The 57,671-nt window shown below is 44.0% G+C and carries 47 protein-coding genes (1 of these 47 running past the window's edge); 6 read left to right on the top strand and 41 right to left on the bottom strand.

What is annotated here, in order from left to right; genetic code table 11:
- The 27 genes from ACFI6L_RS09970 to ACFI6L_RS09840 all read right to left on the bottom strand — a co-directional run.
- On the bottom strand, positions 1 to 1,367 hold the 5' end (the start) of the coding sequence (locus ACFI6L_RS09970) for a YhdP family protein (protein WP_462573913.1). The gene continues 2,629 nt to the left of window position 1, outside the view; the window shows 1,367 of its 3,996 coding nt (coding positions 1-1,367); the start codon lies at positions 1,365 to 1,367; its stop codon lies beyond the left edge, outside the window.
- Between the two features lie 26 nt (positions 1,368 to 1,393).
- On the bottom strand, positions 1,394 to 2,860 hold the full coding sequence (gene rng, locus ACFI6L_RS09965) for a ribonuclease G (protein ID WP_014947913.1): 1,467 nt from the start codon (positions 2,858 to 2,860) through the stop codon (positions 1,394 to 1,396).
- Complete coding sequence (locus ACFI6L_RS09960; protein ID WP_462573912.1) at positions 2,857 to 3,447, bottom strand: Maf family protein; 591 nt, start codon at positions 3,445 to 3,447, stop codon at positions 2,857 to 2,859. Before ACFI6L_RS09960 ends, rng begins: the two co-directional genes overlap by 4 nt.
- A 36-nt stretch (positions 3,448 to 3,483) precedes the next feature.
- Positions 3,484 to 3,960 (bottom strand): rod shape-determining protein MreD, encoded by a 477-nt coding sequence (gene mreD / locus ACFI6L_RS09955; protein ID WP_014978011.1) that lies wholly within the window; start codon positions 3,958 to 3,960, stop codon positions 3,484 to 3,486.
- Positions 3,953 to 4,855, bottom strand: coding sequence for a rod shape-determining protein MreC (mreC, locus tag ACFI6L_RS09950; RefSeq protein WP_014978010.1), 903 nt, complete (start codon positions 4,853 to 4,855; stop codon positions 3,953 to 3,955). Before mreC ends, mreD begins: the two co-directional genes overlap by 8 nt.
- 37 nt (positions 4,856 to 4,892) lie before the next feature.
- Positions 4,893 to 5,936 carry a rod shape-determining protein gene (locus ACFI6L_RS09945; RefSeq protein WP_014947909.1) on the bottom strand — a complete coding sequence of 348 codons (1,044 nt, stop codon included), beginning with the start codon at positions 5,934 to 5,936 and terminating at the stop codon, positions 4,893 to 4,895.
- Between the two features lie 355 nt (positions 5,937 to 6,291).
- Complete coding sequence (locus ACFI6L_RS09940; protein WP_462573909.1) at positions 6,292 to 9,990, bottom strand: DUF6701 domain-containing protein; 3,699 nt, start codon at positions 9,988 to 9,990, stop codon at positions 6,292 to 6,294.
- Positions 9,990 to 10,481, bottom strand: coding sequence for a pilus assembly PilX family protein (locus ACFI6L_RS09935; RefSeq protein ID WP_462573908.1), 492 nt, complete (start codon positions 10,479 to 10,481; stop codon positions 9,990 to 9,992). The genes ACFI6L_RS09940 and ACFI6L_RS09935 overlap by 1 nt, the downstream gene beginning before the upstream one ends.
- Positions 10,471 to 11,214, bottom strand: a complete 744-nt coding sequence (locus ACFI6L_RS09930) for a prepilin-type N-terminal cleavage/methylation domain-containing protein (RefSeq protein WP_462573907.1) — start codon at positions 11,212 to 11,214, stop codon at positions 10,471 to 10,473. Before ACFI6L_RS09930 ends, ACFI6L_RS09935 begins: the two co-directional genes overlap by 11 nt.
- On the bottom strand, positions 11,214 to 11,735 hold the full coding sequence (locus ACFI6L_RS09925) for a prepilin-type N-terminal cleavage/methylation domain-containing protein (RefSeq protein ID WP_462573906.1): 522 nt from the start codon (positions 11,733 to 11,735) through the stop codon (positions 11,214 to 11,216). The genes ACFI6L_RS09930 and ACFI6L_RS09925 overlap by 1 nt, the downstream gene beginning before the upstream one ends.
- A complete protein-coding gene (locus ACFI6L_RS09920; protein ID WP_049588421.1) occupies positions 11,725 to 12,186 on the bottom strand; it encodes a type II secretion system protein in 462 nt (153 codons plus the stop codon). The genes ACFI6L_RS09925 and ACFI6L_RS09920 overlap by 11 nt, the downstream gene beginning before the upstream one ends.
- Before the next feature lies 1 nt (position 12,187).
- Positions 12,188 to 12,700, bottom strand: a complete 513-nt coding sequence (locus ACFI6L_RS09915) for a type II secretion system protein (protein WP_049588423.1) — start codon at positions 12,698 to 12,700, stop codon at positions 12,188 to 12,190.
- Positions 12,701 to 12,722: 22 nt separating this feature from the next.
- Positions 12,723 to 13,310 carry a prepilin-type N-terminal cleavage/methylation domain-containing protein gene (locus tag ACFI6L_RS09910; RefSeq protein WP_049588424.1) on the bottom strand — a complete coding sequence of 196 codons (588 nt, stop codon included), beginning with the start codon at positions 13,308 to 13,310 and terminating at the stop codon, positions 12,723 to 12,725.
- A gap of 44 nt (positions 13,311 to 13,354) precedes the next feature.
- Positions 13,355 to 13,849, bottom strand: coding sequence for a hypothetical protein (locus ACFI6L_RS09905; protein WP_049588426.1), 495 nt, complete (start codon positions 13,847 to 13,849; stop codon positions 13,355 to 13,357).
- A gap of 27 nt (positions 13,850 to 13,876) precedes the next feature.
- Complete coding sequence (locus tag ACFI6L_RS09900; protein ID WP_462573905.1) at positions 13,877 to 15,112, bottom strand: type II secretion system F family protein; 1,236 nt, start codon at positions 15,110 to 15,112, stop codon at positions 13,877 to 13,879.
- Positions 15,112 to 16,824 carry a GspE/PulE family protein gene (locus tag ACFI6L_RS09895; protein WP_462573904.1) on the bottom strand — a complete coding sequence of 571 codons (1,713 nt, stop codon included), beginning with the start codon at positions 16,822 to 16,824 and terminating at the stop codon, positions 15,112 to 15,114. The genes ACFI6L_RS09900 and ACFI6L_RS09895 overlap by 1 nt, the downstream gene beginning before the upstream one ends.
- Positions 16,824 to 18,050, bottom strand: a complete 1,227-nt coding sequence (locus tag ACFI6L_RS09890) for a tetratricopeptide repeat protein (protein WP_462573903.1) — start codon at positions 18,048 to 18,050, stop codon at positions 16,824 to 16,826. Before ACFI6L_RS09890 ends, ACFI6L_RS09895 begins: the two co-directional genes overlap by 1 nt.
- Positions 18,047 to 18,949, bottom strand: coding sequence for an ExeA family protein (locus ACFI6L_RS09885; protein WP_462573902.1), 903 nt, complete (start codon positions 18,947 to 18,949; stop codon positions 18,047 to 18,049). Before ACFI6L_RS09885 ends, ACFI6L_RS09890 begins: the two co-directional genes overlap by 4 nt.
- A 2-nt stretch (positions 18,950 to 18,951) precedes the next feature.
- Positions 18,952 to 20,763, bottom strand: coding sequence for a pilus (MSHA type) biogenesis protein MshL (gene mshL, locus ACFI6L_RS09880; protein WP_462573901.1), 1,812 nt, complete (start codon positions 20,761 to 20,763; stop codon positions 18,952 to 18,954).
- On the bottom strand, positions 20,747 to 21,067 hold the full coding sequence (locus ACFI6L_RS09875; protein WP_462573900.1) for an agglutinin biogenesis protein MshK: 321 nt from the start codon (positions 21,065 to 21,067) through the stop codon (positions 20,747 to 20,749). The genes mshL and ACFI6L_RS09875 overlap by 17 nt, the downstream gene beginning before the upstream one ends.
- Before the next feature lie 9 nt (positions 21,068 to 21,076).
- A complete protein-coding gene (locus ACFI6L_RS09870) occupies positions 21,077 to 21,724 on the bottom strand; it encodes an agglutinin biogenesis protein MshJ (RefSeq protein WP_014947894.1) in 648 nt (215 codons plus the stop codon).
- Positions 21,699 to 22,325, bottom strand: coding sequence for a PilN domain-containing protein (locus ACFI6L_RS09865; protein WP_462573899.1), 627 nt, complete (start codon positions 22,323 to 22,325; stop codon positions 21,699 to 21,701). The genes ACFI6L_RS09870 and ACFI6L_RS09865 overlap by 26 nt, the downstream gene beginning before the upstream one ends.
- Entirely contained in the window at positions 22,322 to 23,236 is a 915-nt protein-coding gene (locus tag ACFI6L_RS09860) for a hypothetical protein (RefSeq protein WP_039225880.1), read from the bottom strand. Before ACFI6L_RS09860 ends, ACFI6L_RS09865 begins: the two co-directional genes overlap by 4 nt.
- A gap of 166 nt (positions 23,237 to 23,402) precedes the next feature.
- Positions 23,403 to 23,906, bottom strand: coding sequence for a hypothetical protein (locus ACFI6L_RS09855; RefSeq protein ID WP_014947891.1), 504 nt, complete (start codon positions 23,904 to 23,906; stop codon positions 23,403 to 23,405).
- A 135-nt stretch (positions 23,907 to 24,041) separates the two neighbouring features.
- Entirely contained in the window at positions 24,042 to 24,620 is a 579-nt protein-coding gene (locus ACFI6L_RS09850; RefSeq protein ID WP_239259449.1) for a phosphoglycerate mutase family protein, read from the bottom strand.
- 114 nt (positions 24,621 to 24,734) lie between these two features.
- Positions 24,735 to 26,282, bottom strand: a complete 1,548-nt coding sequence (gene glpD, locus ACFI6L_RS09845) for a glycerol-3-phosphate dehydrogenase (RefSeq protein ID WP_462573898.1) — start codon at positions 26,280 to 26,282, stop codon at positions 24,735 to 24,737.
- Between the two features lie 304 nt (positions 26,283 to 26,586).
- Positions 26,587 to 27,345 carry a DeoR/GlpR family transcriptional regulator gene (locus tag ACFI6L_RS09840; RefSeq protein ID WP_014947888.1) on the bottom strand — a complete coding sequence of 253 codons (759 nt, stop codon included), beginning with the start codon at positions 27,343 to 27,345 and terminating at the stop codon, positions 26,587 to 26,589.
- Between the two features lie 160 nt (positions 27,346 to 27,505).
- Between ACFI6L_RS09840 and glpK the strand changes: the two genes are divergently transcribed.
- The 4 genes from glpK (at position 27,506) to ACFI6L_RS09820 (ending at position 36,000) form a co-directional block, all read left to right on the top strand.
- Positions 27,506 to 28,990, top strand: a complete 1,485-nt coding sequence (gene glpK / locus ACFI6L_RS09835; protein ID WP_462573897.1) for a glycerol kinase GlpK — start codon at positions 27,506 to 27,508, stop codon at positions 28,988 to 28,990.
- Between the two features lie 305 nt (positions 28,991 to 29,295).
- On the top strand, positions 29,296 to 32,040 hold the full coding sequence (locus ACFI6L_RS09830) for a TonB-dependent receptor (protein WP_462573896.1): 2,745 nt from the start codon (positions 29,296 to 29,298) through the stop codon (positions 32,038 to 32,040).
- 66 nt (positions 32,041 to 32,106) lie between these two features.
- On the top strand, positions 32,107 to 33,561 hold the full coding sequence (locus tag ACFI6L_RS09825) for an SLC5 family protein (RefSeq protein ID WP_462573895.1): 1,455 nt from the start codon (positions 32,107 to 32,109) through the stop codon (positions 33,559 to 33,561).
- Between the two features lie 309 nt (positions 33,562 to 33,870).
- Entirely contained in the window at positions 33,871 to 36,000 is a 2,130-nt protein-coding gene (locus ACFI6L_RS09820) for an alpha-galactosidase (RefSeq protein WP_462573894.1), read from the top strand.
- A gap of 73 nt (positions 36,001 to 36,073) precedes the next feature.
- Here the strand turns inward: ACFI6L_RS09820 and ACFI6L_RS09815 are convergent, their stop codons facing one another.
- The 5 genes from ACFI6L_RS09815 to ACFI6L_RS09795 form a co-directional block, all read right to left on the bottom strand.
- Positions 36,074 to 37,360 carry an alpha/beta hydrolase family protein gene (locus ACFI6L_RS09815; protein WP_462573893.1) on the bottom strand — a complete coding sequence of 429 codons (1,287 nt, stop codon included), beginning with the start codon at positions 37,358 to 37,360 and terminating at the stop codon, positions 36,074 to 36,076.
- A gap of 194 nt (positions 37,361 to 37,554) precedes the next feature.
- Positions 37,555 to 39,729, bottom strand: coding sequence for an AAA family ATPase (locus tag ACFI6L_RS09810; protein ID WP_226434090.1), 2,175 nt, complete (start codon positions 39,727 to 39,729; stop codon positions 37,555 to 37,557).
- On the bottom strand, positions 39,726 to 40,166 hold the full coding sequence (locus ACFI6L_RS09805; RefSeq protein WP_150141102.1) for a hypothetical protein: 441 nt from the start codon (positions 40,164 to 40,166) through the stop codon (positions 39,726 to 39,728). The genes ACFI6L_RS09810 and ACFI6L_RS09805 overlap by 4 nt, the downstream gene beginning before the upstream one ends.
- Before the next feature lies 1 nt (position 40,167).
- Positions 40,168 to 40,731: a recombinase family protein gene (locus tag ACFI6L_RS09800; RefSeq protein ID WP_150141100.1), complete on the bottom strand. Its 564-nt coding sequence runs from the start codon at positions 40,729 to 40,731 to the stop codon at positions 40,168 to 40,170.
- A 27-nt stretch (positions 40,732 to 40,758) separates the two neighbouring features.
- Positions 40,759 to 40,950: a DUF5348 domain-containing protein gene (locus tag ACFI6L_RS09795; RefSeq protein WP_150141098.1), complete on the bottom strand. Its 192-nt coding sequence runs from the start codon at positions 40,948 to 40,950 to the stop codon at positions 40,759 to 40,761.
- Between the two features lie 491 nt (positions 40,951 to 41,441).
- Here ACFI6L_RS09795 and ACFI6L_RS09790 point away from each other — a divergent pair, with 491 nt between their 5' ends.
- A complete protein-coding gene (locus ACFI6L_RS09790; protein WP_226434614.1) occupies positions 41,442 to 44,189 on the top strand; it encodes a DUF5666 domain-containing protein in 2,748 nt (915 codons plus the stop codon).
- A 119-nt stretch (positions 44,190 to 44,308) separates the two neighbouring features.
- Here the strand turns inward: ACFI6L_RS09790 and ACFI6L_RS09785 are convergent, their stop codons facing one another.
- The 9 genes from ACFI6L_RS09785 to ACFI6L_RS09745 all read right to left on the bottom strand — a co-directional run bounded on the left by ACFI6L_RS09785 (position 44,309) and on the right by ACFI6L_RS09745 (position 56,285).
- Positions 44,309 to 44,806 (bottom strand): hypothetical protein, encoded by a 498-nt coding sequence (locus ACFI6L_RS09785; protein ID WP_150141069.1) that lies wholly within the window; start codon positions 44,804 to 44,806, stop codon positions 44,309 to 44,311.
- A gap of 2 nt (positions 44,807 to 44,808) precedes the next feature.
- Positions 44,809 to 47,052 carry a hypothetical protein gene (locus ACFI6L_RS09780; protein ID WP_150141067.1) on the bottom strand — a complete coding sequence of 748 codons (2,244 nt, stop codon included), beginning with the start codon at positions 47,050 to 47,052 and terminating at the stop codon, positions 44,809 to 44,811.
- The gene (locus tag ACFI6L_RS09775; protein WP_462573891.1) at positions 47,045 to 48,652 is read right to left on the bottom strand and encodes a site-specific integrase; all 1,608 of its coding nucleotides are present in this window, start codon (positions 48,650 to 48,652) and stop codon (positions 47,045 to 47,047) included. Before ACFI6L_RS09775 ends, ACFI6L_RS09780 begins: the two co-directional genes overlap by 8 nt.
- Positions 48,642 to 49,985, bottom strand: coding sequence for a site-specific integrase (locus ACFI6L_RS09770; RefSeq protein WP_294413228.1), 1,344 nt, complete (start codon positions 49,983 to 49,985; stop codon positions 48,642 to 48,644). Before ACFI6L_RS09770 ends, ACFI6L_RS09775 begins: the two co-directional genes overlap by 11 nt.
- Positions 49,986 to 50,134: 149 nt before the next feature.
- Positions 50,135 to 50,719, bottom strand: coding sequence for a single-stranded DNA-binding protein (locus ACFI6L_RS09765; protein WP_462573890.1), 585 nt, complete (start codon positions 50,717 to 50,719; stop codon positions 50,135 to 50,137).
- 267 nt (positions 50,720 to 50,986) lie between these two features.
- Complete coding sequence (locus ACFI6L_RS09760) at positions 50,987 to 52,549, bottom strand: sodium/sugar symporter (RefSeq protein ID WP_462573889.1); 1,563 nt, start codon at positions 52,547 to 52,549, stop codon at positions 50,987 to 50,989.
- Between the two features lie 356 nt (positions 52,550 to 52,905).
- A complete protein-coding gene (gene galK / locus ACFI6L_RS09755; RefSeq protein ID WP_462573888.1) occupies positions 52,906 to 54,045 on the bottom strand; it encodes a galactokinase in 1,140 nt (379 codons plus the stop codon).
- Positions 54,038 to 55,093: a UDP-glucose--hexose-1-phosphate uridylyltransferase gene (locus ACFI6L_RS09750; protein WP_039217401.1), complete on the bottom strand. Its 1,056-nt coding sequence runs from the start codon at positions 55,091 to 55,093 to the stop codon at positions 54,038 to 54,040. The genes galK and ACFI6L_RS09750 overlap by 8 nt, the downstream gene beginning before the upstream one ends.
- 172 nt (positions 55,094 to 55,265) lie before the next feature.
- A complete protein-coding gene (locus ACFI6L_RS09745) occupies positions 55,266 to 56,285 on the bottom strand; it encodes an aldose epimerase family protein (RefSeq protein WP_039225898.1) in 1,020 nt (339 codons plus the stop codon).
- A gap of 328 nt (positions 56,286 to 56,613) precedes the next feature.
- Between ACFI6L_RS09745 and ACFI6L_RS09740 the strand changes: the two genes are divergently transcribed.
- A complete protein-coding gene (locus ACFI6L_RS09740) occupies positions 56,614 to 57,615 on the top strand; it encodes a LacI family DNA-binding transcriptional regulator (protein WP_014947876.1) in 1,002 nt (333 codons plus the stop codon).
- Positions 57,616 to 57,671: the final 56 nt, after the last annotated feature.

The raw sequence follows: 57,671 nt of genomic DNA, 5'->3' as shown, positions 1-57,671 counted from the left end.
ATCTGCTCTGGGTAAATATAAAACTGAGATTTAAACAGGTTTATATTGACGTCTTTCTTAATTACGCCGTTGGCACTAAGTAAGCTATCCGCACTTTCCAAGTAGATAGCGCCATTATTTTTATACCAGAAAAAGTCTGCGTCTAGCGACGAAAGGCCTGGTACCTTATCTGTTTTGTCCCACTGCAAATCTAGCACTTTAGCCGCTAAAGAAGGCTGGCCGTTGTGCCATTGAATCTGCAACGTGGCCAACTCGCCTTTTGGATTAAGCCCGCGTATTTCTTCTTCACTGGTATCATCCATGAAAAGCGGTAACAGCAGCAGAAAGGGGTTAATTTGCACCGGCTTTACGGTGTTTATCAGCGCATCACCATTTGCACTTATACTGCCAATTAGGTCTGTTGTAAGGGTCTCGTTGCTCGAATTAAGCACCAATTGATCCACTCGGACATTCCAGCCTCCCTGTCTGTTCTCATCGTTAGGCAACGCCTGAAGACTACCTCCGCTGATACCTGTTACCGTTTTCGCGCGGCCACTGCCCCACTCTAAAAGGCTTTCACTAAGCTCGGCTTGTACGCTAGTGACTTCACTTTGAGAAAAGTTAGTCCATACTTCAAAGTTTGCGCGGCTTTGCGCTAGTGGACGCTTGGTTTTGATGAGATCGCTAACCCACGGAGAAATATCGAGCTCTTCTGCTTTGGCGTAAAACACGCCATCAAAGTCTTCCCGCGTTCCCGTGATATCAATGATAAACGACGCCGAGTTAGCCGCTAAATCTGCAACTTTGAGCTGACCTAAACCTTGGTGTCGCTCTTCATGGTTGTTCCACGATAAACTTTCAATATCAAATGAATTGGTTTCATTAAGATGAGTGACAGATACCACCCCGTCTTCTAACGAGAAGCTTTGAAGCTGCTCTAAAAACAGACGCTCTAGTGCATTTACTACAGGGAAGTTATTCTTATCGCCTCCAGAAAGGCGATCGGCGTCAATATCAAGCTTAAGACCACGCAGCTCAAAACGGGTAGATGAGATAAGTTGGTGGCGTAGCGATTCCCAAAAATCTAGCTCGACGTAGATTTGCCTGATATCCAATGCAACAGGGGAAGCATCGTTTTTAGCCAACGACACCGAATTGAGCACAATACTTGGACCATTGCGCTGCCAAACAGCATGCACACTTTGGATGGATAGGTTTACGCCATACTGCTCATTAATATAATTTTCCAACAGGTGTTTGTTGTGCTCAATATGCGGCAGAGCATAGCGTGCAGCGCTTAAAACAAGCGCGAAAAGTACAAGCAATACGGCGAGTAGCAGCCAAAACTTCTTAAGTAGATAAGCGGCTACCGACGAAAAATTTGTCACATTTTGCCTTTGAATACGTTAATGCATTACATCATGACGACGTCGTACTTATCCTGATTGTACAATGTTTCTGTTTGAACCTTGATTTGTTTAGACACAAATACTTCCAGTTCTGCCAGCATATGAGACTCTTCACCCATTAAGGCTTCCGCCACTTTTGGTGAAGCGTAAACCACAAACTTGTCTGCGTCGTAGGCGCGATTCACCCGTACAATTTCACGCATAATTTCAAAGCAAATGGTTTCAATGGTTTTTACCGTGCCTCGCCCTTTACACACCGGGCATTCTCCGCACAATATATGCTCAATGCTTTCACGGGTGCGCTTACGGGTCATTTCAATTAGCCCTAGCGCAGTAAAACCGTGAATATTTATCTTGGCTCTGTCCTTGTTCGTCGCCACCTCTAATGAGTGTAAGACACGTCGTTTATGGTCTGGTTCAATCATATCGATGAAGTCGATAAGGATCATCCCACCCAAGTTGCGCAATCTTAACTGACGGGCAATTGCCTGCGTCGCCTCAATATTGGTGTTAAAAATTGTTTCTTCTAGGTTCCGGTGGCCAACAAAAGCGCCCGTATTAATGTCGATTGTGGTCATCGCTTCGGTTTGATCGATGATCAAATAGCCGCCAGATTTTAAATCGACACGGCGTTCCAAGGCTCGCTGCGCCTCGTTTTCCACATCGTATAAATCAAAAATAGGTCTATCACCCGGGTAGTATTCGAGCTTGCCGTTCATTTCAGGCACGTACTCTTTGGTGAACTGGTGAAGTTCATTGAATGATAGTTTCGAGTCGATACGAATTCTGTCGAGCTCTGTACCAACAAAGTCGCGTAGCACTCGTCGTGCTAGCGGTAAGTCTTCGTAAAGCACGTTCGACTTACGCTTTTTCATACGCGACTGAATTTTATCCCACAGCCTTCGCAAAAATGCTGCGTCGGACTGCAGTTCGTTTTTGCCCACACCTTCAGCCGCAGTACGCAGAATGAAGCCACCGTTTTCATCACAAAACTCTTGCACCAGCGACTTTAAGCGTTCTCTTTCTGCTTCTTCTTCAATGCGTTGAGATACGCCTACGTGAGTGACCGAAGGCATAAATACAAGATAACGGCTGGGGATAGTAATGTCTGTGGTAAGGCGTGCGCCTTTGGTACCGATAGGATCTTTCACTACCTGAACCACAATATCTTGACCGTCTCGCACCAACTCGCGAATGTCTTGCTTTTGAATATGGCTTGCCGAGACTTCTTCAGCAATTTCATTGTGAATGACAATGTCAGATGCATGTAAGAAGGCGGCCTTTTCTAAACCGATATCAACAAATGCTGCCTGCATTCCCGGTAATACACGGCTAACTTTACCGCGATAGATATTGCCAACCAAACCGCGTTTGGTATGACGCTCTACGTGAATTTCTTGCAGTATTCCGTTTTCAATAAGCGCCACCCGTGACTCTGACGGGGTAACGTTAATAAGCAGTTCAGCACTCACGACACAACTCCAAATGCATTAAGTAATTGGCGGGTTTCGTACAGTGGTAGGCCTATTACGGCACTTGCACTGCCGTTAATGGAAACTACAAACTCACCACCAATACCTTGAATAGCGTAACTCCCTGCTTTGTCGGCAGGTTCTCCTGTTTCCCAGTATGCGTCAATTTGCTCATCCGTCAATGCTGCAAAAGTCACAGATGTGGTAATTACTTGAGTCTGTTGCTGAGCGTTATCAAGCACACAAATAGCGGTAAGGACGTCATGAGTTTTACCAGAAAGCATAGTGAGGATGCGCCTAGAATCTGCTTTATCTTCTGGCTTGCCAACACTTTGTCCGTTAAACGATATTAGCGTGTCGCTGGCCAGAATAACCTTGTCGTCGGTCATTGCCTGCTGATCCTCAAGGTATGCTTTCACCGCTTGCGCTTTTTCAATGGCTAACCTTGCGACAAGTTCCATCGGCGTTTCATTTTCGCGTGGCGACTCATCAATGTCGGCAGGTTGTATTGTATGGGCTATGTTCATTTGCGTAAGCAAAGCGGTGCGTCGTGGAGAGGCTGACGCTAACACTACCGATTTTGTCATTGACTTACCTTTGGTTTAATCGAGAAGGTGTTCGAGTTACGAAATTGAAAACTGTCTGCGCGTGCGTCGAAGCAGCCAAAATACCCACGGCCACAACACCATTGACGTTATCACCGGCCACAGGTAATCGACTTGGAAATAAATATCAGTCAGTAGATGCTGCACCCAAAATGTAAGTAAGTGGTATAGCGCCGATAGTAGGCCGATAATAATGGCTTGCTGCCATACAGAATAATTACGCAACCGCTGGTAGTTAGCTGCTAAAACGTATACGCATATACTCAACCCAAGGCTATGAATACCTAAGGTTGTGCCTACCAATACATCCATGGCTACGCCCGTTAAGAAGGCTACACCCACATTCACTCTATGGGGCAACGCCATGCTCCAATATGCTAATACAACCAGCACCCAGTCAGGACGGTACACATCTACTTGAGTGGGCAGTGGAACAATTTGCAGTACCAGAGCAACTAACAGACTAATCCATATAACGAGGTTACGTTTACGCATCTGAAGATTCTTCCTCGTTTACAGCTGGCTTATCAGTGTCGTCAGTTGAGTTAGCATCAGACTCATTTTCTGACTCAGGTGTGTGCCATAACAGCAATAGGTGTCGAAGCCTGTCTAGGTTTGCTAAAGGTGTGACAATAACACGAGCAAAAGGTCGGCTTTCATCTCGGACGACTTGTGACACTCTGGCCACAGGGTAACCTTCTGGAAAGACCTTTCCTAAGCCAGACGAAATTAATGTGTCACCTTCTTGAATATCGACACTATGAGGAACATGCTCTAGATACAGCTCGTTTAGTGCGCCGCTTCCGGTTGCGATAAAGCGAATATCGTTTCGAAGAGATCTCACAGGAATAGCGTGGGTAACGTCGGCAATCAGCAATACACGGCTGTTTGTAGACCCAACTTCCATTACCTGACCCACTATGCCCTTATCATCAATAACTGGCTGAGACAGATATACGCCGTCTATCGCACCCTTGTTGATAACCACCTGCTGGCTATACGGGTTTTTATCCACCGCCATTAACTCAGCAACCATTTTTCGAGAAGAAACCCGAATAGGTGCCTGCAGTAACTCTCTTAATTGTGCATTTTCTTTTGCAATTACATCGAACTGCTGGAGCTTTTCGCTCATTAACAACAGCTGATTATTAAGTTTCTGGTTTTCGGCCAGCAATTGCTCTTGAGAGGTAAGACGCTGGGCACTTTCATTTAGCATTAAACCGGGAAGGTTTGCTAAATACTGAAGTGGGCTCATTAATGAGTTGAGATAAACCCGCGTTGATTTGAAACCGTCTAGCTTATGGTCGACAAATATCAGAATCACCGACAGCACAAGCGCCAGTGTAAGCCTGTTATTTAACGAAGGGCCGCGGGTAAAAATAGTATCCATGATACAAATAAGGCAACCTTACGGTTGCCTTTCCTGTTTATTCGTAGCTAAACAGGTCGCCACCGTGAAGGTCAATCATATCGAATGCCTTACCACCGCCGCGTGCTACACAAGTAAGCGGATCATCAGCAATAACAACTGGAATGCCCGTTTCTTCCATTAGCAATCTATCTAAGTCTTTAAGTAACGCGCCACCACCGGTAAGTACCATACCGCGCTCAGAAATGTCTGAAGCAAGCTCTGGCGGAGACTGTTCTAGCGCCACCATAACGGCTGAAACAATGCCGGTTAGTGGTTCTTGAAGCGCTTCAAGAATTTCGTTTGAGTTTAGCGTGAACCCGCGAGGTACGCCTTCTGCTAGGTTGCGACCGCGCACTTCAATTTCGCGCACTTCTTCACCTGGGTAGGCAGCACCTATTTCATGCTTAATGCGTTCAGCGGTTGCTTCACCAATTAGTGAACCGAAGTTACGACGAATGTAGTTGATAATAGCTTCATCAAACTTGTCACCACCAATACGAACAGATGATGAATAAACTACGCCGTTAAGTGAGATAATGGCAACTTCTGTTGTACCACCACCAATATCGACCACCATTGAACCTGTTGCTTCTGATACAGGTAAACCCGCACCAATAGCAGCCGCCATTGGCTCGTCGATAAGATAAACTTCGCGGGCACCTGCACCCAGTGCAGATTCTTTAATTGCGCGGCGCTCTACTTGTGTTGAACCACAAGGAACACACACTAATACACGAGGACTTGGGCGCAAGAAATTATTGTCATGCACTTGTTTAATAAAGTGCTGAAGCATTTTTTCAGTGACGTAAAAGTCGGCAATAACACCGTCTTTCATCGGACGAATTGCACGTATATTACCCGGCGTACGACCAAGCATTCGCTTAGCTTCTGCACCTACCGCTGCAACACTTTTTGGTCCTGCTGCGCGCTCTTGACGAATAGCTACTACTGAAGGCTCGTTCAGAACAATACCTTGGTCTTTTACATAAATCAGCGTATTAGCTGTTCCGAGGTCGATGGACAGATCGTTAGAGAACATGCCTCGAAGCTTTTTAAACATGAAGAGTGTATTCCTGTTTCTGTGTTAACGCGTATTTGCAAAGGTGAGATGGCGACGCTTTAACGTGAAGTCGATATTTATTCACACACTTTAACAATGGGGGCTATTTTGGGCAAGTAATGCTGTAATTAAGTGACGAAATAACTGCATTTTTGCTTAGTAGTTTTAGCGCTTTACCCATGAAGGGATACCACACACGCGTTTCCAAATAATTTTAAAATTAGACCCACATAGTGACCCTGTGAAAATTAGAAGGTTCAAAAACAATTTGCTAATAATTTACATCTCTTTATGTTGGCGCCACTACGGTGTGCTACGCAACCAGCATTAAGACCAAACCGGATAACCTTCTTTGCTAATTATTAATTTGCTCGCGCTTGTAAATGATATTGTCGTTTCCTCGATACACACCATACGTAAGCGTTGCATTTGGAGGGTTATCAGCTTCACCATCTCCATCCCAATCCCACAATAGCCAAGCATCAGGCGTATAACTAACAGGGTAATTGCCAGCACCGTTTGGTGATGACAGGCGAATTCCGTCACTATTTCTATAGGCTCCTTCACTTAACGACTCTTCCCCCGAAGAAACCAATTCACCAGATTCGTCATTCACATTGTCGTGATCATAAGCCGTACAACTGTCATACTTATTAATCCGCCAATTATTTCCGTCCCAATATTGAGTGCGAAGCGGTAACAAAAGCGCTTCGTCGGCTGCACCGTAGTTATTTATCAACGTTGCACGACCATAGGCGAAGCTGATTGAATCACCAAAATCATCAACGCACTGACCGGAACAAAAAAGTCCATTGAAGTTTGCGCCCTCAATTTGTGCTTGGTCTGCCACCAGTACGACAGCAGCATCGATATATGCCCCATCCAGCGTTGCGCTACCTAAGCGGCTAAATGCAATGTCATTATCAGAGAAAGTAATTTGTCCTGTCGCTCCGCTTTGAGGCCAGCCTATCGAGTTGATATTTTCCAAACGGTTTAGCAAATTACCGTCATGCTCAACCTGCAAACCGAGACTGGTTAGCTTATCAAAACCATCGTAGTAGTTTGTGGTGCGGCTGCCATGTTGGTTAAGTGCGGTTAGCGAGAAGCTTACTTCACTAATAGGTTGTTCAAAGTAATTAAATGCGCCATTGACGTTACACGCTGCTTCAACACTTCCGCTCAAGGCAAAATTAGAAGGTGCGAAACGCCCAACGTTTTGCACCAGCCCTTGCACGGTGGTATCTGACAAATAAGTACTCTGTGCAGCAATGGAAATTGTACCTACCTCATCGTAATTAACACCAACGTTAACTTTACCTTCGTCGCTAAATAAAACACTGGGCACGCTCAATGTACCCGTTGCGCCGCCACTAGGAAGTATATTTAAGGGTGTTAACAACGCGCTACCTGAAAAATGCTCCGCGGTATTATTGTTTTCCAGTGCTGCAAAGTTATCTGGTATTCCATCGTCGTTACTGTCTTCACCATCGACCCACTGTACTGTTCGCAAGCCTAAGACAAAGTCTTCCCCTGTCAGTTTGAGCAGCGAACCATTCGCACTATTCGCGTAACCGTTAAGATTGGAGCTCGTGCCGCTATCATTTAAGATATTCATAGCAAAGCCGAATGGACGCACTTTAAAAGTATTAGAAGAACCTGCAATACCGCTTCGATTAGTTATGTCTGCTGACAACGACAACTCTCCCGCATCTGGGTATTGAATTGTAAAGGCAGCTCGCGAGTCAGCATCAAATTGGATAGGAAAGGTGCGTGGGGTTAGCCCCAGTTGATGTTCATTACCGTTGTTGATAAGCAGTAGGGTGTTAGAACAATTGCTCGAACTAGAACAGTTATAATTTAATTCAACATCGACAATTTGATTTTTTAGCGTGTCAGAATTCCCACATGCTTCGATTGCATAGGTCTTGCTGTTAAAGCCAGTGTCTGAAGGCTTACCAGAAAGCTGAGTAACGATGGTTTCTGAATCATCAGTGATATTCTTAAACACCAGCCCGTCGGATTCATACTTTATTTTACAGCTACCTAAATTCACTTCTTTACCACCGATAAAGCAACGCAATTGAGAAGATGGATTTTCTCCCGAAGTAGCAAGTTCAGGATCTGCGCCTCTAAGGCTATCGAGTGTTAGCGAGGTCTGCCCGATAAACGTTACGCTGTCGTCAGGCGACCATCGATAGTTACCGCTATTAACGGGCACTAAGTTGACTGTAGATGGCTGAGAGTAGAGTAAATCACAGTTGACGTCTGCACAGGCTTTTAGGGTAACTTCTTTCGCGGCGCAGCTGCTACCCTTGTTATCAGCCAGTTCAAAACGATAGTGATTCAGTACTTCAATGACTTCCCGACCGCAGATGCCAGGAATATTGTTTGGCACGTCATTAGCCGTTACCCTCAGAGTAGCAGGTGAGCCAACGCCACCTCCTGCGGTAAAGCGGCCTCTCAATGTGCCTTCAGACACATTGGCAAAGCTTATTTCACCTTTTGCTAAAACCAATGCGTTGGGGTTTGAGCCATCGATGACCACATCTCCATCGACATAAATAGCGAGATAAGCCCCTTCAGCGACAGTGATATTTGCATTCACCATGGTGAACTTTGTAGCCACACCACCTATATTGTCCCCTGGGTCAGAAACATAAATTCGCGTGGGTGCAATTACGTTGTAGTTACCCGCCGCCATGGTTACCAGTTGACGGTTAAAATAATAATCCCCTGCTAAATCCCCTTCTGCTATCTCTGGGCCGCTATCGTCAATGGTAATTGTTGGTATCGCTCTCGCTTGTGAGTCGGTAAGCGCATCTGTGTTGTTCACGGTACAGTCGACAGGGTTCTGTCCGCATTTTGGGTAGTCTGCAGATCCACTTGTAGCGTCGGTGATAAACTGCTGTGCTGACAACACACCTGCATTTTCATCAATCATGCGGCTACCAGCTGCGAGTGAAATTGCGGAACCACTAAAAGCGGCAACCGCGCCAGGAAAGGCGTCATCACAACTAGGAACTTCACCACTAAACACAAACTCTGAAGTCATAGCCAGAATGCTAGCGTCTTCTTCAGTATGGTTGCGCTCAGAGTCTAAGCTTCTATCCTCATCTACACGCAGTCCAAGCCTATTTTTGTTTACGCCGCAGCTGCGAAGCCAACCGCCGTCGCCGCCGTTTCTACTTATTTTACTGGCTGCAACCAAAGGAGTTTGCGCATAGTTGTTTTTAAAGTCATTTCGAAAGCAACCATCGTCCCACCCCTGTATGCGTACGTCGGCAAAATCGGCTTCCCAAACCACTTCAATACCATTGTCATCGAAAAATCTACGATTGAATCCCTCTGTTGTCGCCATGTAAGCTACCGTTTCATTGCGTGTAACTGGCGCATAATCCGTTTCAGACGCTTCCAACGCCATAAAATAAGACGGTGCTTCATACTTTGCTGCAATAGTTAGAAACGGTAACAAATGTTCGTTGGGTGGCTTCTTTCCATTAACGTCAACTTGGTTATTTAACGTTTGAATAGAGTGAAAGAAAACAGGCTGTTCACCAAAATCAGTTTCAAGTGAAACGCGAGCATATCTCGCATTTTCTTCGCCCACCTTCAAGGGGCCGTTAGGTTCATACCAAGGAGAGCTTGTCGATGCCTGAATAGTCCCCCCTCCGAGCTCCATCTTACCGACTTCAACAATATCACCGTCAGGAAATTCATGAACGCCATACGCAATCGCTAAGTAATGTGCTCCCATCGTGATATGCGGACCATCTTCTCCAGAAGGCTCAAGGGGCAAAGCTTCAAAACCTGTGCGGGTAACATTGCGAATTTTGACAATCGCTGGGTTGCTACCTTGATTGGTAGAGAGCATAAACACTGCTGGCGGCTCGTCGTATACCTGTGAAAAGCTAATGGTTGTCCACTCTGCTTTATTGTAGGTGTTTTGAAGCTCGATGAACCTGCCTTCGATTTGAGGAACGGCTTGCACACTTAACGTTTGTATAAACAAGGCACAAATCAAAAAGAGTCGAGCAACAGAATTACAGTTTGTCATTATTCTTCCTGCCTTACTTCAACAAGAACGCGTTTTGAGGTTTCGAGCTGGCCGGTACTGCACTGCGCTTCGGCCCCTAACGCATAAACCCTTATTTCACCAGCGGCAACTTCTGGTTCTTCGACGTTTGTTTCAACGTCACATGAAAGTAATACCGAACAATTCTGTAAATGAGCCGCACTGATATCGACAGGTGGCGCGATAATGTCTAGGCACCCAGGATTATTACCGTTAATTAGCCTAGAAATAGCGACTTCCATCCCACTTTGTGCTGCTAAATAGGCGCGAGCGCCATAATACTCAATGGATTGCTGACGAATGTTCGATGAGATTTGATTGGACAGCGCAATACCAAGACCTAAAAGTACGATACTAATGATAATTGCTACTATTGTGGTTGAGCCTTGCTGGCGCGCAAGAGAACCAGACAATCCAACAGGACGTTGACCTTTAGTATGTTCTTTTAGTTGACGTGTTTTACTATGGCACATTAGGGAAATGCACCTCGTGTACAACCGATATCTGTTCATCGTCACTGCTTTGTAATGTCATTTGCAGTTCGATTAAGCCATTTTGCCGTAACCCTGAGGTGACCACATTCGCACTCCACGAAACCACATTAGTACCAAGGACGCCCGACGTAGCATCTTGCGTCCTAATTAAGCGTTCACCTTGAACGGTAGATGTTCTACAAACGGTTACTTGCGCTTCAGGAATAAAGAAGCGTTTTCCTGGTGAAGATTGTGTATTGGGGGCACTGAGTGTGAGGTCATATTGATTATCGCTAGTGGGATCGGAAGCGGCGTCTGCAATGACATCTATTATTCGCCCGTTATCATTCACGCTCTGCGGGTTTGTTGGGTATATAACAAGAGTATCGTCCTTACTCAACTGACTATTGAACACGACTACGTGCATAGGATTATTAAACGCGTCGCCCACATAGGTGCCACTTTCCTTAATTGGGTAGTAAGAAAGACACCCCAAACTCGAATCGAATGACACAGAATTTGGCACCACATTACGCAGTTCTTTTTCGAGCCGCAAAATAATAAAGCGCGCATCTGAAACAAGGCGGTTACGCTCTGCGCCGGTTATATAGATTTGTGCACTTAAAGAAATCACTTGAGCTACAGATACGCTTATCACACCTAAAATAGTGATCACTAAAATAAGTTCTATTAATGTAAAACCATGTTGTCGCTGTGCTTGTCGTGGAGACATTAATAGCTCCCTCGATAAGCGCTAAAATTGTAAACTTGGCCGTCTGGTGCCGTAACTGCGATGTCAATACGTTTAAACATTAGGCCGTCTGTTGGCGTACTGTCGTTTAGGTCACTGTCGTAATCTACCGTTACGGTAAAACCAAAACTGCTATAGTTTCCGCCCACATCGTTAACTGTGTACCCGTTGTAATCGTCTACATCGTCGTAGTCGTCTTCGCTCGCTTCTTCTGGGCCAAGTGTTGTTGAGCAATTTCCTTTGGCATTACAGGTTTCAAATGGCGGGCTTCTGTCGCTATTTTCATCATAAGAGCGACTAAGAATGTCATTCATTAAAGACTGCCCTAATTTCGCCGCTTTCACCTGACGAAACGGCTCTGCGGTTTGTTCAGCTTGCGGGACAATAAGCGACAGTACTACGGTTAGGCTAATCGTAAATACAACAATACCAATAACTAACTCTAATAAAGTAAAGCCTTCACTGTGTTTTCTACACGTAGGAAACATTGCGCTAGCACGCATAAACGGCTCCCTCACTTTGTAAACACATAGCAAAGGTACTTATTTGAATTTTGCAATCTGTTGAACAGGCAATGTTTCGCGGCCTGCCGAACCCATCAAACTGGATTTGAGAAAAGCTATTGCCGTTTTCATCGGCCGTTTGAAAAGTAAAGTCGGTGCTTGATGCATCGACTACCTGATCGGCATCAAAAGCGGTAGAAAGGGCGTTCGTACAATCGTGGCCAGCGGGAGGGGCAATGATTGTGGCGGTTATTTTCACACAGCTAGTGTCTTGCACATTTTGCATAGCACGAAACTGAATGTTACGAACGACTTGAAGTGTGCGATCGCGAAGGGCGATAGCTTCTTCCGTATCGTTACCAAGAAAGCGAGGTGCGGCGGTTACCGCCAGCACCCCAATAACCAATATGGTTATGATAAGTTCTACTAATGTAAAACCGGTTTTCTTCACATTACTGAACGCAAGTTGTCACGTTTATGGTAGGACGTTCACCCTCTCCCGTAGAATTGGTGTATGTAATCGTACAAGGTGCATTCGCCGCTGACGGAGGAGTAGTGCTGTATCCGGTATAACCCGAGTAGTAAATCAAAATTACTGCTGGATCTGAACCCGCCACATCAGCGGTCAGGTAATCGCCACCGTCATTAATGTCTGCATCTAGCAAATTAGTGAGATTGGTCGCTGCAGATGCGTCCGGGTACCCGTATACCGTATTAACGCTTGAGCTGCCCACATCTACTGAACCAGTCTCCGCACTTGCTTGGCCATTGATTAAAGCCTTTCCGTAGACAACAGACGCTGCAGACTCAATTGATCCGGCAATTCCCTGTAATACAGAGTCACGCGCATCATCTTGAAGGTTCAAAAACTTAGGTGCTGCGGTTACCGCTAGAATACCCAGCAGCACGATAACAATGATTAACTCGATTAGGGTAAAACCCTGTTGTGTTGATACTTTTTGCATAATTAAACTTCCTAGGTATTAATTAAAAAACAGTAACCTGGCCAGTGGCTGGGTTGTAAGTGAAACCGTCGTACGTTGCACCATCTGGCGTTCCGTCTGCCGGTGCTGAGCTATTAGGTAAGCCCATAGATTCAACTAAGTAGTAAACACAAAGTGTATTTGCACCTGAGTCGTCCTCACGAACGGCATATCTGAAATCAGCAACAACGGTGTCGTTCGTCGACGTTGTGTTTGTTGGTGCTGACTGAAGAATTAGGTCAAATACGTTTTTGCATTCAGTGTCGTTAACGGTAGAAATAAGTGTGTTGCCTGTAGAGCTTCCCGTTGGGTAACCAATGGTGCCGTCTACCCCTACTTGCGTTTGATCGTAAGTGATTACAGTGCCGTTCCCATTTCCATTGTTTCCGCTCGGACGGCCTTCAACTTCCCACTGCGCTCTTACAAGACCTACTGCTGCGGCAAAACCACCAGCAACACCTTCAACACTTGCTTCACGAGCTTCATCAGTAACATCAATAAAGCGTGGTAATGCTGTGGCCGCAAGCAACCCTAGAATGATTACAACAATTATCAGCTCGATTAGCGTAAAGCCTTGTTGCTTGGTTTTCATAACATCTCCTTGATGATGATAAGGCGAATCGTGCCGCCGTTTAATCAACTGTTTCTTTGCCTGACAACGCCGCTACCAGCGTTATATTCAAACCAAATCTCTCTTCCCCAAAAGAAAGCACATTGTAAGTAACCGTTTGCATAATGGTCGCTTACAGACACTGTTGACAGCGCTTCACCTTCTCTTAAGGTTGCAAGAGTCAGCATGTATTCGCACGCATTCCCCTGTTCTTTTTTAAGTCCTTCGGGCCAGCCTTTTTCATTAATGTATAGCTCTGCCGCCACATCTTTGTGTTGTTTAACTTTGCCACCAGCGTCAAACTCAGTTTCGTAAATAAGCACAGTATCTTGCTTAGTCTTTATCCACTGTGCCCTGGCTAACATCACCACTCGCTGAAACTGTGCGACCGCGTTCTCTTTGTTAACCTTTTCCGCTTCATCAATAATTGGTGTCGCGTAAAACACGTATGTTGTCCCAATAACAGCAAGCAATACGCCTATAACAACAAAATTAAGTAACCCCGTTTTGGTGCTTGCCACGCTTTTCCCCGTTTATAAAGCGCTTTATCAGCCGCCTTTCACCGCCGACATCATGTTCCACATTGGCGTAAATATGCCAAGCGCCAGGATCAATACCATTACCGCAACAAAACCAATCAAAATAGGTTCGATTTTGGCCGTTAAACTTTTCAAGTCGAAGTCAACTTCACGTTCGTAATAGTCAGCACTTTCTTCTAACAACGGTTCTAGCCGCCCAGTCTCCTCACCTACTGCAATCATCTGTAGTACAAGTGTAGAAAACAGTTCGCTATTTTTCGAAACTCTAAGCAAACTTTCGCCTTTTTCGATCCCTTGCCGCATTTCTTTAATGCGCTTTCGCATGTGCGCGTTATCAACGGCGTCGGCAGTAAGTGAAAGTCCTGCGGTTAAAGGCACGCCGGCACGCAAGATCATTGAAAAACTTCGGCTATATCTTGAAAGTAATGATCGCTCAATAATGCTGCCCACGATAGGCAACTTTAGTTTAAATTTGTCCCATTTGAGTCGTCCATTAGTCGAATTAACGTATTGTTTAACAGCGAAAATCCCTCCCACAATCACAAAAATTAGCAGCCACCAATAGTTCACAAAGAAATTGGAAGTTCCAATTAACACGCGGGTCATAATTGGAAGTTCGGTGTCAAAGCGCTCAAACATTTGGGTGAACACTGGCACAACAAATAGATTCAAAATAAACATGGCAATTGCTAGCGCAATTAACACAAAAGTGGGATAGCGCAGCGCCGATTTGATGCGCTTGCGGGTTTCTTGCTCGCGTTCGAAATAGAGGGCAAGCTGTAAGAATACGTCGTCTAATTTACCGGTATTTTCACCTACCACCACCACGGATATGGTAAGCCTCGTAAACACCTTTTCATATTTAGCCATGGAAGAAGACAGGCTTCGTCCCTGCTCTAACTGGTCTGCAATATCTTTCAAAATCTCTTGAAAGCGTTTATGCGAAGCATTTTCGCTTAGGCCTTTAATGGCGCGAATAATGGGGATACCGGCTTTTAGCAATGAGTACATTTGGCGAGAGAAAATGATCATTTCATCCAGTCCCACCTTTTGTTGAAATAAACGCGTGATATCGAAGCCGTATCCTTCATTTTCTGCACTGCGTTTTTTTGATTCAACAATGGTAAGAGGCACAATGTTTTGTGACAGCAAGGCTTGTGCTGCGGCTTGCGCTGACGCGGCTTCTATAATTCCTTTTTGCGGCCCGCCTTGCGTTGACTTACCTGCGTACTTGAACTGTGGCATTAGTGATTCACCACTTCAGGAACAAATTCAGCGACTTTGAACACTTCATCTAAAGAAGTTTTGCCCTGAGCTGCGTAGTCCAGCGCCATGTGAGATAAAGGAACAAAGTCTTTATTCGCCTTAGTCGCATCTACGAAGCCCTGCGTGTCGTCTTCACGCAAGGCCTCCATCATGTCCTCGTTCATTTCCAGAAATTCAAAAACGCCTATCCGGCCTTTGTATCCTGTGTGATTACAGCTGTTGCACCCGCGCCCTTTGTAGAAGGTGGCAGCGGCTAATTCAGGTTTCAAGAAGCCAACCCACGCTTGTTCTTGGGCGGTTGCAGGCTTTTCTTCTTTACAGTTTTCACACACCCTACGAACCAGACGCTGTGCAAGCACTCCTCGTAATGAAGTGGCAACCAAATACGGCGCCGCGCCCATATCGATAAGGCGAATAGCGCTGGTTACTGAGTCGTTGGTGTGAAGCGTACTTAATACCAAGTGGCCGGTTAATGCACCTCGAAGACCAATCTCTACGGTTTCTTGGTCACGCATTTCCCCCACCATGATAATGTCGGGGTCTTGACGTAACGTAGTGCGAAGAATGGCGGCAAAGTCCAGCCCAATTTTGGCATTAACCTGAACTTGGTTGATTCGCGGTAGACGGTATTCAATGGGGTCTTCAGCCGTTATGATTTTAAGGTCAGGCTTATTGAGTTCGCTAAGTGCCCCATACAGAGTCGTAGTTTTACCGGAACCCGTAGGCCCCGTTACCAGGATCATACCGTGGGGACGATTAATGGCAGCTCTAAATTTCTCTGCCATAGCATCGGGCATACCGGTTTGGTCTAGCGTTAGTAGGCCAGCAGACTGGTCTAATAAACGCATAACTACCGCTTCTCCGTTGGCCACTGGCATGGTCGACACACGCACATCTAAGGTGTGTCCTTTTACTTTAATATTAAATCGCCCGTCTTGTGGAATACGCTTTTCAGAGATATCTAAGCCAGACATGAGTTTGAGTCGTAGTACCAGCGCCGACGCTATTTTCACTTGGTTGAGCGTGTTTTCTTGCAAAACGCCGTCGACACGTTGACGAATGCGCAGGATTTTTTCATCGGGCTCGATGTGAATATCTGATGCCCTAACTTGAACGGCATCTTCAAATATGGAGTGAAGTAGCTTAACGACCGTGGCATCCGAGGTGGTGTCATCAAGGGCTGACAACTCAAAATCAGCCTCGTCTGCATACTCTTCACCTAGTTTTTCAGCAAACGACGCGATGTCCTGGGTACGGCGGTAAACAGAATCAAATGCCTCTAGCATTTGGTTCTCTTGCACGATAGCCAGCTCAACGGTTCGAGGAGCGACTAACGGGCCGAGTTGGTCTAAGCCTCCCAAGTCCGTTGGGTCGCTCATGCCCAGCAGCACTTCATCGTCGTCCGCTTCTAACACCAAGGCACGATAGCGACGTGCGTAAGTCTCTGGGATAAGCTGAGCTTGCTCTGGGTCTATACGGCGCTGTGTTATATCCAAGAAAGGAATATTTAGCTGCTGTGCCAAGAAGCGAAGAAGCTGGGGTTCGCCGATAAAGCCCAAATCGATAAGTGTATCCCCCAGTTTGCGCCCTGACGTTCGCTGCGCCGCAAGCGCATTGTCAAGCTGCTCACTGGAGATAATGTTTTCGTGAACGAGTAAGTCGCCAAGGCGCATCTTTAATCGAGGTCGCATTAAGGCTGCTCCTGTAAATCAGTTAGACGCGAGTTTGCATATTGTGCAGATGCAGAGGAAAGCCCGCCAATGGCGAGTGCTCTGGAATAAGATGATATCGCCAGGCGCTCATCTGCCAATGCGTCATAATTCACCCCTAGTGCCAACCACCATTTCGCATTATTAGGCTGTAGCGATGTCATAGCGCTGAATGCTGATATCGCTTGATCTGACTTATTGATGGTTTGAGCAGAGGTGCCCTTTAAAATTAGATAGTCGGCACGGCCTTCGGCTAACGCTTTAGCATCCAAGCTATCAGGCATCAAATTCAATACTTCTTCGAAGCGACTTTCCTGCACCAAAATTTTGGCTATTAGCTCACGCCAAATTAATTCGCTAGGCGAGATCACAATACCCTCTGAAAGTACCTGCAGTGCCTGTAAATTATTGTTTTGTCCAAAATAAAGTGCAGCCAGCTGCTTGCGCGCCTCGTCATTTTGTGGAAAGGTTGCCAGTGCTAGCGTGAAGCTTTTTTGAGCTTCATCAAAAATGCCAAAGTTATACGCTTTAAGTCCTGCTTCTAAATGCACAGCACTTTGTTGTTCAGGTGACTTAGGTGCTACCTCAACTACAGGCTCTCTGGTTATGATATTTTTGGGTTTAGGCTCTGCGGCCTTCGAGCTTGAGGGTTGTGTTTTGCTAACCGCAGACAGTTCTGATTGAGGGCTACTGGCGTTTGCGCTGTTATTGACGCTTGACGCATTCACATCATCAGCTGTGCTGGTTGCTGATACCGTAGTTGTAACCCTTTTTCTGTATTGAGCTTCATCATCTTCAAGGGACTCATCAACGGTATTGAAAACAAGCTCAGCCACATCTGACGCACGGTTTTGTAGCGCCATATCACTTTCAGATAACGGGGTTGATTGCATTCCTTGTGACGGCGCATTTATATCTGCTGTGCTATCGGCAACACGCTCTGATATTGTACTTTCAGCAGGCGGGTTGTTAACGCTCGGGGCACTTGAAACGGCCGTTGTGCTTAATCCATCTTCATTTTTTTCGCGATGGGAAGTACCAGATAAAAGTGAAATTCCTAACCACACTGCAAACACCAAAACGGCGATGACCATGAGCGCTTTTGGCCACACTGGGCGTTGACTGACGTCAACGGTTGGCGGCAAACCAAAGTCTTCACTTTTATTGCGTTCATCCAGTGACTTTAAGGTGTCATTCAAAATACTCATATGCCACCTGCGCCGTATACATGTAGTACACTTGCAACTGCCACCACAGCAAGCGACAAAATAACAAGACTCTGCCTTGGGACAAGTCGGCGTTTACAGTCATGTGTATCGAAAACGGCGCTTAGGGTATGTGACCAGGTCGCCGACGCCTTGCCTTGACCATATGCGCGCAAAAGAATCTTATGACAAACTATGTTAACCAAGCGAGGCGTACCCTTGGTAACCAACGCTATAAATGCGCGCAGTCCTCTAGATATCAACTGCTCGTTACCACCTGCTGTCGTCAACCGGTGACCAATGTAGTAATCGACTTCGGCTGACGTCATTGTGCGTAAAGTGTAGGAAAAACTTATGCGCTGGCGGATTTGTCTTACTTTAGCGTTTGCCAGGTTGTCATCAAGTTCAGGCTGTCCAAACAAGACAATTTGAAGCAGCTTACTTTTTTCCGTTTCCAAATTGCTAAAAAGACGCAGCATCTCAAGAGCATCCCAACTCAGCGACTGCGCTTCGTCAATGATTAGTACCGCTTGTCGCCCCTCTTTTTTAAGGGATAATAGCTTTGTCTCTATTGCATTATGCAAGCCTTGATTATCACTATTTCCTTCCGTAACAATACCTAACTCTCTCGCAAATGCTTGGCGTAATTCATCAGGCGAAAGGTATGGATTGGGTAAATAGCAGGCTACAAATTTATCAGACAGATGATTAATTAATTTACGGCATAACAATGTCTTACCTGTACCGACTTCACCGGTTACTTTTATAAAGCCTTCAGACATACTCAATGCTGATAAAATGACTTTTAACGCTTCATTGTGTGGCGCAAGCGCACAAAAGAAATCCGTATTCGGGGTAAGCGAAAACGGCATATCTGTGAAGTGAAAAAAGCCCTGATACATAATTAGTTTCTATACCACTGATCAAGTAATGACTGAGTGCGAAGACGTTGTTTTTCCCACGTGTCCGGTTGCACAACTGATGGGCGTATCAAGATCACCAGCTCGCGCTTACTCTGCGTTTTGGCTTTGTTTTTAAACGCGTTACCAATGAATGGAATGTCGCCCAACAAAGGCGTTTTTGATTCTTGCTCACTGGTAACGGTTTCCATCAAACCGCCAATCACGACAATTTCTCCATCGCGGGCACGAATTACCGTATCTGACTCTCGGATATTACTTTGTGCCAGTGGCAGCAAGATTTGCTGATCGCCCACCTGAATGACTTTAGTCTGCTCTGCCGTTTCCGTTACTGATGGGTGAACGTGCAATATAACCGAGCCGCTTCTATCAATTTGAGGGGTAACATCTAAAGCAATACCTGAAAAAAACGGGGTAAGTTCGATGTCATTTTCGTTTTCGGTTTGAGTCGCGCTTTGATCTTCACTGGTCGACACGTCAGTAACAAAGTACTCATCTTGCCCTACTTTTATAACGGCTTTCTGATTGTTAGTTACCGTTACGCGAGGGTTACTAAGCATTTGGACGTCGCCTTGGGTTTGCAGCAAATTGATAACGCCATCAAAATCGCCACGAGCAATCCGCAAAGACGATACACCGCCAATCGCGCTCGAAATAATATTACCGATACCGTTAACCGCATTAATGGGGGAGTCAATCACATTGTTAAAAATCACCTGCCCATTTGTATCTAATACGGGCTGGCCATTTGTATCTAATACGGGTTGTAGTGCACTTGCCGAATAATTACCGGCCACAGCGCCTCCGCTAAGTCCGAAATTGAGGCCGCCCGTCAAGCCGCTTGCAATACGATCCCAGCGCACGCCTTGCTGATAGCCGTCGTTTAGCGTGACTTCAATAATGCGCGCCTCTAATACCACCTGTCGCTGTAAGCTCTCTTGGCTTTGGTTTAAAAAGTCTTTCACCACTGCGATTTCGCTGGGCAATGCTCGAACGGTCACTAAGCCTGCTTGGGGTGAAACCACAACTTGGCGACCTTCTGTTGGAGAGACCAGTACTTTTAGTGCCTCTTTTAGATCGCTCCAAAAGTCGTTTTCACTGGTAGTCTGAATGTTTGAGCCATTGAGCTGTTGGATGTTATTGCCGCCAAGTCCGCCTTGGCCTCCAAAACCACCCTGACCACCTAGCGCGTTCCCGCTAATATTGTTATTGCCGTTAATTCCACCGTTGTTGCCACCATTGTTTTGGTCTTGCTCACTTACCCCACCGGCAATAACGCTTACGTTAGATACACCGAAGCGCTTGATCATAAGAAAGTTAACCGGGATAGATTCCGTCTTTAGTTGAGAAGGCATAACCTGAATTACCTTTCCTTCCAAAAACACGTCTAACGGATACATTCTCGAAATAATGGTTAACACATCTTCTAACGCCACTTCTTTGAGCGTTAAGCTAATTTGCCCCGACACGGCTGGATGAACGGCGACACTGTAGGGTGTGTCTTCAACTAACGCATCGAAAAACGGACGCACGTCTACATTGTTAGCAGAAACTGCAAACATTTTCTGTGATGTTGGCGCAGGTAACGCTTGATAACGGGCAACCTCTGCCAGCAGTTCTTGATTAAGCTGAAGGGGCGGTGTTGGTTTACTTGATGTCGTATTCTGAGAACGTGCTAGTTCATCGCGAATATGAGGTTTTACTTCCTCGCCAACACCATAAGATTGGCAACCTGCCACAACTAACGCTGCAGACAAAACCAATGTGTTAACAATGAGGCTATTTTTTAATTTCATATGCATACATTCTTAGTATTTTCTGCTGACGTCCGTCAGTGATAACCACGTTCTTGGGGTTAATTTTTGATACGGTGTATTCGTTAAGTGTGTCGCCCACGCGGTAAGATTTACCCGATATGATGGCGCTATAACCTGTACTGCGTTTAAAGATAGATTGAAGTGCTAGCTCTCCTGCTACAGCTTCTTCATTGCTAGACACTGATGCACTGGCGATTGCAGGCCTAGTCGGGTCGACAGACGCAACTGCAGGTAAGCATGTTGCTATCGCTAAAGCTGTGACCACAATTCTTAACCGTTTCACACTCTCTCCTTACAGCGAGATAAAGGTTTCATTATTGCTTACCGTTGCTAACCCCAGCGCTAACGTGGCGCTTGGGTAAGCTTCAACGTTGTAAGCAAAATCTGTTACTACGACTTTTTCAGGGGCGGCTTGAAGGCGCGCTAGGTAGCTACGCAGGTCAAAGTAACTTCCCTCAATAATTAAGCGCATGTTATGACGGTAAAACGGTGTGCTTTGAGACTCACCGTCACCGAAGCGTACTGTTTCGGTAGGCTCGACCTTAAAATTCACTAAACGTACGTTGTCTTCTTCGTTTAGAAGCGTCATAAGCAGCTCGGGCATTCGATCGGCTGCGACAAACCCTTCATTAAGTGAAAGTAGTGCCTCATCAATTGATAGTAGGTCTTTTCTGGCCTTGTCGAGTTCTAGCTGCGTGCGCTTTGTATAGTCGATGGTTAGCGCTTCTTGAATGGCATCTCTTTGAATGACAAGTGCTTTGTGCTCGCTCTCCTTTCTGATGACTGCTTTATCGGTTGCAGACAAGTCATCAAGTGCAGGCGAAACACCGAACCAGAAGAATAGATAGATAATGAGACCAAAACTCACCCATGTAATTAGCTGTTTTTCTCTGCTTTCAAGAGCGGAGAATTTCTCAGAGAGCTGCTGGTACTGATTCATCAGCGTCTCCTTCAAAATCTGTGGATATCAAGAATTGTTTCACGTTTTCTTTGCCGTCTACTTCATCAAACTGCACTGAAGAAAATGACTTACCTTGGAAAAACGGAGACTGCTGCAACTTTTTAAGCCACACAGGTATAGATGAAGGCGCCAAGGTTTGGCCTGACAGGCGAATGGTTTGTGTATCGATATCAATACTCGTCAGCCATAGGTTCTGATTGTGGAAATTAGCCAAGTCGTCCATCACCTCGCCGTACTTTGTTGCGTCAAATGACAACTCTCCGCTATCGAGATACGCCAACAGACGTTTTCGGTTTTCGATTTTGGCGTTCACCTTTTCAAGCTGTTGCTGAAGCGACTGGGTGTCTCGTTTCTTCTCGAGTGCAGCGCTTAAGGTTTTAATTTCGCTATTCAATTGGCTAATTGCGTTTGTTTTTTCATTTAACTTTTTCTGCTTCGCCACCAACGTAATATTGAGCGCGATTACCACTACCAACATGACAACTATTGCCGCGCCATTCAGCCAAAGTACCTTCGAGAATGGTAACCGCTCTTTCTTTGGTTTTAGGGAGTCCTGATAGAGGTTTATCGTTCTTTTCATGCCACCTCTCTCGCTGCAACAAGTGCACTTGCTAACGCAAAGTGGCAGGCAGGTTCAACTACATCGGCTAAATTAAGTTGTGGAGTAAAGACATTCATGGCAGCGGGCTGAAACGGCTTCAGCCGTTCGATCACTGGCACACAGTCAAATTGAGTTTTAAACAGAATTTCTTTTAAAGGCGGCTGCTTAAGTTGCGACTCATAGAAATCCATTGAGCGTTGAATTTCTAATCCCAATGTATCACTTAGCTGTGACAGGTCTGTCTGCTCATTAACTTTGCTTACAAATCCACGTAAGCGACGTGCCAACCAAATAGCCTGAGAGCGCACTATCATTAAAAACGGTTCACTGTTGGGCTCTTGGATGATGAGTAGTCGCGCATAGTCATCATTTGGCACCATTTCAGTTGCTAACACTTCTTTGGTGTGAATATGAGTAAGCTGCTTGTCTTTCTTTTTTGCCATGCTCGCTGCGACGGCAGCAAGTGGGGACTTTTCGGCAGCGAATACATCTATCTTTTGGCCGCCAGTTCGACTTTTAACCGGGTAATCGACATAGTCTAAAACCATGTTACTGGAGTCATAGGGAACCAGCTCTCCAAGAGTCCACGGTAACGCCGTTGTAATGTCCTCTTCTGCCATTTCTGGCTTATCAACCTGTACCATGTGGTACATATCCTGTGAAAGCACTATAGAAACATTACAGGTCGACTTAGCAAACGGGCTTAACGCCGCCGATAGCTGTTGCTTGAGAGGCTGATGCTGATCATAGGGAATTGAAGAAACAGAATTAAGTGAAACAGCGTCGCCACTGCGCTCTATGGCCACAATATGTAGCTCAGAAGCACAGACCGATACGCCTACAGTGACGCTAGTTTTGTTACTTTTCGAAGAAAATAAGCGTGAAAGCATATATCTACTTAATTCGTTAATGCCGAGTATTATCTTATAATCGACAATACCTTATGGCGCCAATGAGTAACATGGCATTAACTCAAAAGTAGACTAATTATCTAAATAGAACAAATACCTACATAAGTATAGGCTTATATTGTGCGTGTTCGTTTATGTGGCCAGTTTAATCGCTTAAATTTGTTACTGTTCCGTTTGCAGGAAAATAGTCGAAATACGCGCCGCTGCTCAAGCTGAAGCGACACCAATAGTTGTCTTCGTTCTCTTCAAGTTCAGCGTAATAGTCTGCATGGATCTTAAAGCCGTCCACGCGCAGTGGTGTCGCCACTAGCGACGTCCATATTTTTTCACACCCTTCACTAGAAAGCTCAGCGGTCGGCCATCCGTTGTGATTCATTCGCACCGGAGTACGGTTCGTTTCTTTGCCCGACTCATTGTAGTGAATCAGCATTATCATAGTAGTGGGTTGGCGTACTCGCCATTGCCAATGAGACGAGACGACATGACGCTTAAACGTATCTAGGTTTAGTGCAAATGCGATTGTTGTGGTGTCTTGCTCATCGGTATGAAGAAAGTTGATAGTAACGCCAAGGGTAATTGCAAAAATAGCTGCAATAGCTGCTTTAAAAACATTAGACGTGGAAGGTTTCTTTTTGTTGGTTTTATTCATTGTCGATTCCCCATGCCTTTGTTCAAGTCGTTAGCGCTTGTTAGGCATTGTTCTATTTTATCGACATTTTGAAGAAAAAATGAAGTAGGTATAAATAAACCTTAAGAATTTCTGGTTAAAAACGAAGACTCAGCATTATGGCAACGGCTTGTGCAATATCGTAATTCCCCAAAAATCACCGTCTTTTTGCTTTAATTGCCAGCCATTTTTTATGAGTGATTTTCGGGTGTAATAGTTAGTCATGCCATGCCCGAATAGCACTATCCGCTCGTGCTTCTCACACAGTTTTTCGATGCGCTCGGAAACAAGGTTAACCCTTTGCTTGGCAGCTTTGAAACTTTCAAATCGACCTTTAAATCCTATAAACCATAGTGCACGACTTAAGACGACCCAGTGCCAACTGCGCAAGGTGAACGGAAGTTTGTAATAAGGAATATCCATTTCTTTAAGATGGGGCAACTCTTCATCAATTTGAGTCGCGCCGTAATAAGCCGCAGACAATTTAGCCCTTAGTAACGGGCTAACCACAATGTAGCTGTCGTCGATATGGGTCTTCTGCTTTGGGTGACTTGTTGGATCGAGTATCGATTTATCATAGTTACGCACCCACTGAGCATATTGAGCTGAGTTTACTTTGTCATTATGCGCCGAGAGAGGCTTACCGTGTCTAATAAGTACGACTTCCTTGACGGAAGTATTGTTTATCACGTCCATGTTCATTTTAAGTCGTCTACTTTATCCTGTTGGGCTAGCTAATCAATGGCGATTGAGCCACCTTATCGCTTTTCAAGCAAAGATGGCTCCTTCTAATGCGTACCTTTTCACGGGTTAGGCGCTTGCCAATACAGCATCCACAGACTCATCCGATTGAACTGCGCCAGAAACTTTCGTTGAGATATAAGAGGACAGCACTTCCTGTTGGGCTTTGTCCAAGCGTAATCCATGTTTTGTTCTGCGCCAAATCACGTCTTCTAGACAACAAGCCCACTCGCACTCTATAAGGTAATCAACTTCTGCCTGATACATACCAGCCCCGAAATGAGTCCCCATAGCATCGACTGACGCTTTACCTTTAAGAAACTTATAACATAGCAAACCATACTGTCTTGCGTAGCGTTCAGCGATAGCGTTGTCCAGCCAAGAAAACTCGGAAGTTAGTTGAGCAACTAACGATTCTTGACTCTCAAATGCACCACCTGGTAGCGGTACTTCTTTGGTCCACGCTTTTTTCGCTTTCGGGAAACATGAGACAAGTTTATCTACCGCGTGCTCTGAAAGCTTTCGATAGGTTGTAATCTTGCCGCCGAAGATATTAAGTAATACGGGCTTTCCAGCCTCACCCTTAAGCTCTACTTTATAGTCCCGAGTAAGTTCTTGTGCTGACGCGTTTTTCTCTTCTAAGAGTGGGCGCACGCCACTGTAAGTATGGACTATATCTTCGCGTGTTATCTTGGACTTGAAGTAGTTGTTTACGACATCAATTAAGTAATCAGTCTCTTCGTTTGAAATTGCAGCGTCAGATGGATTACCTTTAAAGTCTTCGTCTGTCGTGCCCACAAGAGAGAAATCACCTTCGTAAGGGATCACGAATACAATACGTCCGTCTTTATTTTGCAGAATGTACGCTTCATCAGAGTTATATAGCTTGGGAACGACAAAGTGGCTTCCCTTTACCATGCGCATCGCATTGGGGTTGTGAATATTGACCAAGCGATCTAGAAACGATACTGCCCACGGTCCAGCCGCATTAACAATTGACTTGGCCTTGACTGTAAACGTTTTCCCTTGAGACGTTTTAAGCTCCACATTCCACAAATTATCTAACTTTTCAGCTTTAACGCATTCAGTACGCGTATATATCTTCGCCCCTTGGTCTTGGGCAGCTAGCGCATTTAGTACCACTAAGCGTGCGTCATCTACCCAACCATCTGAGTATTCAAAACACGTTGAAATACCGCTAACCAGCGGGCTTTCACTGGTGGTCGTTAGCTTACGTGAGCGCGGCAACATATTGCGCTTAGCCAGTGAGTCATAGAGGAATAAACCAATTCGTATCATCCACGCAGGGCGTAAATGCTTTTGGTGAGGCAAGCGAAAACGTAGCGGCCACATGATGTGAGGCGCTTTCTTCAACAACACTTCACGTTCTGCCAGCGCTTCTTTCACTAGGCGAAATTCATAATGTTCTAAATACCTAAGTCCACCATGAATTAATTTGCTGCTAGAAGAAGACGTTGCGCCTGCGAGGTCACCTTTCTCGCACAAAGCAACCGAAAGCCCGCGTCCCGCAGCGTCAAGCGCGACGCCTACGCCGTTAACACCGCCGCCAACGACTAAAACGTCGACTGTCTGTTCAGTTTGATTGCTTTGACTCATACATTGCCTCTAGTGGTATTTATATGGATATCCTCATATGGTTGTCTATTTGACAAGCAAAAAGAAAACATGTCAACACAAAACGAACATTTACGAACATTAAAGAAAGTTAAAATTCGTAATTAAAAGGAATGAACAAATTCAATCGCAACAATATTTGACTGATTTACATTGAAAAATACGTGGTGTGTAAGAGCGCTTGCGGCAACAGTGCGTAATGTTTAAAGAAGGCTGCCAAAAAGTAGAATGCGACCAAAACCGAGAACAGGTTTAAGAGTAGTGGAAAACTATGGTAAATAGATGGTCACGCTTTGACAAAGGTGATGTTATTTTCTTCGATTATCTTGCTTATGCTGGGCGGCGGCGTTTTATCACAAACCAAGCAATCAACCTGTGAAATGTGCCCCTGCTCCACCATTGCGCGGCGTTCAAACTTACTGTAGTCCGCAGCTAATATAACGTGTTGAGTATGTTCCAAAATGGCTTGGGACACTTTGACTTCTCTGAAATCAAAGTCAAGTAGTGCACCGTCCGAACTAATACCACTGATACCGATTATGCCGTAATCCATGCGGAACTGGCTTATAAAATCGCAGGTTGCCTCGCCAATGATTCCGCCATCGCGATAGCGAACTTCACCGGCAGCAATTATGACGGAGAAATCCTCTTTAGCCGAAAGAATGGTAGCAACGTGAATATTGTTGGTTACTACGTGAAGATTTTTGTGGTTGAGCAACTTAGTTGCAATCATTTCCGTCGTCGTACCGATATTAATGAACAACGATGCGCCGTCGGGGATCATCGCAGCCACTGCTTCAGCAATTTTCTCTTTGACTTCGCTGTTTTGGGTTTTCCTTTCCTGATATGGCGTGTTTTCCCAACTTCTGTTAAGGCCAGCACCACCATGATAGCGGCTCACCACACCATTTTCGGCAAGCTGGTTAAGGTCTCGGCGGATTGTTTGCGGCGTAACTTCGCAAGCACTGACCAAATCATCAATAGACATAAAACCATGTAGCTTTATAAGCCCAACAATTTTTTCGTGTCTTTGCGTTTGATTCATCGCGAGTCCTCAGAATTAGAAAATTACATCAATTATACGTGCTTAACTTCAATGTTCCCATAACAAAACGAAACGCCAATGTTCGTTTTCGAAAATATAGCATTGTTAATCCTGTGTAAATGATGCAAACTCTATGAAAACTATCTTCAGGAGTGACCTTATGGGACAACATATCCTTGCCATTGACCAAGGTACAACAAGCTCTCGCAGCATCATTTTTTCTCCAAAGGGCAGTATAGACGCTATTGCACAGCAGGAATTCTCTCAAAAATATCCGAAAGATGGCTGGGTTGAGCATGATCCAGAGGAAATTTGGGAAAGCGTTGTCTCTACCCTCAAAGAAGTTTTCAATAAATGTTCATTAACACCATCAGATATCGCAGCCGTTGGTATCACTAACCAGCGCGAAACAACCTTAGTGTGGAATAAAAACACTGGTGAGCCTGTCTACCCGGCTATCGTTTGGCAAGACAGACGCACAGCCCAGCTTTGTCGAGATTTAAGTGAAGACGAAGAGCTCGTCTCACACATTACTGAATCGACAGGGCTTCTGTTAGACCCTTATTTCTCTGCCACAAAAGTAGCTTGGATATTAGACAATGTAGAAGGTGCAAGACAGCAAGCCGAGGACGGAGAGCTGCTGTTTGGAACCGTAGACACGTTCCTTATATGGCGCTTAACGGGTGGTGAGTCACACAAAACTGATGCCACCAATGCCTCGCGTACAATGCTGTTCGACATCAATAACCAATGCTGGGATGAGAAATTACTTAATAAATTCAATATCCCACGCTCAATGCTACCCGAGGTGATGGATTGTGCGGCTGACTTTGGTGTAACGAAAGAAGACATCATAGGCAGAGCTATTCCTATCCAAGGCGTAGCAGGCGACCAGCAAGCAGCATTAGTAGGCCAAGCGTGCTTTGAAAAAGGCATGGCCAAGAGCACCTACGGTACCGGCTGTTTTATGATATTGAACACTGGTGACGCCCCTTTGCAATCGAAAAACCGATTACTCACCACCGTTGGGTATCGTTTAAACGGCAAAACGACTTATGCGCTTGAAGGCAGTATTTTTATGGCCGGCGCAACCGTTCAATGGCTCAGAGATGGCCTGAAGCTTATCGACGATGCCGCCGAATCGGAGGCACTTGCACAGCGAGCAAGACAAGATAACGGCGTCTTCCTTGTCCCGGCATTTACAGGTTTAGGCGCACCTTATTGGGATCCAGATGCCCGTGGCGCAATTTTAGGTTTAACCCGCGACACAGGCATTAGCGAAATCGTTGCTGCGGGACTTCAGTCTGTTTGCTACCAGACTAAGGACCTGCAAAAAGCAATGGAAAGCGATGGCGCTCGCCCCACAACTATTCGTGTAGATGGCGGTATGTCGCGTAATGATTGGGTAATGGGCTTTCTTTCAGACATATTGGGCGCTGAAGTAGAACGCCCTGAGATTACAGAAACCACCGCTCTTGGTGCTGCCTTCTTAGCAGGGTTACAAGCTGGTGTCTTCAATTCAATCGACGATTTAACCTATTGTTGGAAGAGTGATAGCGTTTTCACTCCAAGATTGACCAAGCAAGAACGTGATCAAGCCTATGATGGTTGGAAAGCCGCCGTCGACCGTATCCGCTGCAGCTAATTTTCTTTTATTTTTCTGATTGTTAATAAAGTGCGGCTATAGACCGCACTTTTTTTATACAAAAAAATTTTTTATAACATTGTAATTACATTGTCATTTTGTGCTAGTATTGGTTCCAAGGTAAACGTTTCACCTTTTACCTTAAACCAGAAACGCTATATTTTTCATAAAGTTACAAATAATAATCACGAAAATATAACGTTAAATGTGTAAAAGTATTGTTAATAAGCTTGATCCGCACATACTAAAAACGTAATTTAAGTGCAAAGTACGTTAAAACGTAGCCTACTCACGGAGAAAACACAGTGACACATAAAATTAACACATCACAGTTAGGCCCTATCGCGAAACGCTCACTTTTAGGTGTTGCTATCGCCTCTGCCCTACACGCCCCTATTTCACTGGCACAGGAAGCAACTACTGCTACTGATAAAGAAGTGGAAGTTATCGAAGTTAAAGGTTTTACCAGCTCTCTGAAAGCATCAATGCTAGATAAGAAAGCATCTGATGTTGTTTACGACGGTATTACGGCTGAAGACCTAGGTAAATTTCCAGACCAAAACGTAGCTGAATCACTACAAAGAATTACTGGTGTTGCCATTGATCGTTCAGGTGGTGAAGGTCAATTTATTACTGTGCGTGGTTTCGGCCCAGATTTTAACACCGTACTTGTTAACGGCCGCCAGATTGCTACAGAAAACCAAGGTCGTGCTTTTAGTTTCGATACGCTTCCAGCTGAACTAATCAGCGGTGCAAAAGTTTACAAGAGCCCTCTCGCTTCTATGCAAGAAGGTGGTATCGGTTCAACCGTAGAAATCACAACTGCTCGCCCATTCGCATTTGACGGCTTCAAGGCCGTTGCAAGTGTAAAAGGCATGTACGAAGACATTTCTGAAGAAACAACGCCACAAATGTCGGGCTTAATTACCAATACCTTTATGGATGGTAAACTAGGTGTGTTAGCTGCTGCATCATTCCAACAGCGTAAGCTACAAACAAACATGCTAGAAACTCGCTACTGGCGTCCTGAAGTAAGCCTAACCAATCGTTCTGAGCTAGATAACCCTGATTACGCTGACAATGCTCAGTTCAACGGTGTGTACATTCCGCAGAACTTTGACCAAATCGTTGATTTAGTCGATCGTGAAAGAACATCTGGTAACCTTGTTGTTCAGTATGCTCCTAACGATGACATGACGCTTACTTTAGATGGTCTTTACTCTAAATTTGAAGTTGACTCAGACGCACACAGTGTTGGCCATTGGTTCTCTGATAGCAACCTCGACAACATGTCTTTTACTGACAACGGTAGTCTATCAGGTGTAACAAGCACCGTTGTAGACGGTGTTGGTGGTGCGACTGACTTTATTCGCCGCCGCTACGGCCGAGATGTTGAAATCCAAGCATTCGGTGCAAACCTTGAGTGGTTAGTAAACGACAACTTAACTGCAAACATTGATATCTCAACTTCAACTGCCGAAGACAGCAGTGGCGGTGACAACTTCTTCACTGTTGTGGGTTATAACAATGAATACAGTGTAGATTTCACAGGTGCTACCCCATCATTGACTGTTGCCGGTGGTGATGCCGCTTTGCAAACACCTTCACTAGGTCGTATGCACTACAATGAGCGCAACGGTTTTGACACGGAAGATACCATCAGTGAATACCGTGCAGACTTCTCTTGGGTACCTGATTCAGACAATGCGTTCTATAAAGCAGATTTCGGTATCTATTTCCAAGATCGTGAAAAATCTAATACTCGCTTGTTCGCTTCTGGTTGTGACATTTATTGTGGCTACACATTCGATCTTCCTGACGAGCTTCTAAGTGTATTTACTGCACAAAACTACTTCGGTGGTGTGCCTAATCAGTGGCTAACTTACGACCCTGAAGCGTTCTTTGACTACGCAACGTCTGATGCAGCAGTACAGCAAATTGCAGACGCTACAGGTGAATCATTCGATGATGTTCGCGCAGCAATTGATGCAACAAATATTGGCAACCCACAGCCAAGCAATGACTCATTCGTAGTGAGCGAAGAAGTATTAAGTGCGTACGCACAATTCTACTTCACTACTGAAATCTCAGAGATGCCACTTGATGTGAATTTTGGCTTCCGCTACAGCGAAACTGACACTTCAGTAGACGGGACAAGTCAGATTGTAAGAGATCTTCAGCCAATCCCTAACGATCCGTCAGACCTTAATGTAGTTTATGAAACAGAAGTAGGTGCGCCGGTTAACGAGAAAAACAGCTACTCTTCGCTGCTTCCTAACTTAAACGTTAAGCTACAGTTAACTGACGATTTATACCTACGTTATGCGTTTTCTGAAACGCTAACGCGTCCAATGATGGATGACTTAGTGCCTGTATTTAATGTTACTGTGAGCCGTCCGGGTAACTTGCAAGCACAAGCGGGTAACACTGAACTTAAGCCATATAAAGCCACCAGCTGGGATGTATCTTTAGAATGGTACTACGATGATACTAGCTACTTCTCAGCAGCAGCCTTTAACAAAGAAGTGGAAGACTTCATTGCAGGTGATGTTGCTGATGAGTCTCTTTTCTTAGAAAGTGGCGAGTATGTATTTAGCGTTCTGCGCCCTCGTAACGGCGATACGCTTGAAGTAGAAGGCTTAGAGCTTGCTTGGTTGCACACGCTTGAAAGCGGCTTCGGTATCCAAGCTAATGCTACTATCGTTAACTCAGATGCAGAATTTAGCCTACCAGGTTTAGGTAACTCACAAAACATTACATTGTTCTACGAAAAAGATGCGTTCCAAGCACGTGTTGCACTGAACAATCGTGAAACCTTTATGCAAGAAGCGGTAAGTACTCTTGGTGGTACTGAGCCTCGTTTCACTGAGACTTACACCCAAGTTGATATGAGTGTAAGTTACGATGTAACTGAGTCTCTTACGGTATTCTTCGAAGGCATTAACATTACTGACGAAGAGCTAACGCGTCGCGGTCGCTTATCAGAACATTTCGTTCAACAAGTTGCTGACGGTGCTCGTTACGCTGTAGGTGTTCGTGCTAGCTTCTAATAACAACTAGTCTATCAAGGGGGCGCTGTTGCCCCCTTTTGTCTTTATTCTGCTGAGGAGTTTTTCGTGTCAGGCAGCTTAACCCAACTTGTCGTTTTTATTTTCATCACCGCACTTATCGGGCTTCTTACCTATTTAAAGTGTCGCGGTCATGGGCATAGTAAAGCCAACGAAAACAAAGAATATTTCTTAGCTGGCGGCGGACTAACATGGATATACGTCGCGGGCTCAATAACGTTAACTAATTTAAGTACCGATCAACTTGTAGGGATGAACGGTAACCAAATGGCACTGCTTGCGTGGTGGGAATTTGCCGCGGTGGCGGGCCTAATCATTCTCGCGCGAGTTTTTCTTCCCGTCTATTATCATTATCAGTGCACCACAACCACCGAATTGCTGGAAATGCGCTATAACAACAAGCATATAAGAGCACTAATAGGCCTTCTTTTCTTCCTAGGTAGCAGCCTTATTTTCATGCCTGCCGTAATCTACACCGGCTCGCTTTTCATGATTAACATGTTCAATGTAGACATTCCACTTATGTATGTTGCCACCGCTTTTGCATTGATTGGTGCCTTCTACGCTATCTTTGGTGGGCTTCGCGCGGTTGCAGTTTCAGATACCTATTCTGGCGTATTGCTTTTGACTATGGCGATTGTTGTTGTCGTTCTTACACTATTCGCAATCGATTTTGATTTCTCGGGCATACCTGCCGAACGCTTAACCCTAATTGGTGATAATGATTCACCTCTACCATGGCACACGTTATTAACCGGTATGGTGTTTATCCAGACTTTCTACTGGAGTACGAATCAGGTAATCACTCAGCGCGCCATGGCTGCACCTAATTTAAAAGAAGCACAGAAAGGCGTATACGCTGCAGCGATCATCCGCTTTATCGTTGTTCCTACCATTATCGTAGTTCCAGGTATCATTTCGTATAAGCTGTACGGCGATATCAACGATGCCGCTTACGGTACGTTGGTAGGTGATGTTTTACCTAGCTGGCTATCAGGTGTATTTGCAGCGGCCCTCGCTGCAGCAGTACTCACTACTTACAACAGTAACCTCAACTCTGCGACTGCACTTTATGTCTGCGATATACACGAGGCGTATTTTCAGAAGAAGCCAAACGTTGCGCGCTTAAGCGGCTTTGTGACCGCGGCGCTTACTATTGTATCGCTAGTTATGGTTCCTGTGTATGCGCAAGCAGAAAGCATCATCAACCTGCTTCAACAACTTTTCGGGTTGTTAAGTATGCCTATTCTTTCCATCTTTATTGTTGGATTACTATTTAATAACGTAAACGCCAACGCGGGAATAGCGGCAGTTGTCTTTGGTGTGGGTCTATACGCTTTCTTTAGCTTTGTACACGCTCCTTTCGGCCTGCACTACATTCACCTGATGTTGGTCACATTGGTTTGCTGTATTGCCCTCGCCCTTGTCTTAAATCGGGTTGTATTTAAGCAAAAGGCAGAATGGCGTGGTCGTTTGATAGAGAGCGAAGAAGCACACGGCTAATAAGGTCAGCCATATATTGGCTGGTTCAGATAACTAGGATTACTACGGTTGTGGCGGAGCAAAAGTACGGTTTGTTGCTTACTTTTGTTCCGCCACACGCTGTGAAGTAGATGAAAGCAGAGAGAAGACTCTGTAAGCGTGATTGAAACAGATTTAATTACTCGACGACCGTGCAAGAAAGCAGGTATTAAGCTCGATAAACCGTTGTAAAACCATAAAACCGTACGGATGTTCCTTCTGTACTTTTCAGTCATCTTTTCTTTTAACAACATGCGCTATAAACATCTAGGCATGTAAAATGAGGTTTTTATGTCGTCACTCACATCATTCGTTCGTTTGTCGAACGAAAAGGCTACTTTAATATTCGACTGCCAAGGTCGTATGCCCAAGGTTATTTACTATGGTGCGCCATTAAGTGACAGCACCACCCCAGAAATGCTAAGTGTTCTTAATACACGTCAAGAAGCTAAATGTGCGCCGGTTATCGAGCCACCGATTACACTAGTACCTACTCACGGTGAAGGTTGGACAGGTCAGCCAGGGCTAGAGGTATCGGGCAATGCAGATCAATGGTCGGCTGGCTTTAGCTTGGTTGATGTTAATCATAACGCGCAATCTGTCTCTTTTATTGCCGAAGACACGCATCGCGGCATGCGCCTTGTTACAACTGCCGAACTCGATGCAGATACCAGTGTAGTTAAGTATGTTTCTCGCATTGAAAATAGCGGTGATACTCCACTCAACTTAACTTACTTAAATGCCGCTAGCCTGCCCTTGCCTACTTCCGTAAGTAAAATTAAAACATTTGAAGGCCGCTGGTCAGCAGAGTTTCAAACCAAAGATCACGATCTCTTCTTTGGAAGTTATGTACGTGAAAATCGCCGAGGCAAAACATCTCACGACACCTTCCCTGGCCTGATTGCATTCCCTCAAGGCACGGGTGAACTTAACGGTGAGTGCTATGGCTATCACCTTGGCGCTTCTGCAAACCACAAGCTTCGCGCCGAGCTTATGGCTGATGGCAGAAGCTATGTGCAGTTTGGTGAGTTATTATTTCCAGGTGAATTGGTACTTAACGCTGGCGAAAGCTATACATCCCCCGTGCTTTACACAGGCTATGGCTGTGAAGGTTTCTCTTCGCTATCACAACAGTTCCATAACTTCATTCGCAGCAACGTGCTAAACCACAGTGCTGAATCGAAGCCTCGCCCAGTGCACTACAACACATGGGAAGGAATTTATTTCGATCATAACGAAGATGAACTTAAAGCCTTAGCCGATAAAGTTGCACCACTGGGCATTGAGCGCTTTGTGTTAGATGATGGTTGGTTTAAAGGGCGCAGAAACGACAAGGCAGGGCTTGGCGACTGGTTTGTTGATGAAGCTATCTATCCTGAAGGACTAGACGGGCTAATTGACCATGTTACTGGCCTTGGCATGGAATTCGGTATTTGGTTTGAGCCAGAGATGGTAAACCCTGACAGCGACCTTTACCGCGCACATCCTGAGTGGGCGCTGCAAACCGAGAATAACCCTCACGTTCCTTTTAGAAATCAGTACGTATTGGATTTAACCAACCCTGAAGTGGTTGAGTACCTTTATAAAGTGATTACTGATGTACTGAAGACGTACCCCAAAATCAGCTACATCAAATGGGACATGAACCGCGACGTAAACCACCCCGGCAACCTTCACGGTAAACCTGCGATGCATGGTCAAATGGCTGCGCTTTACAGCTTAATAGACCGCGTTAAGGCAGCGAAGCCAGGCATTGAGATAGAAAGCTGTTGTTCAGGAGGCGGCCGTGTAGATTTAGGTATTTTGCCACACACAGATCGTTTCTGGACGTCGGATTCTAACGACGCACTAGACCGTTTGTATATTCAGCGTGGTTGTTCTTATTTCTTCCCGGCTGAAGTAATGGGCGCACACGTTGGCCCGCGCGACTGCCATATAACGGGTAGACACTTACCTGTTGAGATACGTTCGGCAGTAGCCTTGTTTGGCCATATGGGTATAGAGATGGACCCACGTGAACTTACTGACCACGAGCAAAGCGTACTTACTGATGCTATTTCACTTTACAAAAAGTATCGTCATATCACCCACGGCGGCGACCTTTTCCGCATGGACGATGACGGCATGAACGTAAAATTTGGTTATGTGTCTAAAGACAAGCAAGAAGGTATTTTTGCATATAACAGCGTTATGGAAACTGTTCGCACTACGCCAAACCGCTTCTACTTTGCAGGTCTTGATGCTAACAAACAATACACCATTGAGCGTGTTTGGCCTGAAAAGCTAAAAGAATACACCCCGTCTATTTTGCAACAAACTGAAGGGCAAGTATTCTCTGGCGAAGTATTGATGAAATACGGTATGCAGCTGCCGGTGCTCTTCCCACAAACTGCATTGATCTATACCGTTAAAGCGGTATAGAGCTGGAGACTCGAAAGCTAGAAGCTAAAGCGAGCTAAGCGGTGTTACGCCGCTGCTCGCTTTTTTGTGGTGCTTACTTGCTTTGCATCTCCAAGCCTAATGCCCAGCGATCGTCAAACCCTTTCCAAGGCTCTGGCTTTTTGCCATCTACGGGTACTTGGGCACTACTGCCACTCACGTTCAGGTATTCACAATCATCTTTTAAACCTTTCACATGGCAGTTCATAAGCGCAAGCGCAAAATGCTCGTTAATGGCATTAAGCTTTTGCACTTCCCATGCCGGCTCAATGTAACTTCCCAAATCAAATTCACTGCCATAAGCTTCTTTAGGTGCAGGGTGAGGTGCAACATTGTGGCGTGCATTCTTAATGGTTAGTAACTTAGATTCTTTACTGCCGGTATTATCGAATAACCACTTTATACCGTCGTAGCCAGAAATATCGTCGTTATCCCCAGCAACATAAAGAACAGGAACTTTAATATTGTTTAGCGATTGCACATCAAATAGCTGATGTTGCCCGCCCCATGGCGCAAGTGCTAGCGCCGCTTTCCAGGCTGGTAATGCTTCTTCGCTACTGGCCTTGCCACCTGCGCAGGTGTTAAGCGCTTCTTTAATTAACGCCGCCGTTTTAGGATCTTGTGTACCAGTGAAGGTTGCAGCGGTTTGGTCGTTAAAAGCATAGCATCCTCCTACCGTGCTAACTGCGCCGTAGCCCCCCATTGAATAGCCAATCACTCCCGCTTTGCTTGCATCCACACTCTCTTTAAAAAAGGTATTTCCGCTGATGCTGTTCAAAGTAAGAACTTGGTCTCGTGAACGATTTAATAACGTACTTGGAAAACCTGAATACGGATTTTCTGCAAAATTAACATCTTTGTTTGTGGAATCTGTGTGGTCGATTGCCGCTACTACATAACCGTGAGACGCGAGGTGTTCGCCTAAATAAAACATAAGGGTGCGGTAACCGGTATAACCATGAGAGATAACAATTACCGGAAAATCAGTGTCAGCAGCGGCAATAGGCGCATCACGGCTTGCATCAGCTTGTACCTCAAACACCTGACCACTTCTTGTTTCATTAATGTAAGTGGCCTTTTGAGCCGAGCTTGCTGCAGGATACCAAACCTCCAAAGTAAGTGATCGCTCGACTTCATTACCAGCAATGTCTTTTACTTTAGCAGGATAAGCCGCTTCGATTGTCTTCACGCCAACATCATAGTTACCTTTCTCACTTAACGATGGCATTACGTCGGCTGGAAACGGCTTATAAAGCGTTTGAGCAGCTGATACCGAAGGAGATATGGCCGCGGTCGCTGAAACCAGAACAGCACCGCCAAAAAGCAGGGATAACGTTTTCATAATTTGGGGAATTTTCTCGTTATTAACAGGCAAAATTATAATTATCTAAGACAAAATACATAAATTCAGGGTCAGTACAGTAGCAACATCCTTTACTAACAATAGCTTTCGCCAAGTGACCCTAATTTACTTTTAAACATTAAAAAATAACAATGTAGATAAACTGCGCTATTTTCTACCAATTACGGTTAAATTTAAACATTTTTCAACATTTCTGCCAAGGCGGTTTTACGAGTATCAACTGCGCCTTGTTTGTTAACACCATAACGAAAATCCGTTTCCTTGCCAATAATATGTACTTTATCTTCTGCTCTTGTCACAGCCGTATACAACCAACTACGATCAAGCAACCTTCCTCGTTCAAGCAAAACAATCACATTAGGAGCTTGTGACCCCTGCAATTTATGCAAGGTTAAGCAGTATGCGAGATCGATATATTCAAATAATTGCCAATCGACTTCTAACAAACGTTTGTTACCTTTTTCATCAAGGTCTTCAAGTTCAATTAAGCAAGCATACTCATCAGTAGGTTCTGCACTCTTTATGATCCCCAATGTACCATTCTGAACATCGTGTTTATAACTGGTTAAGGTAATAACAATCGGGTCACCTTCTCTGAAGTCATAGCTTCCTTTGGTAATCGGCATATCCGTAAGGTCAAGAAGCTTGCTATTAGGGTTCACAACACCTTGCAGTATGATGTTTGCTTTTCTTACCGTATCGTTGGTAGGAGCGACTATCATGGCGTTGTCATACTCAGAATACACAGTTACTGCGTCTTGCAGAATATCGCCCGTTGATTCTTGGAACGTAATGTCAGTAGTAGTTAATGACTCTGGCATTATGCCGTGCCGTATGGCATTGGAATATGCAGGTACACTACTATCTGCTCCCTGTCGTTTCACGACATCAAGTTCCACATGGTTTATTACACCGCTTTTAATTACATCATTTAAAATGAAACCCGCATTAATCGGTGGAAGCTGATAAGGATCACCAACTAACAAGATTCGAACCATATCAGAAAACAAAGTAACCAAACGCCACATGGTATACGCATCCAACATAGAGGCTTCATCCACAAGCAGTACAGCTTTATCCGTATCAAGATCAGTTTCTCGTAACAGTTTTGCTATTGTCTTCGTTTCAAAACCGATTGATTGTTGAAGCCTACGAGCTGCCTTCCCTGATAACGCAACGGGGTATATCGTATAACCTAATTTTTGATAAGCATTTACAATCAGCTTAGTAGTTGTTGTTTTACCTGTTCCAGCTCCTCCAGTTAGCGCAAAGACGTGACTGACTAATGCTGTCCTTACGGCACGTTCTTGTGCTTTTTCAATGGGCCAATCGGCAGGGAACGAGGTTCTGAATGCTTCTTCCAACTCGCTCGACCAACGGTTGTTTGATTTTCTGAGGTTACCAAAACGTTTGGCTATAGTCTTCTCAAATATATAATTGCCTGAAACGAAATATTGATTGTTTTGTTTAACAAACCCAACGATACCGCCATCTAGCTCGCTTGCCCTTGTAACTAAGCGCAGGTCTTTGTTCAACAGCTTAGAAACTGACGGTTTAATGTCTTGCCAGTCTGCAACCGTATTGCCCTGTTCACTCCATAATCTCAATGCTTGTTCTACGATTGCTACCAGTCTAATTTCATCATCCTGTTTTATACCGAAATGCTTTTGTGCAATATCGTCTACCTTGTGAAATCGCATCCCCAATGAAAACAACCGATATGGGTTCTGGGTAAGAAAATTGATAGCATCCTGATCGGCAAATCTGAATAATTGTCGCTGAATAGGGGCTTCTATTTCCCATTCAACCAACTGCGCTGAATGTTTTAGATTTGAATACTCTTTGTAGCCATGCCAAAGCCCATGTGCCGCTTTGTCACTAAGCAAAACTTCCCTAACTGCTTGAAAATTTGTTTTTGATTGGTCTTTTTCGTAAGGCGCATATTTATCACGTTCTAGTACGTTAAATATTTCGCTTCTAAACTTTTCCCAAAGGAATTGAGCGCTTACCTTACCTATGCCTTCAAACCCTTTCTCTGTACTTAAAAAGGTTACAAATCCAACGCCATTATCTGGCATAACACATTTTAGTGTCGGCTCCATAAAGCGCCACACATCAACATAACCCCCCGTGCTGACTTGCTGCTGTCTGATACTGAAGTTTTGCTCTTTGAGGATTTTCCATTGCTGTCCAACTTTCGGGTCAATATTCAGCTTTTCTTGGGTAGTCAGAATCTCAATGCGATGCGCCCCTAAGTTGTGATTAACAAAAACAGCCCCCAATCGCACGTTATCTGGGCGGTATTGGTATATTCTGGTGATCCTTACCAGATAAGCGCTACTCTTCATTTCCACAAGCCCATTTCAATCAACACTTCTTTAAACTCTGATAGCTTGGCAACCTCAGCAGCTAGTTTGGCATTTTCATTTTGAAGCCTGCGATTTGTCCTTTTGAGATCACGAACTTTGGCGCTGTCCTTTATGTCTTCTTCAGTACCTTTGGATACATCTATTACCTCTTTATCGAGAGGCAAATTAGCCTTGCGCTGTTGGTAGACTCCTGAGGTTGCAAGTTCTTGTTTAAGGTCTTGCAACAAGTCAAAAAGCTTTTTGTTTCTTTTTTCCTTAAATGCAGAGGAATCAAATCCAAGCTCATCGGCAATTTTCTTCGGGCTTAAGGTATCACCATGCCAATAATCCAACCAATTAGGCGACTCTTTCGATTTCATTTCAGCTACCCAACCTAGGAATAGATCTCTGTTACGTTGACCTCTTTCTTTACTCATCTTAACCGCCCTCCACGATGCGTCTTATCGTAGTTCTGCTTACGCCATACTCCTTTGAGAGCTGGTTCTTGGATTTCTGCTTTGACAGAACTAATTTGCGGATCTTTTCCCTGTCAGAATCAGGAATAGTCTTTGGCCTGCCCATATGCTTTCCTTGAGCAATAGCCCGTTCACGACCTTCGGTGGTATTTTTGATGATCAGGCTTTTGTTCAGCTCAGCAAAAACAGCAATAACATGAAGAACAGCTTTCCCAAATGGCGAATCGTCCGCACTGTTAATAACTCCATCAAGTGTTGTAAGAGCAGCGCCTTTTGAATGAATACCATCAATTGCAGTCATGATCCCCTTTAGGCTTCTTCCCAAACGATCAAGTTTTGTAACGCATACAACATCACCTTCACGGATGTAATCCAGAAGATCGTCAAGTTTTTTTACATTATCCAAAGAGTTACCGCTTTGCTTACCAGAAAATATCTTCTCGCAACCATGACGTTCTAACGCTTCAACTTGAGCTTCAAGATCTTGCTCTTGAGTGCTAACCCTTGCATACCCTATCTGTGCCACTTAGATCTCCTTATTGAATAAACAAGCCTAAGCAGCCCTTAAAGGCCGTCCAAGTAATTCATATCCATCAACAGAATAATAACCGCCTTGGCTGTCGCTATATTCGATTCTGGTTACCTTCCATTCACCATCGTCAAATACTTCAACCACATCACCACTAGTAAATTGAACGCCTTCGCATTCAAACCTTCCAAGTTCATTCAGATAACTACGATTCATGACTTTCTCCATACTTTTACTGAACTAAAGTTATAACTTTAGTTTACAACTCAACTCAAATGAACTTTATATGCAAATTAAATTTAAGTTCATGAACCTTTCGTAAATATAAACTTTAGTTCAAACCAAGAGAAGCAAGAGAAGCAAGAGAAGCAAGAGAAGCAAGAGAAGCAAGAGAAGCAAGAGAAGCAAGAGAAGAATAAAACAAAATCTCAATTAACTTACGACTGATTTAGAATAATTTGAAAAAGCCTTAAGCTTCGTTGCTAGCATTATATTTTTGTTGCTTCATTTACGGTTTTATGAAAATATTGAACGATGATAGGTGTATTAAAATTTTCGCCTATCATTATTGGTAAACTGTCCACGGGCAGTCATGACATAAATTTTTATGTCATTTTTTCGTTTGTAGAAAAAGTCTATCGATAAGCTTAATTCACTTAAATCCCTTGTCTGTCGATGTTTTCTACCTGCAATTTTATAGGTGAAACATGAAGAATTTATTCAAACTATCAACCCTATCACTCATCGTATTGTCCAGCGTTGGATGTGGCGGAGGTTCAAGCGAAACTAACTCTCATCCTATCGACATGACTGCCTACGGAAACCTTGAGGTACTTGTCGCTGGACTACCATCAGGCTTATCGGCAGATATACAGATAACAGGCCCTAATAATTACTCAACGTCATTAACGACAGGAGAAGTATTATCGAACCTAGTTACTGGCGATTACACTTTGAGTGTGAACAGTGTTACCACTCAAGGAGTCACTTATAGCTTTAACAACGGTCAGTCACAAACTGTAACCGTTTTAGAAGGTCAAACCCTGAGCGTAAACATTGATTATACAGCTCCTGTAACGGCAACTGGCGTAATTACAGGTTTTGGTAGTGTTTATATTAATGGTGTTAAGTTCGAAACAGACCAAGCTGTTGTGACCGCTAACGGAGAAACAGATACTGAAGATGCGTTAGAAATAGGTATGGTTGTCACCATAAACGGAAATATTGGAGCCGATGGTGATGGCGCAGAAGCGTCTTCCATAGAATACCAAGCAAGTGCGGAAGGTCCTGTCACAGGCATTAATTTAGCCGAAAAAACCATTACCCTGCTTGGTCAAGTGTACTTTATTGATGATTTAACTGAGTTTGACGATGTAACTTTTGATGCTATTCAGATAGGTAACTGGGTTGAAATTAGCGCTATCGAAAACAGCGATGATCAATACATAGCTACCCGAATAGAGTTATCCGATAGCTCAGAAGAATATCAATTAGTTGGAGAGGTATCGCAACTTGATACAGTAACAATGACGTTCAACATTGCTGGGCAATCCATTGATTATTCTAACGCTACAGTAGAGGGAGAGTTACTAGATGGTGTTGAAGTCGAAGTTGAATCAGAAACAGACCTTGTTGATGGCGTGTTAGTTGCCTCAGAAGTTGAAGTAGAAGAAGCGCCAGATTTAGCAGGTCAGCTTATTGGTTTTGAGGGTGAAATTGAGGTGTTTACGTCAATAACCGACTTTGTGGTAGATGACCAAGCCATCACAACTACAAATGAAACCATCTTCAAAGGGGGACAAAGCTCGGATTTAGCCCATGGTGTCGAGATTGCCGTTAGAGGCACAATTGTTGATGGAGTCTTGGTCGCAACCGAAATCAGAATTGCGCAGGACACTGAAATTAAAATAGAAGGACTTGTTCAGTCAACCGACCTAGATACTAATTCGATTGTTATTCTAGGTAATACAATTTTTACTGATGAGTACACGCGTTTTATTGATGACTCAGAAGACGATGAAAGACGTTTTAGAATCGATGATATTTTAATTGGCGATAAGGTTTCTATTAAGGCATTTGATAACGAAGGCCAACTGCTTGCCAGTCAGATAAAACGTAAAAAAACAGCCAACGAAGTTGACGATGATACGGAAACGACTGAGTTGGAAGGTAAAGTATCAGATATTAGCGCCCCAACGTTTTCTGTTAATGGTGTAAGAGTTAAAGTAACGGAAGCTAGTGTGATTGAATCACCAAATGGCTCAGAGCTAACCTCAAGTGAATTTTTCTCTGCTATAACAAACGATACCGAAGTTGAAGTAGAAGGTATCCCTCAAGATGATGGCTCGCTGTTGGCACTTGAAATTGAGATTGAGTCAAAAGAAAACGATTCAGGTGATACCGAGCCGTTTGTGGAGCTTAAAGGCAACATAGATAGTTTTGACTCGATAGAGGCTTTTACTGTTAACGGCCACTCAATTACCACTAACCTATTTACACGATATGAAGATGGCAACCCTGATTTATTGGCTGTAGGTATTGAAGTGGAAGTTAAAGGGCATCAAGCAGAAGATGGTACGATAGTCGCGAAAAAAATTGAGTTTGAATCAGAAGATGATAATGACCGTGAAAGTGAGATAGAAGGTGAAATTACAAGTTTCACAAGCGCAACTGAATTTACTATTGGTGAGCAAGCCATCACAACGACAGCTAATACAGAATTTGATAACGGTAGTGTTGAAAGCTTGGCTTTAGGCGTTCATGTAGAGGTTGAAGGACACATCAATAATGATGGCATTCTGGTTGCTGATGAAATCGAGTTTGAAGAAGCTGATGAAATATCAGTGGAAGGCGTTGTCTCAGTATTTGTATCAGCAACGGAGTTTTCAATTGGCGAACAATCTATAACTACTAACAGTGAAACTGAGTTTAAGAACAGCAGCGCTTCAATGCTGGCACTTGGTGTAACACTGGAAGTTGAAGGTGTGCTCGATGAAAATGGAACGCTCGTGGCAACAAAAGTTGAATTTGAAGAGCCTGATGATGTTGAAGTTGAAGGAATTATTACCGTATTTACTTCTGCAACTGATTTCGAAATTGATGGACAACATGTAATTACAGATGAGTTTACTGCCTTTAACGATGGTACGGCTGAAAATTTAGCGCTAGGTGTGGAAATTGAAGTAGAAGGATATGCAAACAGCGACGGTTCAATTGTAGCGTTTAAAGTTGAATTTGAAGAATTCGATGAAAATGAAGTCGAGGTCTCAGGCACTATTTCAGAGTTTATTTCCGCGACTGATTTTTCTATTGGAGAGCAGAAAATCACAACCAATGATGATACAGAGTTTGAAGATGGTACGATTGATGACCTAGCTGATGGAGTATCAGTCGAAATTGAAGGTGTGGTCAATGAAGATGGAATACTTGTTGCTGAAAAGGTTTCTTTTGATTAGTGCATTCAATCAAATAATCCTCTAAATTAAATACTCCCCAAAAAGCCTGCATACCAGTTGCAGGCTTTTTATATTATAACGTGAGGTATAAAGACTTATTCGTATTGAAAATACACTCGTTAATCTCTGTTTTTAGCAGGTAGTCCATTATCAATATTCACCGCAAGCTTGTTCAAATCAACGCCATCCATCTTTTGAAGGTTGTGTTGCCATCTAGCAAACCTTTCGAGCAAAATATCGTTTTGGGTACTTAACCGTGTATTCTCTGAATTAAGCCTCTCGTTCTCGTTTTCAAGTTTTTCAACTCGCTTTATAAGCTCAGCGATGGTTGCATCATCATTATCCAAATTTTCCAAGAGTTGACTTAATTTATCGGAACTATCAAATAAAGACTTGGCTTCTTCGATAGCAGCAGATTTTTTGTTTCTTAACTCTTCTTTCTTCAAGTCAAAAGCATGTTTGATTTCGTCATGTTTTGTGTATGTATGGCGTGATGGAGGGCGCTTTAAGCCCAATTCAGATTGCAGTTTTTCTGACAAAAGATCATAAGTCAGCTTTCCACTCCAACCATCAATAATTCCAAGTATTGTTTCTTTGTTGTCTGTTACAAAAGCCATGATTACTCCTCCATATCTGATAGTGCTAAGGCGGTGAGATCAAAAGTAGGAATTACATTTTGCTCATCAATATTGAGTGAGCGTTTGACTGGTGATGGGTCTAATTCATCAGGTATTCTGATAGGTGTCCCATCAGGTGTGTTAGGGTCTTCCATCATGGTAATAATGGTCTTGATCTTTGATAACCTGAAACCTAGAGCTGTTACCCAACGATCAGCACCGAAAACTTTATCTCCTGCTTTAACGATTGCATCCTCTAGTTGCTCCTCATAAAGCTTCTCAAGGTTTTTAAGCTCTTCTAGGGTGTTAGGCAGTCCCTTGAGGCATTCATGGTCACTACAGACCGCACAATCACCATTTTTAACACATGGACTTTCCGCATAGTTGTGAACGCAGTAACCTAACCCTGTAAATTGAGCGACACCCGACCTATTAATACCGAGTGATTTAAGAGAAACGGGTAAACCTAAATCATGTAAAACGATTGCAGGAGGTGGCGACTCAGATGTGTATGGCGATAAAAACTGATTAGCTTGAGCAACCGTCATGATACCTTCTCCAGTTACTACATGACCTATGCGCTTCGTTAGCCGTGATTTCTGTTCTTGTGTTCTACCATCGTAAGCTTTGTTTTGTTCTATATCCGCTCGACCTGACCATTTGGCAATCAACCAATCTTCTTCACCAGCGAGTTTTAACTTGGTATTTAACCAATGCCGAGGTTGGTGAGTATTTAACCGCAATCGAGAACCGTCTTCGTCAGTAATAGACAATTCATCAAAAACCGATTCAATTTGATTTTCTCCTGAGGGTCTATCAGAACCTATAGCGTCACTTACAGATCCGTGACCCACCATTACCCACGAAAACGACTTAACATCAAACTCTTTATGAAACTCATTTTCTCGAACTAAGGTAATGCAGTCCCAGATTTTGACATCGCCATAATTGGGAAAGCCTTTTGTTGTATATTTTTGGTCAACAACAGAGCGCAGATCTCTATAACTAGGGAACGCGATGCTTACCCCAGTTGGATTATGAGTGTGTTTGGTCAGTATTTCGTTGTCTTGAGTTACTGTACCCCCTTTTAATAAGTCCTTTTTCCAGTCAGTCACATGATTAAGTTGGCTTATCAAATTGCGCAACCATTTTATTGCACCATTATGTGACCAACTCATCTGTGTCCCTTTAAAATCAAGACCAGTCTTAAATCCCATCGCTTTTGCGAATTGGTTGTATGTTAACGGTTTATCTTGAGGAAAATCAGCAGGTGTAATGCATTCATTATGAACTAAAAATACTTCTGGATTTTCATGAGCAAATTTCGCAGCAGTTCGTGCGGGTTCGGAAATATCAATAAGTCTGTCAAATGCCTGCTGTACGACATCCTCTAGTAGTTTAGGCACCCACTTTTTAACGGGATCTCCACCTTTTGCAGGATGCCACATTAGATATAAACGTCCCTTTTCACTTCTTTGTAATGAATTTGTTGTTAAACCATTAAGTTCTGTATTTCTACTCGGCTGGCACATCAACATTACACATAGACTGGAGAAGTACTTTTGACGAGGTGTTTTAGCTTTGTGAAAGGCATCCGCCACTTGAAGCATTTGATAGTCAGAAGGGCATTTCTCCACTTCTTCTTTACGACTGTCTTCATCAAGTTTAATTCTGGAATCAGATGGACGAGGGAAAGGATTTGACCAGTCTTGTAGATCTAGCTTGAATCGCTTGTCCTTAATGAACTTCAATATTTTTTCAAATGACAGACCAATATTGCGCTTTCCTCCAGCACCTAATTTACTGTTCCTAATCTGCTCCTCAACACGATTTATCAATGTGTTATTGAGGTGCATAATATCAACATCAGATCTGTCATTTAGAGTCGTGTTTTCTTTTAGCGCATTATAGATCCACACTAAAGATGAAGCCCAAGCGGTTGAGTCTCTATGATTTAGTGACTGCTCATAACGTACATAGGCTTTGGCAAAATCAGCAAATGGCTGTTTGAATGGTATATATTTGGATTGGTTTACACTGTTTCCAAATACGATAGTTAACTTCTTTCCTCTTGCTGTGTCCCAAGACCATTTATCACATTCCCATCCTTTCTGAGTTCCTAGAGGGGCATTAAATTCATGATCACCAAAAAGTGATAAGTCATTTTTTGCGAATGCTATGAAGTCCGCATAATTTTTCTGGTAATCGAGCTTATGCTTCGGTGTAAATACCAATACATCAGACATTTAACGCCCCTTCTTTTTCTAGCTCTTGCTTTCTAACATGACACTTTTGAATGACTACTTTGATTGCATTAATACTTCGATTATGGCCTTGTAACACAAGCTCACTTGCACCCATTTTACGCTTTCGATCACGTTCAGAAATGACACTTTTCAGGACTTCAGCATGAGGTGCATTCAGCCAAGGTTGAAATTTATTGCAGGTGTAACAATGAATTGTGCCATTAGCACAAAAGCCAAACTTGCCACAATTTCCGACAGGATTGCCATCATTGTTATTAATTCGGCTACGAGGATCATTGGCTCGAATTGCGTCTTTTTCGCTATCTATTAAAGTACCTGAAAATGCCTGCGCCAATGGCGTTAAATCAGATGCCAATGCTTCATCAATTCTGTCAGCCATTGCTTCGTTGAACTCAGTGTAGACTTTTACTTGTTGGGTATCCGACTGGCCTAGTTCTTCGGCTATTGCATAATCGCTTGCTCCTAACATTGCCATATTGGTTGCATGGGTATAGCGGAATCGTCTGGGATTGATATGCAAATCACCAAACCCATCATCTAACTTAATCCGTGTTGTTTTTAAAGGGCAAAGTCGAGACAAACGCCTGATCATTTCACCAATAGAAGGATTTGCTCCTTTCATCCGTATACACAATAAGTCAGGCGTTTTTTGTTGTAGCTGTTCAAATTCATCAAAACTAGCGAGTTTAGACATTTCTCGTGTATTGAGGAAAATAGGAATTTGGTTCTTTTGGCTGGATTTCAATTTAATATCAAATTGTGTTTCAACAGCCTTGATGGATTGATTTGCCTGCGTTTTTAGCACCAGCATTAAATCTTCACCAGTGTCCTTCTTGAGTTGAAAAGAGCCTCTAAAATGTTCATCACGTTTTTTAGCATTTGGGAGTTGTAAATCAAAATGCTCAACACCTTCTTCAGTCCTTGTTATTAAATCTCCATAGTAGAGATAAGTGAGTTGAACAGGACGGGCACCCGTTTGTTGTAGTGCCATGATAAAGGCGTAATCAGTCAACGAGATCTGCTTTTCAGTAAAGGCATCCACGTACCAGTTTATAAAGGCTGTTTGTTCTTCAAATGAATACGCTCCGCTAAAAGGGCAGCCTAAGGCAACAGCTTTTCCTTTTTCATTACCAGAAAGTTTAAGTGAGTTAAGTAACTCAACCGCCTTTTTATCAACTCCTTTGATCTCTTTGTCGTGCCAGTCCAGTAAAAATGCACGAATATAACCAAGCTTGTATTCAGTGCTTTTAGTCAGGGTCGCTTTGAAATTCACTATATGCTGTTCTCGAACAGCATCACTCACGCCAATTGCAAAAAGCAATCGGCTAAACATGAATATATTCAACGCATAAGAAGACGAAAATTCTGAAGCATAGTCAGCCAAGGCTAGTTTGAAGTTAATTTCGAACTTTGGGTCTAAATTTAGAGGGGCCAGTAAATCAAAATTCAGTGACTTATTTGCATCTAATTGCCAAAGATCGTCATACACATCAAATTCATAGTTAGCTTTACTGTATCGCTTATCCGACTTTGTTCTAGCGCTTTTTGAGCCGTGTAATTTTTTTGCTTTAGCTACCATGATAACCCTCGTCTGTTTTGTGCTTCATCCGCGATTGCATTCTTTGGCGTATCCTTTGTGCCTGTTTTCTTGCAGTTCGCTTGAGATAAATCTCACCTGATTTAAGAGATGAATGTCCATTTAATTCAGCTCTTATCTCCAGCTCTCGCTGCTTTGTAATCTTATTTTCGTCTGCATATTGCTTTGCAGCTTGATGCAACCCCGCCTGTTCCAATCGTTTTACTTCTTGCCTGACAGCCCTTCTTTCCTCATCAATCTGATCTGACAGTTGATCATTAAAATAATGCCTATAAGAATGAGGTGTAATAGCCCAGAAACGCTCAGGGTTAACACCTTTAATGCTTTTAAATACATCATTAATTGTTTGTTGAATGAGCGGTTGTCCAGACTGGTAATGTCCCTCCTTATCTTTGTGAGAAACAAAAATAAATGGGTGTGTTTTCGCTACTTTCGTATCCGCACGATGAACCTTTATATAAGTATTTAACAAGTCTCTTAGCTCTTTTGTAATAGAAACAGCTCTGCCGAGGGTCTTTGCTGTTGGCTCTTTTAACCTAGGATCATCCTTACTGTCATGTCTTCTAACAACTGACAATGCTGGATTGTCAATATCTGTTCCAATATCGCTAATTCGAAGCGCTAATAACTCAGCACATCTAAATCCTGTTTCATACAAAACTTGAACAATTAAATAGTTTCTAAACTTGATAACTGGGTTTTTAAACGGGTTGTAATGTGAATCAGGCTTAGCTACCTCAACAAAGTCATCAAATACATCATCTGGAATACCAGATTTATCTAAGGAAACTTTCTTCGATTTTCCTTTTGGCTTACCACTCTTAAGTCGAGTTTTCATCTTATCCAGCGCCTCCATAAGTTCTGCGGCTGCTGGCTTATGCTTGACTCTCTCTTGCCCTATAAAGTGAAGAAACTCTGCAATGTGAGCTATACGGGATATATATTGAGATTTACCAATAGTCGGTTTGTCTTGTGATTTTGATAAATGAAACTTTCCCATATCGACCACATTACTTGCTGGTTTATCTTTAACCACTTTAGCCTGATATGAGCAGTGCTCTTTAAGTTTATTAATATCATCAAGGTTAGGTACTTTACCGTTATATATTTCCTCAAGCAGATCCCTACCGTTAATCTCCTCCCAGCGTTTCAAATGTTTAATGTCTTTCAGGTATTGCTCAATTGATGTTGCAGCTTTAGTCATTCGCAGTTTTTGCGTAACAAAATGAGTGACCCAAAAATCGGGAACGCCATCTTCTCCTAATAAAAAGGCGTAGCGCTCTCCACTTTTAAATTTCTTTACAGCAACTTTCATGAACACCCACTAATAAACATTTACATTTGTTATAAAGTAATATAGTATATATTTTTAACTTTTCAACATTAATTTTCTAATAAAACTAAAAAAGCCGCTTATTAGCGGCTTTATAGAGAATTTTTCAACATTCTTATTTTTGTCTTTGGTTAGAACGGAATGTCATCGTCGAAGTCAAAATCTGGCTCAGCCATTGGTGGGTTCTTTGGCTGACCTTGATTGCCACCCTGAGGCGCTTGATTGTAGCCGCCACCTTGGTTTGAGTTGTAGCCGCCCTGCTGGCCACCACCTTGCTGTGGCGCTTGGTTATAACCGCCTTGTGCAGGCGCCTGGTTGTAACCCCCTTGGTTGTTCTGAGGACGTTGGTAACCACCGTTACCACCACCGCCGTCACCGCCGCGACCGCCAAGCATTTGCATTTGGTCTACGATAATTTCAGTGGTGTATTTATCTTGGCCTTGCTGATCTTGCCACTTACGCGTCTGCAATTTACCTTCAACATAAATTTGCGAGCCCTTTTTCAGGTACTCTCCGGCAATTTCTGCTAAGCGACGGTACATTGTAAGGCGGTGCCACTCAGTGCGCTCTTGAACCTGACCCTGTTGGTCTTTCCAGCTTTCGCTAGTTGCTAGGCTTAAGTTCGCAACGGCGTTTCCGTTAGGCATGTATCTAACTTCAGGATCATTGCCAAGGTTTCCAACAAGAATAACCTTATTAACGCCTTTCGTTGCCATTGATGTCTCCTGTAACGTTTTTAGTGGCTTGCTGTATAACTCTTCTTAGTAAGACATCAGCAAGCGCGAAAGTTCATCGAATATTAGCCGGTTAGTATACCGTATTTTATGAGGGAAAATTGAAGTTTTTCACCACAGGTTTACGTTACTAACTGCAACACGTTCTAGAACTTAACAAAATTTATTGTCAGCGTCTTCTGAACTTTCGCGTTGTTTTTAGCTAATTTTAGCAAGGGCGTTGCGATTAAAAACGCCCTTCCTTGTCTGCTACCACCACGTAATGTAAAACGCCGCTGTAAGGATAACTACAGCGATAGATGCCACATTAAATCCGCTTGTGGTTTTGAACTGCACTTCGTTTAGGTCGACAGCATTTTCACTGACACCTTTTTTCTCTAGCAGAGAAACAACCACAGCTAAAGCAACACAAAGCAGGAACACAAGTCCAACACGGTCAATAAACGGCAGTTCAGGCCAGAACTGTCTAAACACAATGCTTAAAACAAATGAGCCTAATGCAGCTAACAGACCACCGTTTGCTGTGGTTTTCTTCCAGAACATACCTAAAACGAACAACGCGCAGATACCTGGTGTAAAGAAGCCCGTGAATTCTTGGATATACTGAAATGCTTGATCGAAATTACCCAACAGCGGCTTGGCCACCACCATAGCAATGATAATCGCGACCAAGCTTACGATACGACCCACTTTCACATAATGCTGCTGCGACTCGTTTGGACGCTTATCTTTATAAAGGTCCATGGTAAAAATAGTAGAAACGCTATTTGTCATCGACGCTAGCGAGGACACAATCGCCGCCACCAAGGCTGCGAAGATAATACCTTTAAGGCCAACAGGCATTAGCGTCATTAGGCTTGGGTAAGCTTGGTCCGGTTTAGCTAAGTCTGGCACAATTAGCACTGCTGCAATCCCTGGCAAAACCACAATTAAAGGCATTAGCAGTTTTAGGAAAGCCGCAAACGCAATACCTTTTTGCGCTTCTTGAACGCTCTTTGCCGCCAACGTGCGCTGAATGATGTACTGGTTAAAGCCCCAATACGACAGGTTCATGATCCACATACCGCCAATCAATACAGAAATGCCCGGCAAGTCCATATAGTGCGGGTTGTCTTCTGACAAAATCATGTCGAATTTCTCAGGGAGCTTGTTAGTAAGGTCAACAAAACCTTGGATGGCACCATTGCCGTCACTGATTAGGTTTAACGCCGTATACGACAGGAACAAGCCACCAATAACCAATAGCACCACTTGAATAATGTCGGTTAGTGCTACCGCTTTCAGACCGCCGTAAAGTGAATAGGTTAGCGAGAAAAGGCCTAAAAACATCATACCGTAAACCATATCAACACCCGCGATGGTATTGATGGCCAATGCACCTAGCCACAGCACAGCAGTTAGGTTTACAAAAACATAAACACCTAGCCAGAATATTGCCATTACCTTGCGCACGCGATGGTCATATCGCTGCTCAAGAAATTGAGGCATGGTGTAAATTTTATGCTTAAGAAAGATAGGTAAGAAGAACTTGCCGACAATAAGCAGCGTAATGGCGGCCATCCACTCATAAGACGCAATGGCAAGCCCCAACTGGTAACCTGACCCCGACATGCCGATGATTTGTTCGGCAGAAATATTGGCAGCGATGAGTGATGCGCCAATTGCCCACCATGGCAAGCTTGAGCCCGCTAGAAAGTAATCATTTGTGTCTTTTTGATGACCCTGCTTTTCGCGAGAAACCCACCACGCAATTCCGACAAGCGCGACGACGTATACCACGAACAACGTGATATCTATTGATGCTAATTTCATAGTTTTTCCCAAAGTTCTTATTTTGGGTGCGGCGATTGTTATGCAGGGTACACAGGTGAAAAATTGTTTTTATTATTATATTGGTTGTTGCCACACCAGTGTCACGTTATTAAAACGCGTTTCGCAAAGCACAATAAATCATAAATGGGTGAAAAACTCACCGTTAAACTTATCGCGTTATTGCGGGTAGTATTAGTATCACACTTTGTTTACTTTTTTTAACTAGAAATGTGCACTTTTTGTAAAAAAAAGCCGCAACCAATGGATGCGGCTTAAGGGACACAAACAATTCTAAAGAATAGGATTGTTTAGAAAGGGGAGAGGTTTGTGCATAAAGGCTGTATTTAAATCGATAATTAGGCGAACGCGCCCTGTGTAGCCGTACACACATAAATATCAGCACTGTACCCTGTTTCATCAGAGTACTTGTCGGCCACGACTTGCTTCACCGCTTCAACTTTGTCGGTAGGTACAAGGGCCACTACGCAGCCGCCGAATCCACCGCCAGTCATGCGAACACCACCCGATTTACCCAGCACTTCACCAATGATCTCAACCAAGTAATCGATTGGGCGAACGGTAATTTCAAAATCGTCACGCATGGAGATGTGAGATTGCGCCATGGCTTCACTAACCGTTTCGATGTCGCCAGCTTTTAATGCCTGGCTTGCTGCCAGTGTTCTAGCGTTTTCGGTAACAATATGCTTCGCGCGGCGATAAACCACCTCTGGCATATGTGCTTTAGCGCCTTCTAGCATTTCCATAGTTGCTTCGCGCAACGATGCCACACCCAATAACGACGCGCCTTGTTCACACTGCTGACGACGCAAGTTGTATTCACTGTCAACCAAACCACGTTTAACATTCGAATTGATGATAACGATTTGATGCGAGTCTGGTAGTGGTGAATGCTCAATGGCTAGCGACTGGCAATCAAGCAGCATTGCCATGCCTTCATTACCCATAGCAGAGATTAACTGATCCATAATTCCGCATGAGCAGCCTACGAACGTATTCTCGGCTTTCTGCCCTAACAGTGCAGCCTGTACGCCATCGAGGGGCAACTCATACAGCGCGCTTAACGCTTTTAATATAGCCACTTCAAAAGATGCCGAAGAGCTTAACCCAGCGCCTTGTGGCACATTGCCCGTAACCAATAAGTTAGCGCCGCCAAAATCTGGAATGGCCTCTTTAAGTACTTTCACTACGCCGCGAACATAGTTTGCCCACCCTTGTTCTTCGTCATAGTTAATGTCTGACAACGAGAACTGGTTTTGCTGATTTTCGTAGTCCATCGCGGTAACCACGATGTCATTATCTGCGCGCTTTGTTGCCGCAACCCACGTTCCAAAGTTGATTGCAGCCGGAAATACGAACCCTTCGTTATAATCGGTATGCTCACCAATAATGTTCACTCGACCCGGCGCATGTGCGATTAACGCTGGCGCTTCGCCGTAATGCGTTTCAAAATTAGAAGAAAGTACTTGATTATCCATTCGCATTCTCACGTTTCTTATAGTGCACTGTGGATAGTGCTTTTAATCTGTCTGCCGCTTGTTCAGGGGTCAAATCTCGCTGTGCCTCTGCCATCATTTCGTACCCAACCATAAACTTGCGTACACTTGCTGAGCGCAGAAGTGGTGGGAAGAAATGCGCATGTAGCGTCCATTCAGGGTGCGCTTCACTATCAAATGGGGCACTGTGCCATCCCATAGAGTATGGGAAAGACGTTTCAAATAAGTTGTCGTACTTCGCTGTAATTTCGCCAATGATCTTAGCAAGAGATAGCGACTGAGAATCCGAGAGCATGTGCATAGATTGCACGTCAAATCTGGGTAACAGTAGCGTCTCAAAAGGCCAAGCGGCCCAGTATGGTACAACTACAACCCAATCATCATTTTGACACACGACTCGCTCTTGCTTCGCTACTTCTTGTTCGGCATAGTCCAACAGCATAGGCGTGCCGTTTTCACCAAAGTATTGCTGTAGCTGCACGACTTTTTTCGCTGGGTCGGTAGGCACATGCTGCTGCGCCCATACTTGACCATGAGGGTGAGGATTTGAACACCCCATCATTGAGCCTTTGTTTTCAAAAACTTGTACCCAGCGATAGATTTCACCAAGTTCAGCGGTTTGTGCTTTCCACGTGTTGACTACGTCTACGCGTTCTTCATCGGAAAGCTCAGGTAACGTTTTGCTGTGATCAGGGGAAAAACAAATAACACGACTGCAGCCTTGCTCAGTTTCGAACTGAAACAGCCCCTTTTTCTCACTGGCTTGTTCTGTATCTTGCTTAAGGGCGGCAAAATCGTTTTGAAAAACAAACGTACCTTTGTAATCAGGGTTAACTTCACCATTCACGCGGGTGTTTGTTGGACATAAATAACACGTAGAGTCGTAAGATGGCTTTTGTTCGTTGTTTGGCTCTTCTGAGGCTCCCTGCCAAGGGCGCTTCGCTCTGTGAGGCGACACTAACACCCACTCACCCAACAAAGGGTTGTAACGGCGATGTGGATCGTTGGTAGGGTCGAAAGGGGTTCCCATAATCACTCTCTCTGAATTAGCCTGCTACGCTCTAATGCGCAACATTAAATAGGGTTAAACGTTTACCCTGATAATGATATAGCAAGCTTCTACGTTTATCAATTGCGTAACAAAGAAAATTAATTGTTAAATTGATAACAAATAATTTTCTTTTGTTACTACATAACGATTTCTATGCGCTGAACTTGTATCGCATACTTGCTTTGAAGGTTTCCCCGGGTTTTACGAAACAGTTTGGAAACTCGGGCTTATTGGGTGCATCCGGGAAATGCTGTGGTTCTAAGCACAAGGCACCAAGCTGATCGTCGGTTTTCAACCCGCCAGTATAAAACTGCAAACCCGGCAAGTTAGTAAATAACGACATAGCAACACCAGTATCAAGTGCCTTTACGGTTGCTTGTGGGGTATGCTCAGGCGTATCACGGAGTACATAGTTGTGGTCGTAGCCTCCCACCCTATCAAATAATGGATGGGAATTAGATTGCTCTGCCCTTTCTTTTATTGCTGTAGGTTTCGTGAAATCGAAGGGAGTGTTGGCAACTTCGACCAGTTTTCCAGTTGGCAGCAAGGTGCTATCTGCGTCCGTGACTTTGTCAGCATCTATATGTAGCAATGTATTACCCACTTGCGGGTCGTTGCTCAACGTGAAGTAAGCATGCTGCGTGAAACTAAGCGGGGTTTCTTTGTCTGTATTTGCGGTGATCACAAGAGATAACTCGTTGTTTTGATCAAGGGAATAGCATGCCTCTACATTAACAGTACCGGGAAAGCCGCCTTCCCCATCGGGACTAGTTAAGGTAAATGTTACAGCCACACTGTCCGCCGTCTCTTGGACGCTTGCCGCCCAAACCTTCTTATGAAACCCAGCTAGGCCGCCGTGTAGATTATGTTCACCGCCATTTTTATCTAAGGTGTACTCTGTTCCATTTAACGCAAACGAGCCATGTCCAATTCGGTTTGCGTAGCGTCCTACGATCGCACCGCGATAGCTCGGGTCATCTATATAGTCTTGTAGAGTCTCGAAAGTTTGGACACAACTTACCGATTCACCTTCTGCATTCGGGAAGTGAATTTCTTTAATAATTCCACCGTAGTTAAGCAAGGTAACTGACATGCCGTTGTCGTTAGTTAACGTAAAGGCGTTTATAACTTCGCCTTCAACTTCACCAAATGCAGATACATTTATTTTCATAACAAAATTTTTACCTTAAGACGTGCTTAGTAAACTGACGCGTTCCAACCTACCACACATTTTTTATACATTAATGAATAATGCAATCTTTCAGAATGCCTAGGAGGTTATACGTTTTCCATTCTTTTTTACAGCGGTTTGATTAACAATCATAGAAGGTAAAACCACTTAGGTAATCTAACGCTCTTCATCTCTCTAATGCATCTCAGCTCCGTGAAAGACACCACAAGCTAAGCGTTAGAATTTTATCTTTTTTTGTAAATATAATGTACGCTATGGCAATCAGGTCAATCGACACTCCACGCAATAAAACGAAGTTTGAAAGAAAATGGCAACAATAAAAGATATCGCCCAAGCCGCTGGCGTTTCATTAGCGACCGTATCAAGGGTTATAAATAATGGTCCTAAAGTGGGCAATGATACTCGCAAGCGTGTCAAAAAAATCATGGAAGAAATGGGTTATCGTCCCAACGCTAATGCGCGGGCACTTGTAACCAAACGTAGCGCATCTTTAGGCGTTGTCATTGCTGAGCTCCACGACCCATTTTTCGCTATGTTAGCCCACGGTGTGGAGTCCATTACCCGTAAAAATAACGTTCAAATTTTATTAAGTGCCGGCTCTATTGAAAAAGAGACTGAACTTCGCGCTATTGAAACACTGCTAGAGCATCGAGTAGAAGCCATGGTAGTGCACAGCAAAGCACTTGATGACGAGACCCTGATCGGTTTTGCAAACCAAGTTCCAGGCTTTGTATTAATTAACCGCTATATACCAGAGATAGCAAATCGTTGTGTGTGGCTTGATAACGTAACCGGTGGTCGCCTTATGGCGGAATATGCCATCAACCAAGGCCATGAACATGTCGCGGTGATAAGCAGTCAGTATCGCATAGACGATCCTAATCATCGCCTCGAAGGGATTAGAAACGCGGTTAACAATGCGAATTTAAGCTTGCCTGAAAGCATGATTGAGTATGCTACGCCCGATCAGGAAGGTGGTGAACTGGCAATGCAAAACTTGCTTGCTACTGGTGCAAAATTCACTGCTGTTTTGGCTTATAACGATGCTATGGCATCTGGTGCTATGACCATGCTGCAAGATCATGGTATTTCAGTTCCAGAACAAGTATCTGTGATGGGGTACGATGATGTGCTGTTAGCAAAGTACTGTCGTCCTAAATTAACGACTCTGCGTTATCCAGTAGAAATGATGGCAGCAAAAGCGGCGGAACTTGCATTGAAGTATGCATCGGGAAGCAAACCAGAAGATGGGCTTACCTTTAAATATACTCCTACAGTAGTAAAACGAGATTCAATGGTTAGGGTTTAGCTGTTCGTTTTCCTTTCAGAAATTAATAGACCAAAAAAATACCCGCCTATGGCGGG

The sequence above is a fragment of the Alteromonas sp. G4i35 genome (assembly GCF_054960375.1).
Note: the sequence above shows the minus strand (reverse complement) of the source record. Positions and strands in the feature narration are given on the sequence as shown.

Excerpts from the sequence above, each read along its gene's own strand:
- ACFI6L_RS09960 (WP_462573912.1), bottom strand. The coding sequence starts at position 3,447 with ATGACAAAATCGGTAGTGTTAGCGTCAGCCTCTCCACGACGCACCGCT.
- mreD (WP_014978011.1), bottom strand. The coding sequence starts at position 3,960 with ATGCGTAAACGTAACCTCGTTATATGGATTAGTCTGTTAGTTGCTCTG.
- mreC (WP_014978010.1), bottom strand. The coding sequence starts at position 4,855 with ATGGATACTATTTTTACCCGCGGCCCTTCGTTAAATAACAGGCTTACA.
- ACFI6L_RS09945 (WP_014947909.1), bottom strand. The coding sequence starts at position 5,936 with ATGTTTAAAAAGCTTCGAGGCATGTTCTCTAACGATCTGTCCATCGAC.
- ACFI6L_RS09940 (WP_462573909.1), bottom strand. The coding sequence starts at position 9,990 with ATGACAAACTGTAATTCTGTTGCTCGACTCTTTTTGATTTGTGCCTTG.
- ACFI6L_RS09935 (WP_462573908.1), bottom strand. The coding sequence starts at position 10,481 with ATGTGCCATAGTAAAACACGTCAACTAAAAGAACATACTAAAGGTCAA.
- ACFI6L_RS09930 (WP_462573907.1), bottom strand. The coding sequence starts at position 11,214 with ATGTCTCCACGACAAGCACAGCGACAACATGGTTTTACATTAATAGAA.
- ACFI6L_RS09925 (WP_462573906.1), bottom strand. The coding sequence starts at position 11,735 with ATGCGTGCTAGCGCAATGTTTCCTACGTGTAGAAAACACAGTGAAGGC.
- ACFI6L_RS09915 (WP_049588423.1), bottom strand. The coding sequence starts at position 12,700 with ATGCAAAAAGTATCAACACAACAGGGTTTTACCCTAATCGAGTTAATC.
- ACFI6L_RS09910 (WP_049588424.1), bottom strand. The coding sequence starts at position 13,310 with ATGAAAACCAAGCAACAAGGCTTTACGCTAATCGAGCTGATAATTGTT.
- ACFI6L_RS09900 (WP_462573905.1), bottom strand. The coding sequence starts at position 15,112 with ATGCCACAGTTCAAGTACGCAGGTAAGTCAACGCAAGGCGGGCCGCAA.
- ACFI6L_RS09895 (WP_462573904.1), bottom strand. The coding sequence starts at position 16,824 with ATGCGACCTCGATTAAAGATGCGCCTTGGCGACTTACTCGTTCACGAA.
- ACFI6L_RS09890 (WP_462573903.1), bottom strand. The coding sequence starts at position 18,050 with ATGAGTATTTTGAATGACACCTTAAAGTCACTGGATGAACGCAATAAA.
- ACFI6L_RS09885 (WP_462573902.1), bottom strand. The coding sequence starts at position 18,949 with ATGTATCAGGGCTTTTTTCACTTCACAGATATGCCGTTTTCGCTTACC.
- mshL (WP_462573901.1), bottom strand. The coding sequence starts at position 20,763 with ATGAAATTAAAAAATAGCCTCATTGTTAACACATTGGTTTTGTCTGCA.
- ACFI6L_RS09870 (WP_014947894.1), bottom strand. The coding sequence starts at position 21,724 with ATGAATCAGTACCAGCAGCTCTCTGAGAAATTCTCCGCTCTTGAAAGC.
- ACFI6L_RS09865 (WP_462573899.1), bottom strand. The coding sequence starts at position 22,325 with ATGAAAAGAACGATAAACCTCTATCAGGACTCCCTAAAACCAAAGAAA.
- ACFI6L_RS09860 (WP_039225880.1), bottom strand. The coding sequence starts at position 23,236 with ATGCTTTCACGCTTATTTTCTTCGAAAAGTAACAAAACTAGCGTCACT.
- ACFI6L_RS09855 (WP_014947891.1), bottom strand. The coding sequence starts at position 23,906 with ATGAATAAAACCAACAAAAAGAAACCTTCCACGTCTAATGTTTTTAAA.
- ACFI6L_RS09850 (WP_239259449.1), bottom strand. The coding sequence starts at position 24,620 with ATGGACGTGATAAACAATACTTCCGTCAAGGAAGTCGTACTTATTAGA.
- glpD (WP_462573898.1), bottom strand. The coding sequence starts at position 26,282 with ATGAGTCAAAGCAATCAAACTGAACAGACAGTCGACGTTTTAGTCGTT.
- ACFI6L_RS09840 (WP_014947888.1), bottom strand. The coding sequence starts at position 27,345 with ATGAATCAAACGCAAAGACACGAAAAAATTGTTGGGCTTATAAAGCTA.
- glpK (WP_462573897.1), top strand. The coding sequence starts at position 27,506 with ATGGGACAACATATCCTTGCCATTGACCAAGGTACAACAAGCTCTCGC.
- ACFI6L_RS09820 (WP_462573894.1), top strand. The coding sequence starts at position 33,871 with ATGTCGTCACTCACATCATTCGTTCGTTTGTCGAACGAAAAGGCTACT.
- ACFI6L_RS09815 (WP_462573893.1), bottom strand. The coding sequence starts at position 37,360 with ATGAAAACGTTATCCCTGCTTTTTGGCGGTGCTGTTCTGGTTTCAGCG.
- ACFI6L_RS09810 (WP_226434090.1), bottom strand. The coding sequence starts at position 39,729 with ATGAAGAGTAGCGCTTATCTGGTAAGGATCACCAGAATATACCAATAC.
- ACFI6L_RS09805 (WP_150141102.1), bottom strand. The coding sequence starts at position 40,166 with ATGAGTAAAGAAAGAGGTCAACGTAACAGAGATCTATTCCTAGGTTGG.
- ACFI6L_RS09795 (WP_150141098.1), bottom strand. The coding sequence starts at position 40,950 with ATGAATCGTAGTTATCTGAATGAACTTGGAAGGTTTGAATGCGAAGGC.
- ACFI6L_RS09790 (WP_226434614.1), top strand. The coding sequence starts at position 41,442 with ATGAAGAATTTATTCAAACTATCAACCCTATCACTCATCGTATTGTCC.
- ACFI6L_RS09785 (WP_150141069.1), bottom strand. The coding sequence starts at position 44,806 with ATGGCTTTTGTAACAGACAACAAAGAAACAATACTTGGAATTATTGAT.
- ACFI6L_RS09780 (WP_150141067.1), bottom strand. The coding sequence starts at position 47,052 with ATGTCTGATGTATTGGTATTTACACCGAAGCATAAGCTCGATTACCAG.
- ACFI6L_RS09775 (WP_462573891.1), bottom strand. The coding sequence starts at position 48,652 with ATGGTAGCTAAAGCAAAAAAATTACACGGCTCAAAAAGCGCTAGAACA.
- ACFI6L_RS09770 (WP_294413228.1), bottom strand. The coding sequence starts at position 49,985 with ATGAAAGTTGCTGTAAAGAAATTTAAAAGTGGAGAGCGCTACGCCTTT.
- ACFI6L_RS09765 (WP_462573890.1), bottom strand. The coding sequence starts at position 50,719 with ATGGCAACGAAAGGCGTTAATAAGGTTATTCTTGTTGGAAACCTTGGC.
- ACFI6L_RS09760 (WP_462573889.1), bottom strand. The coding sequence starts at position 52,549 with ATGAAATTAGCATCAATAGATATCACGTTGTTCGTGGTATACGTCGTC.
- galK (WP_462573888.1), bottom strand. The coding sequence starts at position 54,045 with ATGGATAATCAAGTACTTTCTTCTAATTTTGAAACGCATTACGGCGAA.
- ACFI6L_RS09750 (WP_039217401.1), bottom strand. The coding sequence starts at position 55,093 with ATGGGAACCCCTTTCGACCCTACCAACGATCCACATCGCCGTTACAAC.
- ACFI6L_RS09745 (WP_039225898.1), bottom strand. The coding sequence starts at position 56,285 with ATGAAAATAAATGTATCTGCATTTGGTGAAGTTGAAGGCGAAGTTATA.
- ACFI6L_RS09740 (WP_014947876.1), top strand. The coding sequence starts at position 56,614 with ATGGCAACAATAAAAGATATCGCCCAAGCCGCTGGCGTTTCATTAGCG.